The sequence below is a fragment of the Pantoea sp. EKM101V genome (genome assembly GCF_011800325.1).
GTDB classification, from domain to species: Bacteria; Pseudomonadota; Gammaproteobacteria; order Enterobacterales; family Enterobacteriaceae; genus Pantoea; species Pantoea anthophila.
Map to the genome: position 1 here is coordinate 1 of NZ_JAALFP010000018.1, position 57,671 is coordinate 57,671.

Below are 57,671 nucleotides of genomic sequence, written 5' to 3' on the forward strand. Positions count from 1 at the left end.
CCGGAGCCCGGGGTCAAGGGGGCGCGGCGACTGGCGCCCCCTTGTCGGTCGCCTGCAGAGGCGAAGCTGAAACTGCCGGACTCAACCGGCGAACGAAATCTGCTCAGACTCAACCCGCGCAGCGAACCCCATTAGTCCCAGCTACCCGGCGAACAAAACCTGCTCATAGCACGTTCGCGCAGCGAACAATCCCAGCGCCCCCACCACGCAACGAACCCCCTTAAAGCCCGGCCTGCCAGGCCAATCTTCTCACCGCATTCACGCACCGAACAACCCCACCCCTTTATTCCCTAAAGTCATAAAGCCAAATTTTTTAGTATTTCCCGTTATCAATAATAGTTCTTACCATCACAGAATCAGATTATGTAAAGGGAGGTAAATACCGTGAATTTCCAGCAGCTTAAAATTATCCGCGAGGCGGCCCGCTGTGAATTTAATTTAACGGAAGTCGCTAACACGCTTTTTACCTCCCAGTCGGGTGTGAGTCGGCATATCCGGGATCTGGAAGATGAACTTGGCGTGGAGATCTTTATCCGCCGCGGTAAACGTCTGCTGGGGATGACCGAGCCGGGTAAGGCGCTGCTGACCATTGCCGAACGCATCCTGGATGAAGCGGGCAAAGTCCGCCGCCTGGCCGATGTGTTTACCAATGAAACCAGCGGTATCCTCACGATCGCCACCACCCATACTCAGGCGCGCTACAGCCTGCCGAAGATCATCAAAGCGTTTCGCCAGCTCTATCCGAATGTCCGGCTGGAACTCAATCAGGGCTCCCCGCAGGAGATTGTATCGATGCTGCTGGCGGGGGAGGCAGATGTCGGCATCGCCAGTGAGATGCTGGTCAACAACAGCAGCCTGGCGGCCTTTCCCTGGTTCAGCTGGCACCACGCCTTACTGGTGCCGAAAGGGCATGAACTGGTACAGAACCAGCCCGTTTCGCTGAGCACCCTCAGCCGCCATCCCCTTATTACCTACCGGCAGGGCATTACCGGCCGTTCCCGGGTGGATCGCGCCTTCCAGAGCGCCGGTCTGAAACCGGACATCGTACTCAGCGCTCAGGACTCCGACGTGGTGAAAACCTACGTTAAGCTCGGATTAGGCGTCGGGATTCTGGCCGACCAGGCGTGTGAAACCGAAGAGAGTGAAGAGCTGGTGCGCATTGATGCCACCCATCTGTTCGATGCCAGTACCGTCTGGCTCGGCCTGAAGCGCGGTCAGCTGCAACGCAACTATGTCTGGCAGTTCCTGGAACTCTGCAACGCCAACCTGTCACTGGAGGAGATCAAGCGTCAGGCGCTCTCGTACAGCAGCGACGACGAGCCGGTTATCGACTTCCAGATTTAATCACTCCGCGCATCCGGCAGGATGCGCCGGGTTTCCCCCACGGCATAAAATTTCGAAAGCCTGCTTAAAACCTCTTCGCCAGCCTCTCTCTCACCCTGAAACAACATCCTGCACTCACCGGGCGCGATAAAGTGGAAGCAGCTCACTACAGGGGGATGTTATGTCGCAACTTCAACTCAACGACAGCGATCTGCTGCGCCAGCAGGCGCTGTTTGCCGGATGCTGGCAGGATGCGCAGCAGTGGGCCACGCTGCCGGTTACCAATCCCGCCACGGGTGAAACGCTGGCGACGATCCCGGCGCTGGGATACGCCGAAACGGAGCAGGCCATTGCTTATGCGGAAACGGTACGCATCAGCTGGGGCAGGACACCCAATGCCAGCCGTGCCGCGCTGCTGGAGAAGTGGCATCAGCTGATTATTGAGAATGCCGATGACCTGGCAATCATCATGACCGCCGAACAGGGTAAACCGCTGGCAGAAGCCAGAGGTGAAGTGCTGTACGGGGCCAGCTTTGTGAAATGGTTCGCCGAAGAGGCGCGCCGCATCTATGGCGATACCATTCCCGCGCCCAGCGATGACCGCCGCATTCTGGTGCTGAAACAGCCGGTCGGGGTGGCCGCCGCGATTACGCCGTGGAATTTCCCGATTGCGATGATCACCCGCAAGGTAGCGCCTGCGCTGGCGGCTGGCTGTCCGATCATCGTTAAACCTTCAGAACTGACGCCGCTCTCCGCGCTGGCGCTGGCCGTGCTGGCAGAGCGCGCCGGTTTCCCGTCCGGGGTATTGCAGGTAGTAACCGGCCTGCCCACGGAGATTGGCGCGGCCCTGACCGGGAGCCGCACGGTGCGCAAAATCTCCTTTACCGGCTCTACCCGGATCGGGCAGTTACTGATGCAGCAGAGCGCCGACAGCATCAAACGCCTGAGTCTGGAGCTGGGCGGAAACGCACCGCTGATTGTCTTTGAGGATGCCGATATCGAGGTTGCGGTGGCCGGGGTCATGCTCAGCAAATTTCGCAACGCCGGACAGACCTGCGTCTGCGCCAACCGCATTCTGGTGCAGCGCAGCATCTATGCGCGCTTTACCGCACGACTGCTGGAGGCGGTCGCCACGCTGAAAGTGGGCGATGGTTTTGCGCCTGACAGCACCATCGGGCCGCTCATCAATGACCGCGCGGTGGAAAAAGTGAATGGTCACATTGATGATGCGCTGAGCCAGGGCGCAACCCTGCTGACCGGCGGCATCAGCCAGGGCAACGGTACCTTTGTACAGCCTACGGTTCTGGGGGAGGTGACCGCCTCGATGCGCATCGCACATGAGGAGACCTTTGGCCCGGTCGCACCGCTGTTTATTTTTGACAGTGAAGAGGAGGCGATCGCCATGGCGAATAACACGCCCTATGGTCTGGGTGCCTACTTCTTTACCGAGAACATCCGGCGGGCGTGGCGGGTCGCGGAAGCGCTGGAGTTCGGGATGGTCGGCTTCAATACCGGTGCGATCTCCCTGGAAGTGGCTCCCTTTGGCGGGGTGAAACTCTCCGGCATTGGCCGGGAAGGATCACGTTACGGCATTGACGAATATCTGGAACAAAAAACGTTTCATATCGGCAGTCTGTGAATAAAGAGTAATTAAACGCCAGCCGGGTCATCCGGCTGGCGTTTTTTTTGGCGGCTATTCCGGATAATTTTTTTCGGCGTCAACGTATCGGGTTTAAAACATAAGAAATGATCCGGGATGTGAAGCGCGTCAGTAAACCGGCGGCGCAGGCTTCAGTTAATCACCCGCCTTGCCCGGAATATCCGCTTTGGTGCAATTTTCGTGCAGGCTGCACCAGCAGAGCGCAGGATTTTTGTGAAGTAAATCATCTGTTTAATTGTTCGGCAATTCCGCAAAAAATCATCCGGCAATACGGCAGAAAATTTTTTTGCGCTGTTTTAAACGCATTTTTATTTTTTGCCCGGCTGGCATACTTTCTGCATTAGCTTATTACCCGCGCAGAAATCGGCGGCTGAAAAAACGAATTAACCAGCAACTGATGGGTGTAACAAATAAGGAATTATTCCATGTTAAGTTTCGACCCTGAAAACGTTTCTCTTCCGGCTGGCCATTATATTGGCGGCCAGCACGTGCAAGGCCAGGGTGCCCTGTCTGAGGTTAAACGCCCCTCAGACGGCCGGGTCTATGCGCAGCTACGGGACGCCACGCCAGAAGATGTCGATCACGCCGTGACCGTGGCGCATCAGGCGCTGAAAACCAGCGGCTGGTCAGGCTGCGCGCCACGGGAACGTGGCCGGGTTCTGCGCCGCTGGGCAGATCTGATTGAGCAGGATCCCCTGCTGGCCAAGCTGGAAGCGCTGGGGTCGACCCGACCCATCAGCGACGTGGTGCAGCATGAAATCCCTTTCACGGCCGAAGCGATTCGCTTCTATGCCGAATGCGCCGACAAATACAGCGGCGATCTCTTTCCCACCCGCGACAGCAGCCTCGGCATGCTGATCGCTGAACCCTATGGCGTGATCGGCGCGATTACCCCGTGGAATTTCCCGTTGTCGATGGCGTCGTGGAAATGCGGTCCGGCGCTGGCGGCGGGCAATGCGGTGGTGCTCAAGCCGTCTGAACTGACGCCGTTCTCCACCGTGCGCATGGCCGAACTGGCGATTCAGGCGGGCTTACCGGCCGGGGTGCTGAACATCGTGCAGGGCAGTGGGGCGGTCACCGGCAGTGCGCTGGTGAAACACCCGCTGGTGCGCAAGGTCTCGTTTACCGGCTCGACGCAGACCGGTGCACGCATCATGAGCGACGCGGCACAGTTCGGCATGAAACCGGTCACGCTGGAGCTGGGAGGCAAAAGTCCGCAGCTGGTCTTTGATGATGCAGGCGACACTGAGGTGCTGGCCCAGCGCATTCTGCGCGGCTTCACCGCTAACGGCGGTCAGGCCTGTGTGGCAGGCACCCGCCTGATTGTGCAGCGCAACATCGCCGATCCGCTGGTTGAGCGGCTGGCGCAGCTCTGCCGGGAAGTGAAACCGGGCGTCACCTGGCAGGAGAGCAGCCGCTACGCACCGCTGATTGATGCGCGCCAGGGCAACAAAGTCAGCTCGGTCATTGAGGCGGCGAAAGCGCAGGGCGCCGAGGTGATTGTCGGCGGCGCGCGTTTTGCCGACACCGACGAGGGCTGGTTCTGGCAGCCTACGCTGCTCAGCCACGTCACCCAGGATAACCCGGCGGTGCAGCAGGAGATCTTTGGCCCGGTGCTGACGGTGCAGACCTTTGATGATGAAGAGCAGGGACTGGCGATGGCGGCACATGCGATCTACGGCCTCTGTGCCGGGGTGCACACGCTGAGCCTGCCGCGTGCGCTGCGCGCCATGCGCGCCATTGACGCCGGCACCGTCTGGATCAACCGCTATGGCCGCTCCGGCGACTTCATCATCCCCACCGGCGGCTTTCTCGGCTCCGGCATTGGTAAAGATTTAGGGCGTCAGGCGTTTCAGGCCTGCCAGCGCCAGAAGAGCGTTCTTATCGATTTCTAAGCACAACTGACGACTATGAGGGTGTGACATGGCTCTGTTTAAACCGAAATTTATCACGTTCGACTGTTACGGCACGCTGATTCGCTTCGATATGGCCGGCGCCGCGCAGCGCTGTTTCAGCGACCGCGTCGACCCGGCCGACATGGACGCCTTTACCCGGGACTTTTCAGCCTACCGGCTGGATGAAGTGCTGGGCGCATGGAAACCCTACTACGACGTGGTCAGCAATGCGATTCAGCGCACCTGTAAAAAATGGGGTGTTCGCTGGGAGAAAGCCGACAGCGACTTTATCTACACCGACTGCGCGAGCTGGGGCCCGCATCCCGACGTGCCGGCCGGTCTGGCGAAAGTCGCCGAAGCGTTTCCGCTGGTGCTGCTTACCAACTCAATGAAAGATCTGATCCCGCATCATATTCCGCGTCTGGGCGCGCCCATTCACATGACCATTACGGCGGAAGAGGCGGGTGCCTACAAACCGCAGATGAAGGGCTTCGAGTACATGCTGGATAAGCTCGGCTGCGGCCCGGAGGAGATCCTGCACGTCTCCTCCAGTTTCCGCTATGACCTGATGACCGCACACGATCTCGGCATCAAAAACAAAGTCTGGGTTAATCGCGGCCATGAGCCGGCAAATCCCTACTACGGGTACACCGAAATCAACGACATCGGCGGCCTGCCTGGCGTCGTCGGACTCTGAGGAACCCCCATGAAACTGGAATCGTTCTGGCAGGCCACGGCTCCCGCCTTTACCGGCGCCGCCCGCGAACCGCTGCCAGCCCACGCTGACGTGGTGGTGATCGGCGGCGGCTTCACCGGCGTCTCGGCGGCGCTCAGCCTGGCGCGCAGCGGGATCAGCGTTGTGCTGCTGGAGAGTGGCGAGGTCATGAGCCAGGCGTCGGCGCGCAACGGTGGCCACTGCAACACCGGTGTGGCGCAGAACTTCGCCGCGCTGGTGGCCAGTCAGGGCCTGGAGCAGGCCAGCCGCTTCTACCGGGCGTTTGACGATGCCGTGAGCTATGTCCGGCAACTGATCCAGGACGAAGCGATCGACTGCGACTTCCGGCTGTGCGGCAAGCTCAAGCTCGCCAGCAAAGCGTCACACATGGCCGGATTGCGGGAGGCTTATGAACTGATGCGCCGCACCGTTGACCCGGAGATCGCCCTGCTCGACAAAACGGCGGTGCGTGACGAGATCGCCAGCGATGACTTTCACGGTGGCCTGCTGCAGCAGCGTGGCGGTCAGATGCACATGGGCAAGTTTGGAGTTGGTCTGGCCGAAGCGGCCGCCCGCAGCGGCGCAAAAATTTTCCCCCATCACGCCGTGACGAAATTAGAGCGGCTCAAGGGGTATCAGCACCGGGTCCACACCGCGCAGGGCACGCTGCTGGCGGATAAGGTGCTGATGGCGACCGGCTGCTCCAACGTCGGTCCCTTTCCCTGGTTTCAGCGCCGCATCGTGCCGGTCGGCAGCTTTATTGTGGTGACGGAAGCGCTGGATCCGGCGCTGCTGCAACAGGTGCTGCCGCAGGACCGCACCTACGTGACCTCCCTGAATATCGGCAACTACTTCCGCACCACCGCCGATCGCCGGCTGGTGTTTGGCGGGCGCGCCCGGTTTGCGGTCAGCAATCCCACCTCGGACTCCCGCAGTGGCGAGATCCTGCGCCGGGCGATGACGCAGATGCTGCCCCAGCTCGGCCAGGCGCAGGTGGACTACTGCTGGGGCGGCATGGTCGATATGACGGCCGACCGTCTGCCTCACGCCGGTGAACAGGATGGCGTTTTCTACTCGCTGGGCTACAGCGGTCACGGCACCCAGATGTCGGTCTGGATGGGGCGGGTCATGGCCGACCTGCTGGCTGAAAAAGCGACGGACAATCCCTGGCAGCGTGAGACATGGCCCGCGCTGCCCGGTTATCACGGTAAGCCATGGTTTTTACCGCTCGCAGGACTCTATTACAAAGCAAAGGATCGCCTTTCATAACCCCCGTCGGAGGCTGGCTGCCAGGTTGCCAGCACCGTCAGAAAATGATCCCCGGTTCGCCTGACTATTGAGGGTACAGAGATGAGTAAATTTGATAATAACGACGCTGATGCGGTAAATCCGGCACTGACGCGCATGATCACTGAAGGCACACTGTCACGCCGCAGCCTGATGAAAATCCTCTCCGCGGGTGCGGTGATGAGCAGCGGCCTGATCGGTTTTTCCGGGGCAGCACAGGCGGATGATAAGCCCGTGAAGGGCGGTAAACTGCGCGCGGCGATGTCGAATGCGTCGGCCACCGACACACTCGACCCGGCCAAAAGTAACAACAGCGCCGACTATACCCGCCAGTTTATGTTTTACAGCGGCCTGACCGAGCTGGATAAAAATCTGATGGTGCAACCGGCCCTGGCGGAATCGGTGGAGTCGGGCGATGGCGTCACCTGGCATATTAAGCTGCGCAAGGGCGTGACCTTCCATGACGGCAAACCGCTGACCGCCAAAGATGTCATCTACTCACTCAGCCGCCACAAAGATCCGGCTATCGCCTCCATCGCTTTCAAGCTGGCCGACCAGTTCAAAACCTTCACCGCGGTCAATGACAATGAGGTGCTGCTGGAGCTGAACAGCGCCAACTTCGATGTCCCTTACATGCTGGCCACGCCGCCGTTTTTAATCGTGCAGGATGGCACCAAAGATTTCAGCAAAGGGATCGGCACCGGGCCGTTCATCTGCAAAGCCTTTATGCCCGGCGTGCGCGCCATCGGCACGAAAAATCCCAACTATTACAAGCCGGGCCTGCCGCACCTGGATGAGGTGGAGCTGATAGGCGTCACCGACGGTGCCGCGCGCGTCAATGCGCTGATGTCGGGCGATCTGCAGATCGTCGCGGCCATGACCGCCGCCGACTGCAAGCGCATTAAAGCCAGCAGCGACTTCGGCGTGCTGGAGAGCAAATCGGGGATGTACACCAACCTGATTATCCGCACCGACGTGAAGCCGGGAAGCAACGAAGATTTTGTGCTGGCGATGAAATATCTGCAGCCGCGCGAAATGCTGGTGAAAACGGTCCTGCAGGGCTACGGCGACGTCAGTAACGACACCCCGGTGCCACCTTGGCATCCGCTCTACAACGCCGACCTGAAACCGCGCCCGCTGGATGTGGAAAAGGCGAAATTCCACATCAAAAAAGCCGGGATGGCCGGGTCAACGGTGGAGATCGTAACCACGCCCAACATTGAAGGGGCAACCGAAGGCGGTCAGATGATCCAGCAGATTGCGCGCGGGGCCGGGCTTAACATCAAAGTGCGACGTGTGCCGTATGACGGCTACTGGTCGTCGCACTGGACTAAAGATCCCGTGGGATATGGCTCGATAAACCCGCGTCCGACGCTCGACATGCTCTTCTCACAGTTTTATCTCTCTACCGCGCCGAGCAACGAATCGGGCTGGAAAAATCCGCAGTTTGACCAGCTGGTCGTGGCGGCACGGGGGGAACGCGATCAGGCGAAGCGCAAGCAGATGTATGGCGACATGCAGACGCTGATCTATGACCACTGCGGCACCCTCATCCCGACCTTTATCAGCTCCACCGATGGCTACAGCAAAAAGGTCAAAGGGGTGGAAGCCTGGCCGTCGGGCATGATGATGGGGTATCGCTTCCATGAGTTTGCCTGGCTGACCGCCTGATCCGGAACCTGAGTAAGGAGAACGCCGATGAACCGATATATGCTGTTCCTGATTGCCCGGCGAACCGGTGCCGGCATCCTGACGTTGCTTATCGTCTCGGCGGTGGTGTTTTTCATCACCAGCCTGCTGCCGGGTGACGCGGCGCAGATGATCCTCGGGCAGAACGCCACGCCGGAAACGGTGGCGGCGTTACGGCAGCAGCTGGGGCTGGATCAGCCTTTGCTGATGCGTTACGTCCACTGGCTGACAGGCATGGTGCAGGGCGATTTCGGCACCTCGTTTGCCAGCCATCTGCCGGTCGCACAGCTGGTGGCCCAGCGCATTCCGGCGACGTTTGAACTGGCGGGTATTACCACGCTGATCTGCGTGCCGCTGGCGCTGCTCATCGGCATCATCGCGGCGATGAATCGCGGGTCACGGCTTGATCGGGCGCTGGTTATCGGCACTATGGCGACGGTCGCCGTCCCGGAGTTTCTGGTGGCGACGGTCGCGGTGCTGATTTTTGCCGTCAGGCTGCACTGGGTGTCGGCGATGTCGTTCGGCAGCCCGGACAGCGACCTGCTGAGTTACCTCAAAGCCTATGCGCTGCCGGTGCTGACGCTCTGCTGTGTACTGGTGGCGCAGATGGCCCGGATGACGCGGGCGGCGATCATCAATCAGCTCGACAGCCCCTATCTGGAGATGGCGCGGCTGAAAGGGGTGTCACCGCTCAGAGCCGTGCTGCGTCACGCCCTGCCTAACGCGGTTGGCCCGATTGCCAACGCGATTTCACTCAGCCTCTCCTATCTGTTTGGCGGGGTGATCATCATCGAAACCATCTTCAGCTATCCCGGTCTGGCCAGTCAGCTGGTGGATGCCGTCAGCAACCGCGATCTGCCGGTGGTGCAGCTCTGCGTCATGCTGTTCGCCGCCTGCTATCTGGTGCTGCTGCTGCTGGCCGACATCCTGACTATCGCCTTTAACCCGAAATGGAGAAGCGCATGAATACTCTTCTGCTGCCCTGGCGTTTCTTACAGTCACTCTCCTGGTCTGGCCGGATGGGACTGCTGATCTCCCTGTTCTGGCTGCTGATGGCGCTGTTCGGCACCGCGCTGGCCCCGCACAGCATCGATGATATCGGCGGCGGGCCGCTGATGGGCGGTCTGACGGCGGACAACCTGCTGGGCACCGACTATCTCGGCCGCGACATGCTGAGCCGCATTCTCTATGGCGCGAAGTTCTCAATCGGCCTGGCGCTGAGCGCGGCGCTGCTGGCCAGCCTGGTCGGCACGCTGCTGGCGCTGCTCGCGGCGGTCACGGGACGCTGGCTGGAGGAGTTACTGGGCCGCGTCAACGATGCGCTGCTGGTGCTGCCGGGAAAAGTGCTGTCGCTGATGATCGTCGCCGTCTTTGGCTCGTCGCTGCCGATGCTGATCCTGACGGCGGTCTTTACCTACTGGCCGGGCGCATTCCGTATCGCCTTTGCCATGGCCAGCTCGCTGCGCAGCATGGACTACGTCCGCGCCTCACGGCTGCGGGGCGAAAGCCGCTGGCATATCGCCATTCACGACATATTGCCTAACATGGTGCACCCGATGCTGACCGACTTTGGCCTGCGCTTTGTTTACATCGTGCTGCTGCTCAGCGGCCTGAGCTTTCTCGGCCTGGGCGTGCAGCCACCCTATGCCGACTGGGGCACGCTGGTGCGTGAAAACATGCAGGGGCTGTTTGACGGCTCACCGGCGGTGCTGATGCCCGCGCTGGCCATTGCCAGCCTGACCATTGGCGCGAACCTGTTTATCGACAGCCTGCAGGCGATGCGTCCGCTGACGTTGGCGAAGGAGGGAGCATGAACGTGACACCCCATACGGCCATGCCGGTGATTTCGGTCGATAAACTGCGCGTCACCGCGCAGACCGATCGCGGCGAAGAGATCGACCTGGTTTCCGACATTCACTTTACCGTGCAGAAGGGCGAGGTGCTGGCGCTGATTGGCGAGTCCGGCTCGGGTAAAACCACCATCGCGATGGCCCTGATGGGCTACGCCCGCAACGGCTGCCGGATTGCCGGGGGCAATATTCACGTCGCCGGCACCGACGTCAGCAGCCTGACGCCAGGCCAGCTGCGCGCCTTTCGCGGTAATAAAGTGGCTTATATCGCTCAGAGCGCCGCCGCGTCGTTTAATCCGGGCATGAAAATCCTCGATCAGGTGATTGAGCCGGTGGTCATTCACGGCACCCTGACCCGCAAAGCGGCGCGGGAAAAAGCGATTGGTCTGTTCCGTGAGCTGGCGCTGCCCAATCCGGAGAGCATCGGTGACCGCTATCCGCATCAGGTGTCAGGCGGTCAGCTGCAGCGTCTGATGACGGCGATGGCGCTGATTGGCGACCCGGACGTGGTGATTCTGGATGAACCCACCACCGCACTGGATGTGACTACCCAGGTCGAGGTGCTGAAAGCCTTTCGCCGGGTAGTGGTGCAGCGCGGCGTCACCGCCATTTACGTCAGTCACGATCTGGCCGTCGTGGCGCAGATGGCCGATCGGATTCTGGTGCTGCTGCGCGGCAAAATGGCGGAATATGGCACGACCGCACACCTGATTGGCGCGCCACAGGCGGAGTATACCCGCCTGCTGATGAATGCGGCGCGCCAGAAAGAGCGGCCCAGCAGCTGGTGTCCCGCGGCGGCCGATATTCAGCCGCTGCTGGAAGTGCGCGATCTCTGCGCCGGTTATGGCCCGCGCGACAGGGAGGGCCACCCGAAGGTGCGCATCCTGGAGGATGTCAACCTCAGGCTATGGAAAGGGCAGGCGATTGGCATTATCGGGGAGTCCGGCTCGGGCAAAACCACGCTGGCGCACGCCATCGCCGGGCTCAATGCCCCGAGTCACGGCCACATCCTGTTTAACGGTCACTATATCGCGGGCGATATGCAGAAACGCCCTGACAACGAGCTGCGACGCATTCAGTATGTGTTCCAGATGGCGGATACCGCCCTGAATCCGGCTCACAGCGTTGAGCGCATTCTGTCGCGTCCGCTGACGCTGTTTCATGGTCTGAGCGGTGCGGCCCGTCAGCAGCGGCTCAATCAGCTGCTGGATCTGGTGCAGCTGCCGCGCAGCGTGCTGGGACGGCGTCCCTGGGCGCTGTCGGGCGGCCAGAAACAGCGCGTTAATCTGGCGCGCGCGCTGGCGGCTGAGCCCGATCTGATTCTGTGTGATGAGGTTACCTCGGCGCTGGACACCGTGGTGGCGGCCGCCGTGCTCGACCTGATCAGTGAACTGCGCCGGGAGCTGGGCCTCTCCGTGATCTTCATCAGCCACGACATGCATGCGGTGCGCGCCGTGTGCGACGAGATTGTGGTGATGAAAAGCGGGCGCATCGTGACCCAGCTGGCCCGCAGCGACTACGACAAGCCCACCAGCGAGCTCTACTTTGAGCGGCTGAAACGCGCTGTGCCGGAGCTGCGTCAGGGCTGGCTGGACGAGCATGAAGAGATTTTAAAAGCAGAGTAGGTGGCCGCTGGCGTCATGGCGTGCTCCTTTTCATTTACAACAGAGGTCGTTTTGTTATGCCTGCACCGATTCGTTATGTACAGGACAGTACGGACTTTCCCGACGCCGCCGATGTGGTGGTGATTGGCGCCGGTATTGCCGGGGCCGCCGCCACCTGGGAACTGGCGAAGCAGGGCGTTAAGGTTGTGCTGATCGAAAAAGGCCTGGTGGGGGCCGAGCAGTCGAGCCGCAACTGGGGCTGGTGTCGTCAGCAGAACCGCGATGAGCGGGAGCTGCCGCTGATCATCTATGCCCTGCAACGCTGGGGGGAGCTGAACGCGGAAACCGGCGAAGAGCTGGGATTCCGTCGCAGCGGGCTGGTTTACGCCACGCGGGAAGAGTCAGACATCGCCGCCTGGGATGCGTGGATCCAGATGGCTAAGGGGTATGGCGTCAATAGCTCGATTCTTACCGCTGAGCAGGCAAAAGCGATGACGCCCGGCAGTACCACCGCCTGGCGGGGCGGCCTCTCTGCGCCGACGGATGGCCATGCGGAACCCCGCCTGGCGGCGCCGGGCCTGGTGGCGGGCGCGATGAAAAAAGGTGCGCTGCTGTTTCAGCAGTGTGCGGTGCGCGGGCTGGATATCGCCGCGGGTCAGGTCAGCGGCGTCTGGACCGAACGCGGGCTGATCAAAACCAGCCGGGTGATCTGTGCTGCCGGGGCCTGGACATCCATGTTCTGCCGTCGTCACGGCATCGATCTGCCGCTGGGCAATGTCATCGGCACGGCCTTCCGCACGCAGCCGATAGAGCAGGCGATTGCGATGCCGCTCTATACGCCGGGCTTCGCCTGCCGCCCGCAGATGGACGGCAGCTATACCGTCTCGGTATCGGGGCGCGGACGGCTGGAGCCGGGTGCGCAGGGGCTGCGTTATGCGCGCCAGTTCTATCCGACATTTAAAAGCCGCCGCAAAAATCTCACCCTCAACCTTGGCCTGTCACCCTTTTTCAAAGGCCCCGAAGCAATGGGGCGCTGGGCCTTTGATCGCCCGTCGCCGTTTGAGCGGGTGCGCATTCTCGATCCGGCGGCAGACAGCCGAATCGTGGAAGAGGGGCTGGCCGCGATGCGCCGCGAATATCCGGCGCTGGCGAATCTCAGGCTGGCCCAGGCGTGGGGCGGCATGATCGACAGCACGCCGGACGCCATTCCGGTGATCTCCACCGTGGCGAAACTGCCGGGGCTGGTGCTCTCAGCGGGCTACAGCGCGCACGGTTTTGGCATCGGGCCGGGTGCCGGACGCCTGGCGGCCGATCTGGCAACCGGGGCCACCCCGATTGTCGACCCTGCCCCTTATCGCTACAGCCGTCTGGTTGACGGCAGCGGATTAGACACCCCAGGCATGATGTAAGGAGAACGTAATGAGCCTGACACTACGCGCAATGACGCCAGATGATATCGAACAGTGCTACCGCATGACGCAGGCGCTGAAGTGGCCCCACCGACGCGAAGACTGGCAGCTGGCGCTGCAGCTGGGCGAAGGCACGGTGATTGAAGAGCAGGGCAAAGTGATTGGCAGCGCCGTGCTCTGGCGCTGGGGCGAACACGCCGCCACGCTGGGACTGGTGATTGTGGATAATCAGCAGCAGGGGCGGGGCCTCGGCAAACAGCTGATGCTGGCGCAGCTGGAAAAAGTCCCCGACGGCAACGTGCGGCTGCACGCCACCGAAATGGGCAAAGGGCTGTATGAAAAGCTCGGCTTTGTCAGCTGCGGCGAGATCCGCCAGCACCAGACCCGCGCACTGGCGTCACTGCCCGACGTGGTGATCCCGGCCGGGCTGCATCTGCGACCGGCGACCCCGGCGGATCACGCCGCGCTGGTGAAGCTGGATCAGCAGGCGCACGGCATGCATCGTCCGGCGCTGTTCGACCATCTGCTGGGCGACTGTGAGACCCTGCTGTTACAGGACGATCAGCAGCAGATTCAGGGGTTTGCCAGCCTGCGCCGCTTTGGGCACGGCTGGGCGATTGGGCCGGTGATCGCCGCGGAGCTGCCGGTGGCACAGGCGCTGGTGGCAACCCTGATGCAGCCACTGCAGGGCCAGTTTCTGCGCATTGATACCGACGCCAGCCTGCCGCTGGCCAGCTGGCTCAACACCCTCGGGCTGGATCAGGTGGATGCGCCGACTACGATGGTGCGGGGCACCCCCTGGACGCCGCAGGGGATGCAGGCCTTTGGCTTAATGACCCAGGCGATGGCCTGATGCATATCGTCTATAAATCGGAACCGGAACGGGGACGGATCTGGCAGCGCTGGCTGGCGGAGCATGCCCCCGACATTCAGCTGCATATCTGGCCGGAGACCGGCGATCCGGCAGAGGTTGAGGCGCTGGTAGCCTGGCAGCCCCCCGCCGATATTCCGGCGCTGTTTCCCCGGCTGAAACTGCTGTTTTCTGTTGGCGCCGGAGCCGATCAGTTTGACTTCAGCGCGCTGCCGCCCAATCTGCCGGTCATACGAATGATTGAGCCGGGCCTGACGCAGGGCATGGTGGAATATGTCACCTTCGCGGTGCTCGGGCTGCATCGTGACATGCCACGCTATCTTCATCAGCAACGCCAGCAGCAGTGGCAGCCGCATCAGGTGAAGCCTGCGGCTCAGCGGCGGGTGGGCGTGATGGGGCTGGGCGAACTCGGTCAGGCTGCGCTGCAGCAGCTGGTCGCACTGGGGTTTAACTGCGCTGGCTGGAGCCGCACACCGCGCCACGTGCCTGGCGTGCGCTGCTGGCACGGTGCCGGAGAGCTGGCGGACTTTCTGGCACACAGCGAGATTCTGGTCTGTCTGCTGCCGCTGACCGACACCACCCAGGGTCTGCTTAATCGCACCCTGTTTACGCAGATGCCGCAGGGTGCGGCACTGGTGCAGGCCGGGCGCGGTCAGCAGCTTAATCATGACGATCTGCTGCAGGCGCTGGCGAGCGGCCAGCTCCGCGCCGCCGTGATTGATGTCACCGACCCGGAGCCGTTACCGCCGGGCCACCCCTTCTGGCACCATCCCGCCGTGTGGCTGACGCCGCACATTGCCAGTCAGACACAGAATGAGAGCGCCATTGCGGCGCTGCTGGAGAACCTGCGCCGTTATCAGCGTGGTGAGCCGCTGCACGGTGTGGTCGACCGCTCACGAGGATATTGAGATGGAACATTTAGTGGCACTGCGCCGCGAACTGCATGCGCACCCGGAACTCGGTTTTCAGGAACACCGCACCAGCGACAGGGTGGCGAACTTTCTGCAACAGCTGGGAATTGAGGTGCATCGTGGTATCGGTCAGACCGGCGTGGTCGGCATCCTGAAAAAGGGCAACAGCGAGCGGATGATTGGCCTGCGCGCCGATATGGATGCCCTGCCGATGCAGGATCAGAGCGGCACCGCCTGGCAGAGCAGCGTGACACAGGTCAGTCACGCCTGCGGCCACGACGGTCACACCGTGATGCTGCTGGGTGCGGCAGAAAAACTGGCGCGCGACGTCAGTTTTGACGGCACCGTCTGCTTCATTTTCCAGCCCGCCGAAGAGGGGCTGGCGGGCGCGAAGGCGATGATCGACGACGGGCTGTTCAGCCGCTTTCCCTGTGAGGCGGTCTACGCCATTCACAACTGGCCGGAACTGCCGCTGGGTCAGGTGCAGACCCGGCCCGGCCCGATCATGGCGGCGGCAGACCGCTTCGATATCCGGGTGCTTGGCGGGGGAGGCCATGCCGCTCAGCCCCACCTGACCCGCGATACCCTGCTGGCGACCAGCGAGCTGGTGGTTCAGCTGAATACCCTGGTCTCACGCGCGCTCGACCCCTGTGAAACGGCGCTGCTCACTGTGACCCGGATGGAGGGTGGCTTTTCCCACAACATGATCCCGGCGGAGGCGAACATCACCGGTACGGTGCGCACCTTCAGCCCGACGGCACAGGCGACGATTGAAGCGCGGCTGCGTCAGATGGCGGAACATGTCACCGCCGCGCACGGCCTGCATGCCGAGGTGCGCTATCTGCGCTACTACCCGGCGACCCTGAACAGCCCGGATGAGGCACAGTTCTGCCTGCAGGCGCTGAAACAGGCGGGCATCGCCGCTGAGATCGCGCCGCAGCCCGCGCTCACCTCCGAAGATTTCGCCTTTATGCTGCAGGCGCGGCCCGGTGCCTATCTCTGGCTGGGGTCTGCGCCCTGCAGGCCGTTACATCACGCCGCCTACGACTTTAACGATGCGCTGATCCCGCATGGCGTTAACGTGTTTGTCACCCTGATTCGTCAGGCGCTGGCAGAGAAATTTCCCTGCTGAAAGCAGCGGGATTTTGACAGGAAATGCCGCTGCCTGCGGAATTACGGCAGCGTCGGAAACCAACAGGTTGCGATACTTGAGCCAACCGAACGTTACGTGGATGAGGGTTTAAAATGCAGAATGTCATGGCAGAGCAGCAAGCATACTCCGATAACAACCTGTTACTGGATGCACGTGAGCAGAACGTGCCGCGTGGCGTCGTCACCGCGCATCCGCTGGTGATCGAGCGCGCCAGAGGCAGTGAAGTATGGGACGTGGAGGGCAATCGCTATCTCGACTTTGTCGGCGGCATCGGCGTGCTCAATGTCGGGCACAATCACCCGGCGGTGGTCAACGCCGTGACCCGCCAGCTCGGTCTGGTCTCGCACGCCTGTTTTCAGGTGGTGGCTTATCCGGGCTACATCGCGTTAGCGGAGCGGCTGAACCGGCTGGTAGGCGGAGACGAAGCCTACAAGAGCGTCTTTTTCACCAGCGGCGCCGAAGCGGTAGAAAACGCGGTGAAGATTGCCCGCGCCCACACGCAGCGCCCCGGCATCATCGCCTTTGACGGTGCATTTCATGGCCGCACCCTGCTGGGTGTCACCCTGACCGGCATGTCTGCCCCTTATAAACAGAACTTTGGCCCGTTCCCTGGCGAGATTTACCGGCTGCCTTTCCCCAATCCGCTGCACGGCATTACGGAGGCGGATTGCCTCAAGGCGCTGGAGCAGCTCTTCGCGGTACAGATCCTGCCTGAGCGGGTGGCGGCGATCATTATCGAGCCGGTACAGGGCGACGGGGGCTTCCTGCCTGCAGGCCCGGCCTTTATGCAGGCGCTGCGCCGCATTACCAGCCAGCACGGCATTCTGCTGATTTGTGATGAAGTGCAGTCCGGCTTCGGGCGAACCGGCACCATGTTCGCGTTCCAGCAGCTGGGCATTAAACCGGATTTGATCACGCTGGCGAAAAGCCTGGGTGGCGGCCTGCCGATTTCCGGTGTGGTGGGACGGGCGGAGATCATGGACGCGCCAGCGCCGGGCGGACTGGGCGGCACCTACGGCGGCAATGCGCTGGGGTGTGCGGCGGCGCTGGCGGTGCTGGATCTGTTTGAGCAGGAGAACCTGCTACAGCGTTCCTGCCAGCTCGGTGAACAGCTCAATGCCCGGCTGCGGCAGCTGGCGGATAAATATGCCTGCATCGGTGATGTGCGCGGCGTGGGCTTTATGCAGGCGGTGGAAATCCTCGATTTCGAAACCGGTCGCCCGGATGCGGCCCTGACGCAGAAGATCCTCGACAGCGCCTGTCAGGAAGGACTGCTGCTGATCAAGTGTGGTCTGCACCGTAATACGATCCGTTTCCTGGCCCCGCTGGTGACGACCGACTCCCAGCTGGAAGAGGCGCTGCATATCTTCGATATTGCGCTGGCGCGTGCCACAGGCCGTCTGGGTTAAACTGCGATTCCTCATTGATTTTATTGAAGTAATTTAAAAACCTCCTGCTGGTATAACCACTGCGAAGCGCTGGCGCATTTACCGTAAAGCGTGATATATCTTCCGGAGGTTCTGAACATTTGCTTAAGCGCCTGGCCCGTCAGGCCAGGTTATTGCCAGCCTGCAATAATGACGCCTGATGGGCCAGGCTCTGACAATGAGGGGTGCTATGAACGGCTTAATGAAACTCGACCGCATCGACATCAACATTCTGGTGCAACTCCAGAAAGATGGCCGTATCAGCAACGTTAACCTCGCCGACGCAGTAGGCCTTTCCCCCAGCCCCTGTCTGCAACGGGTCAAACGTCTGGAACAGGCTGGTTTTATTACCGGTTATGAAGCCCACATCAATCTCACCCGCATTACCGATTCTGTGACGGTCTTTACCGAAGTCACGCTGTCGGGCCATCGCCGCGAAGATTTTATGAAGTTTGAAACAGCGATGCGCAGTGTCGATGAGCTGATGGAGTGCCATCTGATCACCGGCGGCTACGACTATCTGCTGCGCTTTATTACCCGCAGCATTGAACATTACCAGGAAGTGATTGAGAAGATGCTGGATGCGCAGATCGGCATCGACAAATATTTTAGTTATATCGTGATCAAATCGCCCATCATGAAAAGCAGCGTGCCGTTGCGTTCACTTATCGACAAGCAGAATTCTGTCGAACTCGGGGCGTAGTGACCAGAGCCGGGGGCCGATCCTCTGCGCTTTTTACGGCAGAGGGTCACTACCGGCATGCACCGCACCCGGCGCAGACCGCGCTCCGGGGGCTGTGCAGACCTGCACGCTTTACCCGGATTTTTCCCTTACCCGCCCGTTCACTCTGCATCATGCATCGGCCTGACTCCCCTCAGCATAAAATTTCTTCCCGGCGCAAAATTCAGTCGCTGCATCCGGTTTCAGGGCGCGCTTCAGCCTCAGCCGATCAGCGAACCCCCTTAGACTGTTTTTAACCGTTATCAGGAGTTGTTATGAGCTCATTACTGATTGCTGACCAGCAGTGGCAGCGCGATGCGTTCACCGTCTCCACCGACCGTCAGCAGCTCGACCTGGCGTGGATACACCACCAGCTGGCGGAGAAGTCCTACTGGGCACAGGGCCAGCCGCGCGAGAAAACCCTGCGGGCGATCGCCGGTTCGCTGCCCTTTGGCCTCTATCACCAGCAGGCGCAGATTGGCTTCGCCCGTCTTATCACCGATTACACCCGCTTTGGCTGGCTGTGTGACGTCATCATTGACGAAAACTGGCGTGGACACGGACTGGGCAGCTGGCTGGCGACCTGCGCCCGTGATCATCCGGAGCTGCAAACGGTGCATCGCTGGATGCTGTCGACCCAGGATGCGCATCAGGTCTACCAGCGTCTCGGCTGGCGTGTGGTGCAACACCCCGGGACGCTGATGGAATTTCCCCCTCCCTGACTCAGGAGTTAACCCGAGATGCGATACCGCGTTGGCGTGGATATTGGCGGATCCTTTACCGATTTTGCCGTGCTCGATCAGCAAACGAACCAGATTCATACCCTGAAAGTCCTGTCGCGCCCGGATCAGCCCGGCAGTGAAATCACCACCGGGCTGGCGCAGTTTCAGCAGCGTCAGGGGATCGACCCCGCGGAGATTGGCTACTTTACCCACGGCACCACGGTCGGCATCAACGCGGTGATCCAGCGGCGTGGCGTGCGGCTGGCGCTGTTCGCCACCGAGGGCTTCTGTGATGTGCTGGAGCTGGCCCGGCTGAAAATTCCCCATATTCATGACCTCTTTTCGCGGCGTCCTGCACCGCTGATCTCGCGCGACCGGGTTTTTGCCATCCGTGAACGCATGGACGCGCAGGGCAGGGTACTCCAGCCGGTGGACCGCCAGAGCGTACTCGACGCTATCGCGCAGGCGCGCGCTGCGGGCTGCCAGGGCATCGTGGTCTCCCTGCTGCACAGCTATCGCAACCGGCACAATGAAGCAGCCGTGAAAGCGATTATCAATGAGGAGGCACCCGAGCTGCTGACCTCCTGTTCTGCCGACATCTGGCCCATTATCCGCGAATATGAACGCACCATTACCGCGACCATCAACGCCTACGTGCAGCCGATGGTGATCCACTACCTTGAATCCTTTGAGCAGGCGCTACAGCGGCTCGGCGTGCAGCCGCCGCCGCGCATCACCAAATCGAACGGTGGCGTCATGGGCGTCGACCAGGCGAAACGTGAATGTGTGCAGATGGTTCTCTCCGGCACCGCATCCGGGGTCATCGGGGCCAGCTATCTCGCCAGCGCCTGTGGGTTCGGCAACATTCTCAGCCTCGATATCGGCGGCACCAGTGCAGACGTGGCGGTGATCATCGACGGCAACGTGGCGCAGGGCAACGGTGAAATCATCGGGGATTTCCCGATCTACATTCCCTCCGTGGCCGTTACCTCGGTGGGTCAGGGCGGCGGCTCGCTGGCGTGGATTGACGGGCAGGGCGTGCTGCAGATGGGCCCGGACAGTGCCGGATCGCTGCCGGGCCCGGTCTGCTTCGGGCGCGGCGGCACGCAGCCGACCGCCACCGACGCCTTTGCCGCCTGCGGCATGATGGGGCACGGCGCGCTGGGCTACAACGCTGTCGCCGTCGATGTCGCGGCTGCCTGTACCGCCTGGCAGCCGCTGGCCGATGCCCTCGGTCTGACGGTTCAGGAGACCGCGCAAAACGCCATTGAGCTGGCCATCTCCGGTATGTACAGCGACACCAGCGGCCTGCTGTCACGGTTCGGCCTCGATCCGCGGGAATTCTGGTTCCTCGCCTTTGGCGGTGCCGGGCCGATGATGGGCTGTTTCCTGGCCCGTGAACTCAACCTGAAAGGGGTGATTGTGCCGCCGACGCCCGGGGTGCTGTCGGCGCTGGGCGGGTTGGTGGCTGACATCCGTAATGACTTTATCCGCACCCTCTACAGCGATCTGACTCCCGCCCTTGCCGACACCCTGGCCACGGAAGCGCAGGCATTGCAGCAGCGCGCCTGCGACTGGCTGGCTGAGGAGCACGGCAGCGCGATGCCTTACAGCCTGCAGTTCAGCGCCGATATGCGCTATCAGGGGCAGTCGTTTGAGATCGACGTGCCGCTGGAGCCAGGCTGGCTGACGCAGGCCGATTTTACGGCGCTGCATGACGCTTTCGATCGCCAGCATCAGCAGCTGTTTGGTCACTGTGATCCGCAGGCCCCGGTGCAGCTGATTAACCTGCGGCTGGTGATCACCTCACCGACGCAGAAACCGGTTATTGCCCCGCTGGCCACGGCGACGGAACCGGTGCCGGTGCTGAAGCAGACGGAAGCGTGGATTGACGGGGCCTGGCATCAGGTTGATCTGGTGCTGCGGTCCGGGCTGCGCGCCGGCCATCAGCTCAGCGGCCCGGCCATCATTGCTCAGGATGACTGCACCACCTGTGTGCCGCCCGGCATGGGCGTCACGGTCGACACTTTTGGCAACCTGCTGATTACGGCGAACGAGGCATAACATGGCGATTGACGGACGTAACTTACAGATCCTGGCGAACTACTGCGCTGCCGCCGCCGATGCGATGGCCTTTACGCTGATGCGCACTGCGCACTCCACCTTCGTTAAGGAGACGGAAGATTTCTCCTGCCAGATTGTCAGCCGCAGCGGGCTGGCGTTTGCCTCACCCCGCAGTTTTGGTGCGCCCTGGTACAGCGGCATCGACTATGCGCCGGTGCTGGCGCTGATAGAGGAGTATGCCGAGGGGGACATCTGCATCACCAACGACGCCTACGCCGGAAACGTCGCGACCCACTCCCCCGACATCCACATCTGGAAACCGGTGTTCCACCAGGGCGAGATTGTCTGTTTCGTGGTGGGACATATTCACAACACCGATGTCGGCGGGGCCGTGCCCGCCTCGCTGTCGCGTTCGCTGATCGACATTGTGCAGGAGGGGATTCGCATCCCGCCGCTGAAGATCATGCGACAGGGTCAGCTCAACGAAGAGGTCGCCAGCATCATGCGGCTCAACGTGCGGGTGCCGGACCAGAACTGGGGTGACTTCAAGGCACAGCTGGCCTCGGTCAACGTGGGCGAGCGGAAAATTCACGACATTATTGCCCGCTTTGGCATCGACGATTTCCTGCAGGGCATTGAAGGCATTCTGGATTACGCCGAGGCGCAGGCGCGCACGATCATCGCGACCATTCCCGACGGTGAATACTTTTATGCCGACTACGCCGATGAGGATGGCGAGGGTGGCTATCCCTGCCGCATCGCCGTCACGCTGCGGGTGCAGGGCGATCGGCTGGAGCTGGATTACACCGGCAGCGACCCGCAGCTGGCCTCGTCGCTGAACATGCCCACGGGCGGACGGGAGCGACATCCGCTGGCGCTGGTCGGCGTCACCTATGTGCTCTCCACGCTGGATCGCTCCCTGTTGCTTAACGCGGGCACGCTGCGGCCCACCCGCGCCATTCTGCCGCCAGGCACGGTCATGAACTGCGAGGCGCCCGCTGCGGTAGGCATGCGCTCGCTGACCTGTGCGCTGTCGCAGATTGCCACCGTCGGCGTCTTCTCACTGGCGATGCCCGACCGTCTGCCCGCCAACTCGCCCGGCGGCAACTCGATCATGAATATCCGCACCCAGACGCACAATCGCAGCGTGGTGGCCTCGCTGGGCCCGGTGGGCGGCGGTGCAGGCGGCACCCCGCGTCACGATGGCCCTGACGGCTCCGGCGGTCTTTCCGCCTTCCTGAAAAACACCCCGATTGAGATTAACGAGGCAGAAGTGCCGATCCGTTTTCACCGCTACGGCCTGGCGCAGGACAGTGCCGGGGCGGGTCACTATCGCGGCGGCCTGGCGACAGAGATGGCGTTCGAGATCTTCTCGCCCAACACCACGATTACCGCGCGCAACCGCAACCGCTCGGTCTTCGCCTCGGCGGGGGTGGTGGGCGGACAGAGCGGGGCGCTCTCCCACTTCCAGACCCGGCGCAACGGCGAGGTCATCCGGCACGGCAACACCGATGTGATCCACTGCCAGCCGGGGGACGTGGTCGAAGTCCGCGGGCCGGGTGCCGGGGGCTACGGGCTGCCGTCACAGCGCGATGCGGAGGCGGTCCTGCAGGATGTGCGCTGCGGTTACCTCAGCCTCGACGCCGCCAGGGCGCAGTATGGCGTGGTGGTGGTGAATAACCGCGTGGATCGGGTCGCGACTGAGCAACTGCGTGCTGCCATGCCGCAGCGGGTCACGCACCATTTTGAGCATGGCGAGGCGCGTCAGCGCTTTGAAAAACTCTGGACACCGCAGCGCTATCAGTCACTGACCACCTTTCTTGCCGCCGCGCCGGTCAGCTGGCGTCACTTCCTGAAAACCCAGGTTTTCCGGGCGGTCGCAGAGGCAGGCGAAACGGCGGACATGGCGCAGATATTCAGTGATTTGCGTCAGCGCTACCCGGCTATGGCGAACAATTAACGGCGATGGCGCATCGTCGACTACGCTTTAAGTCTGCATGGACTACAAGGGGAACCGCGACGATGAGCATGAAAACCAGTGATTTTTTTGTCCAGCGCCTGAAAGAGTGGGGTGTGAGCCGCATTTACGGCTATCCGGGGGACGGGATTAATGGCGTGCTGGGGGCCATTCAGCGCGCGAACGCCAAAGGGGACGGCATCGAATTTATTCAGGTGCGGCACGAAGAGATGGCCGCCTTTATGGCGGCCGGTCACGCGAAATTCACCGGTGAGCTGGGTGTCTGCCTCTCAACCGGCGGGCCGGGTGCGACCCATCTGCTGACCGGGCTCTATGACGCAAAAATGGACCATGCGCCGGTGCTGGCGATTGCCGGACAGGCGGAAGCGACCGCGCGCGGGGCCAGTTATCAGCAGGAGATGAACCTGGACCGCATCTTCTCGGATGTGGCGAACTTCGTTCAGGAAGCCGCCACCCCGGCGCAGGTGCGTCACCTGCTTGATCGTGGCGTGCGGATTGCCAAAGCGCAGAATGGCGTGGCGGTGGTGATCCTGCCGAAAGACATTCAGGATGAAGCCTGGCAGCCGCCGCAGCACCTGCACGGCTTCACCCACTCCGGCAGTGGCTATCAGCGGCCGAAAGTGATCCCCTATGAGGAGGATCTGCAACGCGCCGCTGAGGTGCTCAACGCCGGTAAAAAAGTGGCGATTCTGATCGGGGCAGGCGCACGTAATGCCGCTGTCGAGGTGGTGCAGGTCGCCAATGTGCTGGGGGCCGGTGTGGCAAAAGCGCTGCTGGGCAAAGATGTGCTGCCGGACGATGCGCCCTTTGTGACCGGCTCGATTGGCCTGCTCGGCACCAAACCCTCATCCGATTTAATGCAGAACTGCGACACCCTGCTGATGATCGGCAGCGGCTTCCCCTGGACCGAATTTCTGCCGGAAGAGGGCAAGGCGCGAGCGGTGCAGATCGATATCGATCCCGCCATGCTCGGCCTGCGCTATCCCAGCGAAGTGAATCTGCACGGCGATGCGGCAGAAACCCTGCGCGCGCTGCTGCCGCTGCTGGAGCACAAAGAGGATCGCAGCTGGCAGGAAGGGATTGCGGTTCAGGTGCGTGACTGGTGGACGCTGATGGAGGAGCGCGCGATGGCACCGGCGAACCCGGTCAATCCGCAGCGGGTGGTGTGGGAGATGTCCCCGCAGCTGCCGGACAACGCCATTGTCACCTCTGACTCCGGTTCCTGTGCCAACTGGTTTGCCCGCGACTATCGCGTCAAACAGGGGCAGCGGGCCTCGCTCTCCGGCGGGCTGGCCTGCATGGGCGCAGCGGTGCCTTACGCCATTGCAGCGAAATTTGCGCACCCGGATAAACCGGTAGTGGCGCTGGTGGGTGACGGCGCCATGCAGATGAACAACATGGCTGAACTGATCACCATCCAGAAATACTGGCAACAGTGGGCCGATCCGCGCCTGATCGTCTGCGTGTTTAACAACGAAGATCTCAATCAGGTGACCTGGGAGCAGCGGGTGATGGAGGGCAACCCCCGCTTTGACGCCTCGCAGCAGGTGCCGGACGTGAAGTACGCGGAATTTGCCCGCTCGCTGGGCATGGTCGGGATTTTCGTGGATAACCCTGACGACCTCGCGGGGGCCTGGCAGCAGGCGCTCAGCGCCGATCGCCCGGTGCTGCTGGAGGTGAAAACCGATCCGGAAGTGGCGCCGCTACCGCCGCATATCACCTTTAAACAGGCAAAAGCCTTTATGGCCTCCATGGCGAAGGGGGATCGCGGCGCAGCGCAGATCATCAGCGACACCGCCAGCCAGCTGTTCCATAAAAGCACGAAGGGCTAAGCCAGGCGATGCCGCCTCGCTAGCCTTACCTCTCTCTCCCCGGATACGTTCGTATCCGGGTCTTATCGCTTCATCAAACGCAACAGGAGTCCTACTATGGCGGCTCAATCAGGCCCAGTCTGGTTTATATCAGGATGTTCGACCGGTTTTGGTCGGGAACTGGCGCAGCAGACTATCGCGCGAGGTTTTAACGTGGTGGTGACGGCCCGGAACCTGTCGGCCGTGGCCGACCTGGTGGAAGGTCATGATAATGCGCTGGCGGTCGCGCTGGATGTCACGCAGCAGGCGAGTATCGATCAGGCGGTGCAGGCGGCCATCGGTGCGTTCGGAACGATTGACGTGCTGGTGAACAACGCCGGTTACGGCTATCAGAGTTCGATTGAAGAGGGGGTGGAGAGCGAAATCCGCGCCCAGTTTGACGCTAACGTTTTCGGTCTGTTTGCCCTGACGCGCGCCGTGCTGCCCGCGATGCGCCAGGCGCGCAGGGGGCACGTTATCAACATTACCTCGGTGGCCGGATTGATCGGCTTTGCCAGCTCAGGCTATTACGCCGCCAGCAAACATGCGGTGGAGGGCTGGTCCGATGCGCTGGCCCAGGAGGCCGGGCCGCTGGGCATTCATGTCACCTGCGTCGAGCCAGGCCCGTTCCGCACAGACTGGGCCGGACGCTCGCTGCATCAGACGCCAAGCACGCTGCCGGACTATGCAGAGACCGCCGCCGCGCGAATGAAAGCCACCGCCGACTACAGCGGCACGCAGAAGGGCGATCCGGCGCGCGCCGCCGCAGCGATGATCGCAATTACTGAACATGATCATCCGCCCCGGCATCTGGTGATGGGAGCCTGGGGCCATGACGCCGTGACCAGCAAACTCAAAGAGCGGCTGGCGGAGATTGAGGCGTGGAAACAGACATCGGTGGAGACCGATTTTCCGGAATCGCGGTGAGTTGCAGGTGGCATGAAGCCGCTGCGGTTAAACCAGAAGCGATTTAAAAACAGGAAAGGCCCGTATATGGGCCTTTAAGCGCTAATCGGGGATGTTAGCTTCCTGCCTTTCGCGTGCGTTCAGTTCTTCTAGCTTACCAGGCACGCCAGACCCTCAAACACCTCTCTGCCAGACCATTCACCAGTCACGCCCCCTTATCGCGCAGACCTGCGCCATCATCGTGCTGAAAAAATAAACAGGCAAGCCCGTCCGCCACCATAAGAATTCGATCTTGTATCCCAGGCCGTATTCCATCTGGCATCCCTGCTTCAGAGCGCCCGGCCTGGTGTCAGCTGGCACGGTTCATGCACTACCTGACGGGTACAATTCTGGCGAGGTAATCCATGTTTGACTCCTTATTAGACGAAGATGCCACCACGATGGCCGCACTTATCCGCAGCGGGGAGGTGTCAGCCTGCGAGCTGACCGGGGCTGCACTGGAGCGAATGGCGGAACGGGAACCGGCAATACAGGCCTTCTGTACCCCTACGCCCGAACTGGCGATGGCGCAGGCCAGGGCGCTGGATGCCCGCCGCGCTCGCGGAGAGACGCTGGGCGCGCTGGCGGGGGTGCCGCTGGCGGTGAAGGATTTGATCTGCACGGCCAGTGTCAGAACCACCTCCGGTTCGGCGGCTTACCGGGATTTCGTGCCGGAAGAGGATGACATCACGGTGGAACGCCTGCTGGCCGCCGATGCCATTCTGCTGGGTAAAACCACCGCACCGGAGTTTGGCTACAGCGCGGTCGGGCACAATCCGCTGTTTCCGTCGCCGCGTAATCCCTGGGATCCTGAGATGACGCCCGGCGGCTCCAGTGCCGGGTCCGGTGCGGCCGTTGCGGCGCGGCTCTGTCCGATTGCGCTGGGCAGTGATGGGGGCGGATCGGTTCGCATTCCGGCGGCGCACTGCGGCATCTTTGGTTTCAAGGCGTCGATGGGGCGGGTACCGCTCTGGCCCGGCTGCCGCGATGAACGCTATCCCGGCGTGTCGAGCTGGGAGTCGCTGGAGCATATCGGCCCGATGACGCGCAGCGTGCGCGATGCCGCCCTGATGATGTCACTGATGGCGGGCCCGGATATGCGGGATCGTTACTCCATCCCCTGCAGCGACGTTGACTGGCTGGGCGCGCTCCGGCAGCCAGCCAGCAAACTGCGCATCGCGTTCAGCGCAGACCTGGGTTATGTCGCGGTGGACCCGGAAGTGCGGGCGGTGGTCAGTGCGGCCGTGCAGCGCTTTGCCGCTGAAACCGGCGCGGAACTGGAGCTGGCCGATCCGGGCTTCAGCGATCCGGCCGCCGCTTTCGGTGCGCTGGTGGCGATGGAGAGCGATCTTACCGGCATGCGTCAGATGATGGCGGAGCAGGGCAGCGCCATGTCACCCCATCTGATCGCCATGCTGCAGCGCGAGTGGCGGGCGGAAAACTTCACTGATGCTATCGCGGTCCGCAAAGCGGTCAGCAACAGCCTGTGGCGCTTTATGCAGCATTACGACCTGCTGATCACTCCGACGCTGGCAGTGCCGCCGTTTCCGCTGGGAAGCCAGGGGCCGGAAATCATTGCGGGGCGGATGGTCCGCAGCGATCACTGGCTCTCATTCTGCTACCCGTTCAACTTCACCGGTCAGCCCGCGGCGTCGGTGCCCGCCGGTTTTACCGCCCGCGGCCTGCCCGTGGGTCTCCAGATTGTCGGACGGCATCTTGATGATGCCTTAGTGCTGGCTGCCAGTGCCGCTTTCGAGCGCATTCAGCCGTGGAATCACCTTCAACCGGGAATCACACAATGAAAACATCGTCTTCACCTGCGCTGGAGCAGGAGTTTGAACACCAGCCGGTGCCAGTGTCGCATCGTCACTCCACCCGCTCGGTCTCGGCAGTCTGGTTCGGTTTTCCGATGATCCTCACCAATGCCTTATTTGGCGGCATCATCACCTGGCATCTGGGCTTCTGGCCTGCACTGATCGCCATTCTGCTGGGGAATCTGGTGCTGTTTGCCTATGTCGGCGCGCTGAGCTGGTTCGCCGGCAACAGCGGCATGAATTTCGCCCTGCAGGCCCGGCGCACCTTTGGCAGCAAAGGCTATATCCTGGTCTCCGGTTTTCTCTCGACGGTGGTGATCGGCTGGTATGCCTTTCAGACCGGCCTCACCGGCACGGTGATTAATCAGACCTTTGGCTGGAACGCGCTGGCGGTGACGGCCTTTGCCATGCTGCTCTACACCGGCATTACCTTTCTGGGCGTGCGGGCGCTGTCGGTGCTGGGGATGATCGCCGCGCCGCTGTTTGTGGTGCTCGGCATCGTGGCGCTGTGGCTGATAGGGCGGGATCATGATTTCGCCGTCGTCACGCAGTGGCAGGGCAGCGCCAGCGCGGCGGGTGCCATGAGTATGGGCACCGCGGTCACGATGGTGGTCGCCGGTTTCGCCGACTCCGGCACCATGACCGCGGACTTTACCCGCTGGTCGAAGAATGGCCGCTCGGCGGTGATCGCGGCTTTTTCCGCTTTCCCGGTTGCCAATGTGATCTCCTACCTCTTCGGCGTGGTGATTGTGGCGGTGGGCGCGGCGGTTGACCCGCTGACCAACGGCGGAAACTTCCTGCCGATGCTGATGGGCCACAGCGCATTTCTCTCGGTGGTCGCCTGTCTGTTTGTCTTTATTAACCTCGGATCGGTCTGCACACACTGTCTTTACAACGGCGCGGTGGGATTCAGTCATCTCTTCAGCAGCAAAATGCGGCTCTGGACGCTGATTCTGGGGGGCATCGGCGGCGTGCTGGCACTGGCGGGGGTCTGGTCCTACTTCCTGGAGTGGCTCAGCCTGCTGGGCATCGTGGTGCCGCCGTTTGGCGCAGTGATGATCGTGGATTTGATTTTTATGGCGCGCATCAGCGAACAGCGTCCGGCAGAGCGTTTCCGCGGTACCGCGTTCGCCGCCTGGGCGATTGGCAGCCTCTGTGCGGTGATCGCTCATGTGGCCTTTCCGCAGTTCGGTGAAGCCGTCATTGGCCTGGTCACGGCCGCCCTCAGTTACAGCCTGATTAGCAAACTGCGCATGCCGCGCCCGGAAATGGAGAACAGTCATGCCCGACTACAGCGTTAATTCCACCCCCTACGCCTGGCCGTTCGATGGCCGTTTTACCCCGGCTGACACTGCCCTGATCGTCATTGATATGCAGACCGACTTCTGCGGCGTGGGTGGCTATGTCGATAGCATGGGCTATGACGTCAGCCTGACCCGTGCGCCCATCGCCCCGCTGCAGCAGGTGCTCGCCGCGATGCGTGCACGGCAGTTTCCGGTTATTCATACCCGCGAAGGGCACCGGCCCGATCTCAGTGACCTGCCAGCCAATAAGCGCTGGCGGTCGCGGCGGATGAATGCCGGGATTGGCGATGTGGGGCCGTGTGGCCGCATTCTGGTGCGGGGTGAACCGGGCTGGGAGATTATCCCGGAGCTGGCGCCGCTGCCGGACGAAGTGGTGGTGGATAAGCCGGGCAAAGGCTCGTTTTACGCCACCGATCTGGAGCTGATTCTGCGCAGTCGCGGCATCCGCAATCTGATCCTGACCGGCATCACGACGGATGTCTGCGTTCACACCACGCTGCGCGAAGCCAACGACCGCGGCTTTGAGTGTCTGGTGCTCTCCGACTGCTGCGCGGCAACCGAACGGCGTCACCACGAGGCGGCGCTGAGCATGATCCATATGCAGGGCGGCATTTTCGGCGCGGTCGCCTCGTCTGCGGCGCTGCTGGACAGCCTGGGCGCATAGCGGTCTGCTGCTGATACGGATAGCCCGGGCGCACCGATGCGTTCAGGCTATCCTCCCGGCCGTTACGCCTGCGGCGTCGTCTCTGGCGCGGCGGAGGTCATCAGCGCCGCAAGCTGATCGGCGGGCACCGCCTGACTGAAGAGATAACCCTGCAACTGATTACAGCCTGCATCCGCCAGCGCCGACATCTGTCCCGGCGTCTCGACACCCTCCGCCGTCACCATCAGGCCCATGGCATGCCCCAGTTTCACCACCGACTCCACAATCGCCACGGAATTTTCTGCCACGCCCAGCGACTGGGTGAAAGAGCGATCGATTTTGATTTTATCGACCGGGAAGGTACTCAGATAGTTGAGGCTGGAGTAGCCGGTGCCGAAATCATCCAGCGCAATGCGGAAACCCGCTTCACGCAGCGCCACGATAATCGCGCGCGCCTCCCGTTCATCCTCAATCAGCACGCCTTCGGTGATCTCCAGCTCCAGGCGCTTCGGGTCGCCGCCGTGCTGGCTGACAATCGCCATAATCCGCTCGACAAAGCCCGCCGATCGGAACTGCACGGGCGAGACGTTGACCGCCACCAGCAGCGTCGGGAAACGCTGCTGCGTGGCACAGGCTTCAGCGAGCACCCACTCACCCAATGGCATAATCAGGCCGGTCTCTTCGGCAATCGCAATAAACTCACCGGGTGCGATCAGGCCGCGTGTCGGGTGGTGCCAGCGCAGCAGCGCCTCAATCCCGACCATCTGCTGACCGCCGATATCCATCAGCGGCTGATACCACACCTCCAGCCCCTGACGGCTCTGCAGCGCCGAGCGCAGATCCGCTGCAATCGCCTGGCGGGTGCGCACCGACTCATCCATCGCCCGTTCAAACTGCCGATATTTGCCACGCCCGCCGCTTTTGGCTTCATACAGCGCGATATCCGCTTTGCGCATCAGCTCCAGCCGATCGATACCGTCTCTGGGCGCGAGGGAGAGCCCGATACTGGCACCGCTCCATACTTCGCTGCCAAACAGCGTCACAGGCAGGGCCAGCTCGTCGACGATGCGCTGGGCCAGACTCTGCGCCTGGCCCAGGTTTTCGACATCCGGCATCACCACAATAAATTCATCGCCCCCGATGCGTCCCACGGTGTCGCTGGCGCGCACGATCCGGCTCAGGCGCTGCGCCACGGCGATGATCAGCTCATCGCCGGCGTGATGACCATAGGTGTCGTTAATGGTTTTGAAGCGGTCGAGGTCGATCAGCAGCAGGGCCACCCGCTGATCGTGGCGCGTCGCCAGCGCCAGTGCCTGCGTCATGCGCTCTTCAACCAGCGCGCGATTGGGCAGACCGGTCAGCACATCATGAAACGCCAGATGCTGTGCCTGCGCCTCTGAGGCGCCGAGCCGCAGCATCGACTGCGACAGGCTGACCAGCGAATGCCAGAGTCGCCACACCATATAGAGACACAGCAGGGAGATCGCCAGCACCGCCAGCCCGGTTGAAGGGCCGATGGTCCGCAGCATCTGCGCACCGGGACGGGAGGGAACCCACTCCAGATACCCCACCGGATCGCCCGCCTGCGCCACCAGCAGATAGCGCGCTGCGCTACCTGGCTGCGCCGTGCCGTCCGTGAAGTGCAGATCCTGAAGCTGATTGCGTTCCGCCAGGCTCGCCAGATAGCCATCATCCAGAAATTTCAGGCTCACCAGCCGGAAACGGGGCAGGGTGCGGTTCTCCTGCTGAATATTGCCGACGGCCAGGGCGGCGGCACGGTTCGTGACCCGTGCATAGTCGGCCCTGTCCGGGCGCGCCGGATCGGTAACCAGCGTACTCTGCAACACCTCACCCGCCAGCAGATCGCTATCCGGCGCAGCGACCGGCTGGCCCTCGCGCCAGACTCTGACGATCTGGTTCTGCTGATCCAGCACCATAATCAGCTGATGTCCGAACATTTCGTAGAGCCATTCACCGATGTTCTCATCCAGCCAGCGGTCGCTGTTGCTCGCTGAGAGGTGCTGCTCAAGCGGCGCCCAGCGCGACAGGCTGTGCAGCTGGCGCAGATGTTCATTCAGGCTCTGCGAAAACGAGGCTTCAATCATCCGCTGCTGTTGCTGCCGGGCTTCGGCGTTAGTGAGCGAGGTGCCGATAAACAGCGCCGTGCCGGCACCCGCAAAGGTGAGCAGCAGGATGGCGACCAGCGGTACCAGCACTTCACACAGAAAACTGCGGCGGAAATCAGCAGAAAGTTTAATGCTATTAATCATATTGTTGTTTTTCTCAGCGACGGCGGGGCACAGTTTAAAATTAGCAGACAAGACTCTGTCGTCTACATTTAGCGGGGGTTATAGTGAGTACGGCAGCAATTTTTGTTGTCCCAAAGGAACGAAAAGGGTCAGAAAAGCGAAACGGTTATATCAGGCGGGTTAATGATATCGGCCAGGGCCGCAGGCAACTTCTGTCACTGTCCGCCCTGGCTGAAAAGCAAAAGAGGCGCATCAGGGGCGCGGGCTGCCGAGGCTTTTCCTGTCAACTTTGCAGGTATGGTTCATACTTGAACCCATTGATTGTATTACAGACGGATGACCGTGAAGACAACGGTTACTGCATGTGTCACTTATCTGACAACCCGGTGTTGTCAGCTTACTAAAAGGGAAAATAATGCCATTGTTATTCGGTGAGTTATCTGGTTTCCCGTCGTGGGTACCTGTTGTATTACTCGTCTCGCTTTCATTTGTACTGGGTTTCCTGGGCCGTCTTATCCTGCTCGCGTTTATCCGCTACTGGCAGAGTCGCGACAGGAAGCTGTTCAAATCGCTGGAGAAGCACCTCAGTGGGTCGATGTTCTTTTTCATCCCGTTATTAATGATCAATGTGGGTCTTAATTACATTAACTTCCATCCTGACTCGCTGGATTTAATTACCAATATCATCAATGTCTTTATTATTATGTCGTTTTGCTCGGTATTAATACGACTGACCAATGTGGCGCAGGATATGCTTTATATCCGCTACGACATCAATATCTCTAATAATCTGCGCGCGCGTAAAATCCGCACACAGATTATCTACGTCAAAAAAGTGGTTATTGTCATTCTGGTGTTATTCTGCCTGTCGCTGATTCTGCTGAGTTTCCCGAGCGTGCGTAAATTTGGCACCACCATCCTGGCAGGGGCCGGTGTGGCGGGGATTATCATAGGTTTTGCGCTACAGAAGTCGCTGGTCAATCTGTTCGCCGGTATCCAGATCGCCTTTACCCAGCCGATTAAAATTGATGATGCGGTGGTGGTAGAGAAAGAGTGGGGCTGGATTGAGGAGATTAACCTGACCTATGTGGTCGTGCGGATCTGGGATCTGCGCCGCCTGGTGCTGCCTATCACCTACTTTACCGAGAACCCGTTCCAGAACTGGACGCGCAATAACGCTCAGATTCTCGGTTCAGTCTTTCTCTATGTGGACTACTCAATGCCGCTTGAGCCTCTGCGGACGCACTTTGAAAAGGTGCTGAGCGAAACCCGACTCTGGGATGGGGAAACTCAGGTGCTTCAGGTGACCGATACCACCGAGAAAACCATGACCATCAGGATGCTGATGACCGCGCAGAACTCACCAATCGCCTTTGATTTACGCTGCTACGTGCGGGAAAAGATGATCGAGTTTATTCAGCAGAACTACCCGGAAAGCCTGCCGCAGGTAAGGGCATCGCTGACGGATAGTGGGCGTGAGAAGGGAGAGAGAGGAGTGGCTGAGCAGGTTTCAGGCATGGCGGACTGAGTGTTTTGAGCGCTCCAGGGTGACCGTCCCCCCTGAATGATACAAATGAGCCCTGACAGGCTCATTTGTGCTTCTGGGTGCTTCGGGTGCCGATACCTGAGTGGCGGTGCAGAAAATTCACACCAGGCGGATGCACATCCCGTGGATACCGGACGTTTGTAAGGGTGTTAAAAAGCGTAGCCACAGACCAGGTGCTGTAGGCAGGGTAGTGTCTGCTATGAGCGAGGAGCAGATTCTGGCAGTGTTTCCTGAGCCTTTCGAACGAAGTCAGTCATATACATTTTATTAATTTGCCAGAAACCACCCAGAGTAAACGCCTGCTTACATCTAGATATTTAAATACACATCTTAGTTACATTTTAAAGCATTTTTCATTATTCAGAGGTTGGGTTACTGTAAAAAAACAAATCTCCAAAATTTTATCCTGCCTTCACGGCAGATACCTTTGCATTTGTTTTTGACAAGAATGCAACAAATTTAATCTAAAGATAACAATAAAGTAATTTGGTTGTTTTATCAGCATTTTCTCAAATTAATAGCGCATTCATATCATCAGAAAAAGCTAATGTTACCGGTAACTCTGCCGATAGAAATTTTATCTTTTAGAGGGAGATTAAAATGTCGGCCATCAGAAAATTTAAACTTTCAAGAGTACTTATCACCAGTGGCATATTCATCATCGTTATTCAGCTTTGCGTAGGATTAGTATTTCTCAACTATTTAAAGTCTGACAGAGATAATTTCAGAAACGCTGACGTTGTGAGTAAAAAAGTACGGCTTTTGAGCGACATCTGGACACAGTTAAACGAGGTGAGAGCAGACACTAACCGGATTGCTCTGTGGTTGATCAAAGATGGTCCGGGCAGTGAAAAAGTAAATTATTTTATTGCCCATGGAGAAAAGATCCTTAGTCAGGCAAGAAAAGATTTTTCCAGCTATCAGCAACTGGCTGATATCAGGGGAGTACCAGAAGATATACAAAAATCTCTCCAGAAAAGCTTTCAGGCATATTCGGCCATTTTGCAGCAGTCGTTAAGTAATGGCTATAAGAAGGATGCAAATCTTATGTTCTCGATTAATGCCGGCCCCTATAAGGATAAAATGCAAAGCGATTATGATGCATGGCGAAGCAGGGTGGCAGATATCAGCGTCCATATTTCCGAAAAAAGCAGCGAGACTTACTCTAAGGTGACTGTGTTTTTCTATGGAATGATAATTTTCAATCTCATATTTATGTTCGGACTTATCAGGGTGTTTAAAAACGTGCTTATCCAACCCCTGTCACAGGTTTATGCGCAACTGGAACGTATTCAGTCAGGCGACCTTACCAGTGAGGTTAAAACAGAATTCCCTCGCAAAACTGAAATAGGGGGATTATTCTTTAAACTCAGTGAGATGCAGTCAGGCCTTATCAGGGTAATTACCGAGATAAAAGAGGGGTCACTGAATATTGTCAAGGGTATCAGTGAGGTGAGTTCCGGCAACAATGAACTTTCAGCCCGCACGGAACAGCAGGCAGCGTCTATTGTTCAGACAGCATCCAGTATGGAGGAAATGACTGTGGCGGTTAAAAATAACGCGCAAAACTCTGCTGATGTATCTGAACTGATTAACGACACCAGAACAAAGTCTGAACAGGGTAAATCCGTAGTCCTGTCACTGTCAGACAGGTTGAAAACCATGCAGGAAAAATCGTCAAAAATTAACGATATTACCGGCATTATTGAAAGCATCGCTTTTCAGACCAATATCCTGGCACTGAATGCGGCCGTTGAGGCAGCCAGGGCGGGCGAGCACGGAAAAGGATTCGCTGTCGTAGCCGGAGAGGTCAGGAATCTTGCGCAAAAAAGCTCATCGTCAGCGAAGGAAATCAGCGATCTTATTAGTGATTCAGTAATGGAAATTGAAGAAGGTGCAAAGCTATCTGATGTCGCTCAGGATTCAATTTCAGGCGTTTATGATGCGATACTGGAGATACATGATGTAATGCATAACATCAGAACCGCTACGGATGAACAAAGCAAGGGGCTTGAGCAAATCAACATTGCTATTTCTGAACTTGACACTGTTACCCAAAAAAACTCTGCACTGGCTGAAGAGACCTCATCAGCAGTAATGCTTGTTGAGAGTGAAACCGTGAATCTGAATCGCGTGGTTGATTCATTTAAAACCGGCTAATTCGATATGTCGCTTAACGAATAAATCAGATGGCGGGATATTCAAATGCTGAAAACAAGTTTTGAATATCCTTCCTTTACGTCAATAGTGACATTTACATTAAGACTGCTCAGCGCCTGTTTGCTGCCTGACGGCCGTTTCCGGCATCTTTCTCTGTCCGTATCCTGAAAAGACGTCCCAGATGATCCCGGCATGTTTGCATTATTACGCGGTAAGATCTGTTCTACGCGGATTAGTAAATGCAATGTTGGAAACGTCCGCTTCTGTCGTGGACAGACCGTTGCGCCGCGACGGCCGCTATGAGTTACTTCCGGTCATCACGCTCGTCTTTTTTCCAGCTTTTACAGGGGTTACAACTTCAGTAAGTTTTTCGTCAGACCTGCCAGCTTTAAAGATTGCAACGGCCTGACGCAGAAGGACAGCTTGTTCCTCAAGGGAAGCCGCCGCGCTGGCCGAATGTTCAGCCAGCGGATTGATGGGATTTGAGGCTCCGGAACAAAGCCCATTTCCGTATTCCGGTCTCGGATACTCAGGCGTAAGGGCAGTTTGGAAACGCCATGGTGGTTCCGGTTTTTATTGCTGTGGAGCAGCTACTTTTTCCGCTCATCGAACAACATCTTAGCCAAAAAACTTAGCGCCACAGGGCCATAATTTTTTTTAAGGCCGCGCATTATGCTGTTTTGCGCTGAATTGCGTCCGCTGTCACCAAATTGTCATGCCCACTCCCAATACTCTTTTTTATTTTTTTGGAATCATTAGATGTCACTCCTTTCTGTAATCTCGTTACCGCGACGTTTACGCACGCGTCTTACCTGGCGTATGCCGCTTTGGCTCACCAGCCTTCGCAGCCAGTTTTTGCTGTTTATCGTGCTGTTTTGTTTACTGCAGTTCGCGGGCGTACTGCTGCTCAGTAATCACGTTAATCAGACGCAAATTTCACTTGAGCAAGGCAATCAACTGCGGGAAAGGTTGGCCCTGCTGGATAAAGCACGTATCGAGTTGCTCACCGCCAGTGATAACAGCCACCGCGCCGGTATCTATTTAATGCAGGATCAGCAAAGCGGCTCGGTCGATAGCTGGAAAAGTCTGGCGGCCGCCTCCAGGGATTCGTTAACAAAAGCCCAATCGCTGTTCACCGCCTACCATGCTAAAGCGGACAGCCCCCTGGCTCAGGACTTCGCGATGTTAGCGGAAGGTTTGCAAGAGCAGTTGAAAGAGTTAGCGGCCAATGACATTAATGCCTTTTTCATTGTGCCGATGCAGGCATTCCAGCAGCAGTTTAACGATGCCTGGTTCAGCGAGCTTGAACAGGCCAACCATCAGTTGAGCAGCGTGAATCAACTTACCCTCAGTACACTGAAGCAGAGCCGCAATATGTCGCTGTTCGTCAGTGCCATTTTGATGGCGCTACTGGTGCTGGCCTCCAGCCTGCTGATGCGCGGCGTGCTATTGCCGCTTCGACGAGCCAACCGACAGCTGGAACAGATTGCAACAGGCGACCTGGTACCGAACCATGAGACGCCGGGTCGCCAGTGTTTAGAGACGCGCCAGCTGTTTCAGTCGATCGAATCGATGCGCTTCGGTCTGCAGCAGATTGTCAGTGACATTAATAATGTTGCAGTCAGCGTGGCGGCCGGTGCAGAAGATATGCAGCAGCATAACGAACAGTTCATGCAGCAACATCAGGCGCAGAATGCCAGCTTTCACTATCTATCACAGCGTTTATACCGCGTGTCTGAAGAAGTCGAAATTGGTGCACAGCTCTCGCAGCAGGCCACACAGGAGGCGCAGTCAGCTGATGCTCTGATGCGCAATTGCGTCACGGAAGTCGACAATATGGAACTTAAAATGCAACAGATCGTTGCTGCCTCGGGCGACATCGCCGGGATTGTCGCCATGCTGGATAGTCTGTCAATGCAAACCCGATTACTGTCGTTAAATGCCGCCATTGAATCCGCTCACGCCGGAACGTACGGCCGCAGTTTCTCCGTTGTCGCCAAAGAGATGGGACTGCTGTCGCAAAAGAGTGGTGAATCAACACGTCAGATTGATGGTTTAATTCAGCACACTCAGCAGCATGTGAATGATGGTTTTGACAAAGTTAAGGCGCTGGAAGTGCTGTTCACGCAAATCAGTGGCGCGGTTTCGGGTGTAGTAACACAGTTGGATGAGTTACAGCAAAATAGCATCGCGCAAAGTCATCGCGTCAGTAAAATTGCGCAAGAAGTGGTGGAGATGAGCAACCAGCTGCAGCAAAACGAAGCACTCAACGCCCATCAGGTCAATTCTGCTACGCAATTGCGTGAACTCTCTGGTCGCCTCGCGCAGCGGGCACAGCAATTCCGCGTCGATGCAGCTTAAGTGCAGAGATAATAAGCTCGTGAATGACGTGATACTTATCAGTTAAGATCTTAATGGGGGCCGCAACAGATAACGTTGCATTGTATCACTGCAGACCGGGTTCCAGCATTTACTCAGGGCAGTCGCATCACGCCTGACCAGTCAAAATGCTTTCGCTTCCACAGGCTATTTATTAGTAAGCGTCGCATATTGACCGTGTTGATACTCGTATGGAGGTGCATCAGCTCAGACTTTAGCTGACAGGTTTTGTTGATTTGGCACAATTAATCAGTGAGGGGCTGTTGTGAGCGCGAAGCAGACGTCAAAATGATAGCAGCAGGGACGTTCTGCCATAATAAATATAACAACCCGCTCGCGAACCCTTTTTGGCGTTGATTTTCAGACAGAAGTACAGGGCAGTATAAAACCTCCGTTTTTTACTGAAACCAGCCTACCCACGTTTTACTTTTTTAATTGCCATTTTTACTAACCAATATATGGCTAAAGCGTAAAACGCGATAACGGTCACAAGGGAAAAGAACGTAACCGGATCCGTACCGGCTTCGTATACGTCATCCTGATAACTGCTGAAAATTTGGTGAGAATGCTCAACGAGCCACGCCGTCAGCGGATAGAGTGGCATCCCGTAACGCGAAACCATAAAGGCCACAATAAAGCAGACGAAAAAAACCGCTGCTTTTCTAGCGAATTTTGCAGTTTGCAAAGTTACTTTCTCCCTGAACGTCAACATAGCCGTATGCCATCAGGCTGTTTCGCGAACCCGGCACGTGAATTTTTTTTCTCCGGAGCAGCGCCTGTCTTACCGTATAGAAATCAGTACGCCGTACGAAGGTGATACACCCTTCACTTTCTCCGGAGCCGTCTGGACGAAGAGGATGCAGGCGGAAACCGCCGCGGGCAACGCCATTGATGAAGATGGAATCACTCATCGTTTCCGAATTAAACAGCGCAAACCATTCTGAATGATTTGAGCTGTTCCAGGTGTCGACGGCCCATCCTCTGATCTGGTTAGCGATACTGCCTTCAGGACGCGGAACAATCCAGTAGCGCCCGACCGGAATGGCACTTTTAGGCCTGTAGGTACAATTTGGATCATTGGTATAGGGCTTTTGGCCGGAAAAGACCGGAAAGGTACCTATGCCGTAAACGTGCAGCTTTGCCTCGCCACCGCCCTTAGTCAGATCGTCGTAGCTCATTCTCATTAACTGCATTAAACGCTCCCTGTAGGTTATAAGGCAAGCCAGTGAACCGGGCAATGTCATCACTCCACCCTGGAGAAGTTAACGGGCAGGCTGGCGCTTGACAGCCAGAGCTCTTTTGCAAGCCAGACAGCGTTATTTATCATAAGACTGCTTGCCGCGCTCCGTCAGGGCGCCTCGACGCAATCCTGAACACAAATACTCACGTCCACTTCTGGCACAACGCGGAATTCGGCAGGCTAGTGTCCGTTATGAGCGAGAAGCGGACGTTAGCCGTAACTCTTACAACTGATGTTGAATGACTAGATTCTTAATGACTAAATCAAAGCGGGGAAGGTCACTGTCGCTCTGTCCGAGTAATCTTTTTTGACTACAAGTATATCTGAACATTAAAGTTGGCTGACCTCGTATTGTTTGGTGCATACTCACAACATAAATCTTAGGCTTTAGCTTAAACATTTCTAATAACGGTAATATTCATAAAAAATGGAGGTGTTCATGGGCTGGGAACTTCATATCGTAAGAACAGAAAATTGGTTTGATAGTGCAAATGAGCCAATTAAGAGTGAAGAATGGCTTCAACTTGTTGATAGTGATGAAGAATTATCAATAGATAAAAAGAATGGTGATTTCTTTGCTACATGGAATGTACATCAGCCACATGATCAACCCTGGCTTGAATAGTGTGATGGGCGGATTTACACTAAGCAGCCCTGTGAGGCCCTGTATTGTAAAATGTTGCAGATAGCGAGCAAGCTCGATGCTTTCGTTGTCGATGATGACGATCGCAAATATTTATTACCGAGTGATTTGAGAAATCCATCCTGGGCTAGTTTATAGGCTGACACTGTAAAGAAAAGCTCTTTATGGCGTAAGTTAATTTCAAAGTTATTTCCATAATAATTAAAGCTTAGTGGCATTAATAAATGCGTAAAGGTTCGATTACTTACTCAGTTTTTTCTATTAATATTTTATGCTGTTTGTAGATGTACAAGTTGTATCTTTCAGTTGACCTGCGAATCATAATTAGCATATCTCAATGTCCGCTTTTGGCACAAAGCGGACATTGTGCAGGCCAATGTCCTCTATGGGCAAAAAGCGGACATTATTCGGTTGATTTCAACTAATTTCCTGAAACCCGCTAACAATCAGTAATGAATCAGCCCGCCATCTACAGAATACTGGCCGCCAGTAACGTAGGATGCGTCATCGGATAGCAGAAAAAGCGCAACTGCAGCGGCCTCTTCTGCTGTTCCTGCGCGGCCCAAAGGAACCTGGCTTAACACAAACTCTTCGAACTGCTGACGCGACGTCTCTGGCATAAAATGCCTGAAGTTAGTTTCAATCGGACCCGGCACCAACGTGTTGGCGCGAATACCGCGTTCAGCCAGCGCAGATGCCCAACTTTTGACCATGGCAATAACGGCACCTTTCGTCGCTGCATACAGGCTCGTCATTGCCGCACCTTCATATGCCGATGAGGATGACGTTACCAGAACGGATGCGCCAGAATTAAGCGATTTGGAAAGCGCGGCCAGCTGTAGCATCGGACCGCGCACATTAGCATTCATCATATGATTGAAAGAGTCTGCAGTGACAGATTCCGGAGAGCCTACCTCTGCAAAGCCAGCATTAAGCCATAATCCATCAAGTGAACCCCAGCCTCTGATAGCTTCCCCCAGTCCGTTTATGTCAGCTTCGCTTGCAGCATCACTTTTCAGAATAAGCGATGTCGCAGGAAGTAAGCCGCGTGCACGTTCAAGCCTTTCTTCATTAAGCCCTGTAATGGCTACGTGGCCACCTTCAGTAACAATACGCTGAGCGCCTGCCAGCCCGATGCCACTGGTGCCGCCCGTGATCAGTATACGTTTACCCTGAAATCTACCCATGCTTACTTCCTTTATTTAGCTGCGGAATCAGCATTTACCTTACGTAATAAAAACACTATCAGTCATCTGTTTCATTACGTAACCATGGGAATGACAGGATTGCTGCGTGGACGCCCGCTTCTGGCACGAAGGGACTTATGAACAAGCCAGTGTCCGTTATAAGCGAAAAGAGCACATCTGTGGCTGTTATTACACTTAGATAATTTGCTTGCATAGGCTTGTATTCATTTACAGGGAGCATGTCACTGCGGCGAGCGAGAAGCACAGTCCTCATTCAAAAATATTTCTAATGTTTTCGTTTTCGCTGTCGATAACCTGATGGCTGGCTGAGTGATGATTTCACTCAGCATTTATTTGTACATTTCAAACGATAAGGATATTTATGAACAAGCTTTGTGTTGCGGCGCTGTTGGCTCTGAGTTTAACCGGCTGTGCGCAGCAGACTTTCGTAATGAAACAGAATCAGGTTGGCGCGGCGACGAAAACCACCAGCCAGCCGTTCTTTGTTTCAGGTATCGGTCAGCGTAAGAGCATTGATGCGGCGCAGGTGTGCGGCGGCCAGGAAAAAGTCAGTCGGGTTGAAGTGCAGCAGACGTTTGTTAATGGCTTACTGAGCGTGGTGACGTTTGGTATCTACACGCCACGTGAAGCGCGCGTTTATTGCGCCATCTGATCATGCCTGAGGCCGGTTCGCCGGCCTCATTCTGCGCCCGTCATTAAACGATCAAGCTGCTGATAGCTGTCGCCATGTTCGCCCCATCAGACAGCCTCTGTCCCGGTAATGACACGCACGCAGGGATTAATTCACCGGGTCAGGTAGGTTGTCGCCGATCTGCGCATGGTGCGCAAGTTCATACTCGATGAACGCCTCAATCATGCTCCTGTACACCTTCGCAATAATGACCTCAGGAAGCCCTTTCTCCGCCGCGAGTCGGCAGACTTTATCAATGACCTGCTGCACCCGGTCTGGCGCGCGCACTGCGGCGTGATCGACTTTGAACGTTGCCGCAGCTTTCACACATTCAGCACGCTGAGCAATCATGCTCACCAGCTGAACATCGATCCGATCAATCTCTTTTCTGACCTCTTCAAGTGTGGCGAACATTATTTCTGCACCTGTGAACTAGTACGATAGTTCGAAAAGATACAGCATGTGTTGGCTGAAAACCAGCGGCAACGGGAAAAGGTAAGCCCGTCAGGCTTACCCCTCGTTACCCGGCTCAGGCCACGTTATTGCGTCAGCGAGAAGCCCGCGTCAAAATGGTTTGCCTTGTTATTGAACTGCTCGATCCGGGTTGCCAGCTGTGAAATATGGTCATAGCTGATGCGTTTGAAAAAATCATTATCACCGCTGTTGTGCACCAGCTGCGTGAAGGCGGATAACCAGCCGGCGCTGCTCGCTGTGGTGTCAGTGATGCTGAGCATGGCATCCCGTTCTTTCTGCGTGGCATGCTCACCGTGACTGATGCTATCCAGCTGTTGCTCAAACTGCGTGACGCCTGCCGTGTCGCCGTACTGGCGGGCGATATCCAGTGAGCGCTGGGTCAGATCCTGCAGGACAGCATCCTGTGCAGAGGCCTTATCTGACACAAATTTTTCCACTTCGCGGTAACTCTCAGCCTGCTGATCCGCAGGAACAAATCGCTCAACCAGTTTATTTAACATGCCCTGGGTGACGGCCAGATCCATTGAAAGCGTTGTGGAGTTACCGGAGCCGGTATAGGAGTGCAGGGCATCGGAAATCAGTCCGGACATATCGGTTTCAGAAAGAGAGGAGTGGGACTGTAAAGCGGAAAACCAGGTGTCGATATCGTTGGTAATGCCGTTCGTCGTGCTGCTGTTTTTTTCGATAGTGCTGTTGCGTATCTGAATCACTTCTTTCAGGTTTTTATCTATTGCCTCCTTGCTGAGCTGTGTGGTCGAAGAAGGGGCATCTGCAATCAGCCTGTTTACCGTCTCCCGGGCAAGCGGAATAGTTTTAGGCATACTCTCCTGCTTGCTGAAAACGTCACTCTCTTTAAACCCGTTATCGATTGAGCTAATCATTACTCTCTCCATGTTGTGTGAAAGAAGCCTGATAATAATATCGGGTGTTCATAAGAAAACTTGACGCTTAACGGACAGAAGAGGGAAGCAGATTTCATCTGTTCAGTCAGTGATTATCGGTGATCAACGGATAATCAGAAGGTTAACGCGTTTAAATGGCGATGTGCGGTTCAGGGACATTCGCCGAGATGATCCAGGCACCATTCCCACACCGCCTGCGCAGCCCTGCCAGGCAGATCCGTGCGTTTGCGCACCAGATAATAGTCACCTGCGCTATCGCCCGCGTCAGCCACCACAACCAGCCGACCCGCTTTGATATCGGCATGCACAAAAGCCCGGCTCGTCAGCGCCACGCCCTGTCCGGCCATCGCGGCATCCAGTGCAAGGGTGGTCTGGTTAAAGCGGGCGCCGGGCAGCTTTCCCTCCTGCTGCAGGAAGCGTGGCCAGCCGTCATGCGCGTCATGCAATAGCGGAAGCGACGCGATCTGACGGGCTGTCAGCGGCAGGCAGAGCCCCTCCAGAAGATGTGGGCTGGCAACGGCGATCAGATGCTGACGAAACAGCAGCGCGCTCTCCAGAGTCGCGGGCAGGGCGGTTCGAGACAGCCGCACCGCGATATCTACCTGATCACGGGAAAAATCGGACAGGGCCTCGGTGGCGACGGTGCGCAACTCAATGTCAGGAAGGTCTGCCTGAAGCTGGCCCAGCCGGGGGATCAGCAGTCTGGCGGCGACGGTCGGCGTCACGCTGATCGTCACCACATCCGGGCGCGCCAGCAATCGGTCCGTTGATTCGACCAGCATATCAAACGCGCGCGTCACGTCAGCAAGCCAGGCTGCCCCCTGCGGCGTCAGCGCAAGCCCGCGCGCAAGCCGGTTGAACAGGCGGATGCCCAGATGATCTTCCAGTGCGCGAATCTGCTGCGCAACCGCCCCCTGCGTGACGCCCAGCTCCGCCGCCGCCGCCCGGAAACTCAGCTTCCGGCCAGCGGCTTCAAACGCCCGCAGGGCATTCAGTGAGGGCAGACCGCGACGTGAGAGTGGCATAGTTATCCTGTAGTTTTTCTACATGCTCGGAGGTTTATTTATCGCGCGATAATACACCGCTTTCCTGCGAAGATGCGTTTTTCACAGCAAAAGGAGCAAAAGATGACCGCAGAAAAAGTCGCCATCATTACGGCTGGTGGATCGGGCATGGGCGCAGCCGCCGCGTGCAGGCTGGCGGATGAGGGATACCGCGTCGCAATCTTATCCTCTTCCGGTAAGGGCGAGGCGCTGGCGCGGCAGCTGGGGGGGATCGGTGTGACGGGTTCCAATCAGTCACAGGCGGATGTGCAGCAGCTGGTAGAGCAGGTCATGCAGCGCTGGGGACGGATTGACGGCCTGGTCAACTCGGCGGGTCATGGCCCACGAGCCGACATTCCCGATCTGACGGATGACGCGTGGCAGACAGGCATGGAGGTCTATTTCCTCAGCGCTGTGCGCATGGCGCGTCTGGTGGCGCCAATCATGGCAGCCCAGGGCGGCGGGGCCATCGTCAATATCTCTTCGGCGTGGACCTTTGAGCCGACAGAGATGTTCCCGACCTCCGCCGTGTTTCGCGCCGGTCTCGCCAGCTTCACCAGACTCTTTGCCGACCGCTATGCCGCGGACAACGTCCGGATGAACAACGTGCTGCCCGGCTGGATTGACTCGCTGCCCGCCACCGACGAACGCCGCCAGAGCGTGCCGATGAAACGCTACGGCAAGGCTGAAGAGGTGGCCGCCACGATCGCCTTTCTGCTGTCCGAAGGTGCCGCCTACATCACCGGCCAGAATATCCGGATTGATGGGGGACTGACCCGCAGCGTCTGACACGCCATTCCCACGTTCACCGCACCTTCACCCCGCCGTCACGCTGCTGTCATCTGAAGCCGTCAAGGTAACGCCATCCCGCAGTGATTTTTCACTGCGTTCCCACTCCGTAACCCGTGAGGATTTCATCGTGATGGAGTTATCCAGACATCCGACCACTGTCTACCAGGCGGTTGCCGCGCAGCTGGAGCAGGCGCTGAAAGAGCGTTACCGCTGCGGCGACTATCTGCCTTCCGAACAACAGCTGGCCGACCACTACGAAGTGAATCGCCACACGCTGCGCCGGGCCGTCGATGAGCTGGTGCAGAAAGGGCTGCTGCAACGCCGTCACGGCGTGGGCATCCTGGTGCTGATGCGCCCGTATGACTATCCGCTGCATGCCCAGGCGCGCTTCAGTCAGAACCTGCTGGAGCAGGGGAGTCACCCGACCAGCGAACGGCTGCTGGCGGTGCTGCGTCCGGCCAGCAGTGACGTGGCCAGTGCGCTGGGCGTGAAAGAGGGCGACAACGTCATTCATCTGCGCACCCTGCGCCGCGCCAACGGCGTGCCGCTCTGCCTGATTAACCACTTCCTCGCCGACCTCAGCTGGTGGCCGCAGCTTCAGCGCTTTAACAGCGGCTCGCTGCACGACTTTCTGGTGGAGCACACCGGCAAGCAGCTGGTGCGCACCCAGACCCGCATCAGCACCCGCCGGGCGCAGGCGAAGGAGTGCCGTCAGCTGGATATCGCACTCCATGCGCCGCTGCTCTGCGTGCGGACCCTGAACAAAACCGCAGATGGTGCGCTGGCAGAATACTCCGTCAGCCTGACCCGCGGTGACATGATCGAACTGACTCTGGAGCACTGATGGAACAGCAAACGGATCGCCAGCGCTGGCTGTCGGTGCTGGCACACAGCAACGCCGCGCGGCTTGAAGCGCACTGGCAGGCGCTGAATCTTCACCCCGAGTTTACCCTGATCCGCCCGGCCGAAATCGGCATGACGCGGCTGCAGGCGCGAATGGGGGCCACCGGGAAACGCTTTGTGATGGGTGATGCCACGGTGACCCGCGCCGTGGTGCAGCTGAGCGACGGCACCCTGGGATACAGCTACCTGTTAGGACGCGACAAAGCGCACGCCGAGCGCTGCGCCCTGCTGGATGCACTGTTGCAGCAGCCGGAAACCCGGCCGCTGCTGGAAGAGAAGATTATTACCCCGCTGGCGGCGTGGCGTGAAGAGCAGCGACAGCTGCGCGCGCACGAAATCGCCAGCAGCAAAGTGGATTTCTTTACGCTGGTTCGCGGAGATAACTGATGACTTTACTGGCAAGTTTTAACCACCCTGTTGCGGACGCACAGCGCGCCTTTCGCCGCATCCTGAAGGCGATGAGTGAACCGGGCGTGATGGTTTCGCTGCCGCTGCAGCAGGGCTGGGGTGCGCTCTCTCCGGCGGCCACGGCGCTGCTGCTGACGCTGGTCGATCAGGAGAGTCCGGTCTGGCTGGATGCGAAAATCGACAACGAACAGCTGCGCAACAATCTGCGCTTCCATACCGGCGCGCCGATCACCACCCGTCAGGATGCGCCTTTTGCCCTGAGCCATGCGGCGGCGCAGCCGGACCCGACGGCGTTTGCGGCGGGAGATAACCTGTCACCGGAAAAAAGCACCACGCTGATTATCGAAGTGCCCTCGCTGAATGGCGGTCTGACGCTGCGACTCTCCGGCCCCGGTCTGCGCGAAACCCGCGCCATTGCGCCGCAGCTGCCGGAGAGCGTGCTGGACTATCTGCGCACCCGGCCGCATCCGTTTCCGCAGGGGGTGGATCTCATCTTCACCTGCGGCGAAGCGATCATGGCCGTGCCGCGTACCACCGTTGTGGAGGTGTGCTGATGTATGTCGCGGTAAAAGGGGGCGAAAAAGCGATTACGCATGCCCACCAGCTGCAGGCCGATCTGCGCCGTGGCGATCGGGCCGTGGCTGAACTCGGCTGCGATCAGGTGGCGCAGCAGCTGGGTCTGGCGGTGGATCGGGTGATGACCGAAGGGGGGATGTACGATCCGGAACTGGCGGCGCTGGCGATTAAGCAGGCCAGCGGCGATCTGGTCGAGGCAATTTTTCTGCTGCGCGCCTATCGCACCACGCTGCCACGGCTGGCGGAGAGTCGCCCGCTGGCGACCGGGACAATGCGTATCGAACGCCGCATTTCGGCGGTCTATAAAGATCTGCCGGGCGGCCAGGTGCTCGGCCCGACCTCTGACTACAGCCACCGTCTGCTCGACTTCACGCTGCTGGCCAATGGCGAAACGCCTGCCGCGCCGCGGGATGATCGGCCGGTCGCGGAAAGCTGCCCGCACATGTTCAGCATGATGAGCCGCGAAGGGCTGGCGGCCGCGGAGGAGGATGACGGCAGTGAGCCGACCGATATCACCCGCGAACCGATGGCGTTTCCCGCCTCGCGCGCGGCACGGCTGCAACAGCTGGTGCGCGGCGACGAAGGCTTTCTGCTGGCGCTCGGCTACTCGACGCAGCGGGGCTATGGGCGCACCCATCCGTTCGCCGGGGAGATCCGCACCGGCTATGTCAGCGTCAGCATCTGTCCCGAAGAGCTGGGCTTTGAACTGGAGATTGGGGAAGTGCTGCTGACCGAGTGTGAGATGGTCAACGGCGTGGCCCACCGCGAAGATACCGCGCCGCACTTTACCCGGGGTTACGGGCTGGTGTTTGGCCGGGCGGAACGCAAGGCGATGGCGATGGCGCTGGTGGACCGGGCGCTGCAAAGCCGCGAACAGCAGGAGCGCATCACCAGCCCGGCGCAGGATGAGGAGTTTGTGCTGTCGCACGCCGACAACGTGGAAGCGGCAGGCTTCGTCTCCCATCTCAAGCTGCCGCACTACGTCGATTTTCAGGCGGAGCTGGCGCTGCTCAAACAGCTGCAGGATGACTATCAGGAGCGCAACCATGGCTGAACTCACGGGTTACAACAACGGTTATCTCGATGAGCAGACCAAACGCACTATTCGTCGCGCCATCCTGAAAGCGGTGGCGATCCCCGGCTATCAGGTGCCGTTTGCCGGGCGCGAGATGCCGATGCCTTACGGCTGGGGCACCGGCGGCATCCAGATCACCGCCAGTGTGATTGGCGATCAGGATGTGCTTAAGGTGATCGACCAGGGGGCTGATGACACCACCAATGCGGTGTCGATCCGCCACTTCTTTCAGCGGGTCAGCGGTGCGGCCACCACCGAACGCACCAGCGATGCCACGCTGATCCAGACGCGTCACCGCATCCCGGAAACGCCGCTGGAGGAGGATCAGATCCTGATTTTCCAGGTGCCGATCCCGGAGCCGCTGCGTTTTATCGAACCGCGTGAAACCGAAACCCGCCTCCTGCATGCGCTGGAGGAGTACGGCATCATGCAGGTGAAACTCTATGAAGATATCGCCCGCTATGGCCATATCGCCACGACTTATGCGTACCCGGTCAGGGTCAATGGCCGCTACGTGATGGACCCGTCACCCATCCCCAAATTCGACAACCCGAAAATGGACATGATGCCCGCGCTGCAGCTGTTTGGTGCCGGGCGTGAAAAGCGCATCTACGCGCTGCCGCCTTATACACGCGTCGAGAGCCTCGACTTCGACGATCACCCGTTTACCGTGCAGCAGTGGGATGAACCCTGCGCGCTGTGCGGCTCGCGCCACAGCTATCTCGATGAGGTGGTGATGGACGATCAGGGCACGCGGATGTTTGTCTGCTCCGACACCGACTTTTGCCACCAGCAGCAGGAACAGCAACATGCACAGTGAACAGCCGCTGCTTGCGGTCAGCCAGCTCACCCATCTTTATGCGCCGGGCAAAGGGTTTGAGCAGGTCAGCTTTGATCTCTATCCCGGCGAGGTGCTGGGCATCGTCGGCGAGTCCGGCTCAGGTAAAACCACGCTCCTGCAAAGCCTCTCGGCACGCCTCGCACCGCAGCAGGGCACGCTTCTCTATCAGGGGCGCAGCCTCTGGCAGATGAGTGAAAGCGAGCGCCGTCACCTGCTGCGCACCGAGTGGGGCGTGGTGCATCAGCATCCGATGGACGGCCTGCGTCCGCAGGTCAGCGCGGGCGGCAACATTGGCGAACGGCTGATGGCGACCGGCGCGCGGCACTATGGCGACATCCGCGCAACGGCGAGCCGCTGGCTGCAGGCGGTGGAGATTGACCCCGGCCGCATCGACGATCTGCCCACCACCTTTTCCGGCGGCATGCAGCAGCGTCTGCAGATCGCCCGCAACCTGGTGACGCAGCCACAGCTGCTGTTTATGGATGAGCCGACCGGCGGGCTGGATGTCTCGGTGCAGGCACGCCTGCTGGATCTGCTGCGTACCCTGGTGCGGGAGCTGAACCTGGCGGTGGTGATCGTCACCCACGATCTCGGCGTGGCGCGCCTGCTGGCACATCGTCTGCTGGTGATGAAACAGGGGCGGGTGGTGGAGAGCGGTCTGACCGACCGGGTGCTTGACGATCCTCATCATCCTTACACACAACTGCTGGTCTCTTCGGTGCTCAATTAAATGACGACTATCAATCCGCGTCTGCAGGTCGGAAACCTGTGTAAAACCTTTGTGCTGCACAACCAGAACGGCGCGGCGCTGCCGGTGCTGCACAACGCCAGCCTGACGGTGGGCGAGGGCGAATGCGTGGTACTGCACGGTCACTCGGGCAGCGGCAAATCGACCCTGTTGCGCACGCTTTACGGTAACTATCAGCCCGACAGCGGCTATATCCGGGTCGCACATCAGGGGGAATGGGTCGATATGGCGCAGGCCCCGGCGCGGCAGATTATCGCGCTGCGCCGCGACACGCTGGGCTGGGTGAGTCAGTTTCTGCGGGTTATCCCGCGCGTGCCGACGCTGGAGATTGTGATGCAGCCACTGCTGGAGCGCGGCGTCGACCGCCGGTTCTGCGAAGCGCGCGCCGCCGACCTGCTGAGCCGGCTCAACGTGCCGCAGCGCCTCTGGTCGCTGGCACCGTCCACCTTCTCCGGCGGAGAGCAGCAGCGGGTGAACATTGCGCGCGGTTTTATCGCTGACTATCCGGTGCTGCTGCTGGATGAACCCACCGCCTCCCTCGACAGCGTCAACAGCGCGGCGGTGGTGAGTCTGATTGAAGAGGCGCGCGCCCGGGGTGCCGCCATCGTTGGCATTTTTCACGATCGGGCGGTGCGCGAGCAGGTGGCCGATCGGCTGCATCTGATGCACCCCATTGAGACAGGAGCGCAGGCATGATCATCAACAATGTCAGACTGGTGCTGGAAAATGAGGTCATCAGCGGGTCGCTGGAGTTCCGCGATGAGCGTATCAGCAGCTTCAGCGAAACCCGCAGCCAGCAGCCGGGCGCGCTGGACGGCGAGGGGGCCTGGCTGCTGCCGGGGCTGGTGGAGCTGCACACCGACAACCTCGACAAGTTTTTCACCCCGCGACCCAAAGTGGACTGGCCTGCGCATTCGGCGATGAGCAGCCACGATGCGCTGATGGTCTCCAGCGGCATTACCACGGTGCTGGACGCCATTGGCGTCGGCGATGTGCGCGACGGTGGTCACCGGCTGGAAAATCTCAGCAGGATGATCGACGCCATCCGCGACAGCAACCGCAAAGGGCTGAACCGCGCCGAGCATCTGCTGCATCTGCGCTGTGAACTGCCGCACCCGACCACCGCGCCGCTGTTTGAGGCGCTGATGGGCACGCCGGAACTGGCGCTGGTCTCGCTGATGGATCATTCGCCGGGGCAGCGGCAGTATGCGTCGCTGACAAAATATCGCGAATATTACCAGGGCAAATACCAGCTGAATGACGCGGAGATGGATCAGTTTGAGCACGAGCAGCTCACGCTGGCGGCGGCCTGGTCGCAGCCCAATCGTCAGGCGATCGCCGGACTCTGCCGGGAACATGGCATCGCCATTGCCAGCCACGATGATGCCACCGCCGCGCATGTGGAGGAGTCCCATGCGGCGGGCAGCCGCATCGCCGAATTTCCCACCACCCTGGAGGCGGCACGCGCCTCGCGCTATCGCAACATGCAGGTGCTGATGGGGGCGCCCAACATCGTGCGCGGCGGCTCGCACTCCGGCAACGTCGCCGCCTGGGAGCTGGCGTCTCACGGCCTGCTGAACATTCTCTCCTCCGATTACTACCCGGCCAGCCTGCTGGATGCGGCGTTCCGGCTGGCTGAGGATGAGCGCAACACGCTCGGCACGGTGCAGGCGATTGCGCTGGTCACCTGCAATCCGGCCCGCGCGCTGGGGCTTGAGGATCGCGGGGTGATCGCCGAAGGGTGTCGCGCCGATCTGGTGCTGGCGCACACCGCACATGGCTACCCGCATGTGCGCCACGTCTGGAGCAAAGGCCGGCAGGTCTACTGATGGCGCGGCTGATCTGGCTCACCGGTCCCTCCGGCTCAGGCAAGGATAGCCTGCTGGATGCGCTGCGGGCGGCACCGCCGCCGCGCCTGCTGATCGCCCATCGCTATATTACCCGCGCAGCGGATGCGGGCGGTGAAAACCACGTGGCGCTGACCGAGGCGGAGTTCGCCCGCCGCGCGGCGCTGGGGCTGTTCGCAGTGAGCTGGCAGGCGCACGGTTTCAGCTATGGCATTGGCTGTGAGACAGAGCAGTGGCTGCTGCGCGGACAGAACGTGGTGGTCAACGGGTCGCGGCTGCATCTGGCGCAGGCGCAGGCCCGCTTCGGTCCGCAGCTGCTGCCGGTCTGCCTGCAGGTCACGCCAGCGGTGCTGGCGGCGCGCCTGCGCCTGCGCGGACGGGAAGATGAGGCGGCAATCGCCCGGCGACTGGCGCGTGCCGCCCAGCCGCAGCCCGATGGCTGCCTGATCCTTAACAACGATGGCGCGCTGGCAGAGACCGTCCGGCAGCTGCGTCAGATAGTGGAGACGGCGCAATGAAACTCACTTTTCTCGGCACCGGTGGGGTGACCGCCGCGCCGCTGCCGGGCTGCGACTGCCGTGCCTGCCAGCGGGCGCAGCGCCATAGCGATTACGCCCGTGCGCCCTGCAGTGCGCTGATTGAGACCGGGCGCGAGCGCATCCTGCTGGATGCCGGCCTGCCACTGCTGGCGTCGCGCTTTCCGCCCGGATCGCTGACGCGTATTCTGCTCACCCACTACCACATGGACCATGTGCAGGGACTGTTTGCGCTGCGCTGGGGGCGGGGGGCACCGATTCCGGTCTGGGGACCGCCCGACCCGCGCGGCTGTGACGATCTCTATAAACATCCCGGCCTGCTCGACTTTCGTCCCGCCTTAACCCCGTTTGTGGCACACGCCTTTGGCGAGTTACAGGTGACGCCGCTGCCGCTTCAGCACTCAAAGCTGACGCACGGCTATCTGTTCGACTGGCACGGTCACCGGCTCGCCTGGCTGTGTGACACCTGCGGGCTGCCCCCCGACACCGCCGACTTTCTGCGCGGTCAGCCGCTGGATCAGCTGGTGATCGACTGCAACGACCCGCCGTCTGCCAGACCGCGCAACCACAACGATGTCACCCAGGCCCTGGCCATTGTGGCGCTGCTGCGGCCGCGCCAGAGCTGGCTGACCCATCTCAGTCATGAGATGGATAACTGGCTGGCGGAAAATCCGCTGCCGGAGGGGGTGCAGGCTGCGCGTGACGGCCAGACGTTGCTGTGTGGCGCGCCCTGGCCTGTCACAGTTTGATCATCTGACTGTCATCCCGCTTTCATCGTGCCACGCCTTAATAACCGGCAGAACGCAATCAGAGATGACGGAGAACAGCATGGCACAGGCATTTCTGAAAACGGTGGTCGACCACGATCGGCCCCCGGTCAGTTTCAGCGGACAAAAAGTGTTGTCGGTGCAGGGATTGAGCAAAACCTACGGTGACACGCCGGTGCTGGATCGGGTCAGTTTCGATCTCCATGCCGGTGAGCTGGTGGCGGTGATCGGCCGCTCCGGCGCCGGGAAATCGACGCTGCTGCATATGCTTAACGGCACCATCAGCGCGACGGCGGGGGCGATTATCAGCCTGCATAAAGGGGAAGCCGAGCGTAACGTGGTCACCCTCAACAGCCGCCAGATGCGGGAATGGCGCAGCCAGTGCGGCATGATCTTTCAGGATTTCTGCCTGGTGCCGCGCCTCGACGTGCTGACCAATGTGCTGCTGGGCCGCCTGAGCCAGACCAGCACGCTGAAATCCTTTTTTAAAATCTTCTCCGACCACGACCGGGCGCACGCTATCGAACTGCTGCAGTGGATGAACATGCTGCCGCAGGCGCTGCAGCGGGCAGAGAATCTCTCCGGCGGACAGATGCAGCGGGTGGCGATCTGCCGGGCGCTGATGCAGAACCCCAGAATCCTGCTGGCCGATGAGCCGGTGGCGTCACTCGATCCGAAAAACACGACGCGCATCATGGATGTGCTGCGGCAGGTCAGCGAGCAGGGCATCAGCGTGATGGTCAACCTGCACTCCATTGAGCTGGTGAAACGCTACTGCACCCGGGTGATTGGCATCCAGCGCGGCGTGGTGCTGTTTGACGGCCATCCTTCCCGACTGACTGACAGCCTGCTGCAACAGCTGTACGGCGATGAACTTAACCAGATCCATTAACTTCCACAGCAAGAGAACAACTCCGAATGAAACTGACTTCTTTAGCACTACTGATCGGCGTTATGGCGTCGGGTGTCAGCGCAGCGGATGCGCCAAAACAGCTGAATCTGGGGATTCTGGGCGGTCAGAACGCCACCCAGCAGATTGGTGATAATCAGTGCGTGAAGACCTTCTTTGATAAAGAGCTGGGTGTGGATACTCAGATGCGCAACGCCTCTGACTATTCGGGCGTGATTCAGGGACTGCTGGGCGGCAAAATCGATATGGTGCTGAGCATGTCACCCGCCTCTTTCGCCTCGGTCTACCTGCAGGACCCGAAAGCGGTGGAGGTGGTCGGCATCGTGGTGGATGACAAAGACAACTCACGCGGCTACCACTCAGTGGTGATCGTCAAAGCGGACAGCCCCTACAGAAAGCTGGAAGACCTGAAGGGGAAATCGTTCGGCATGGCCGATCCGGACTCGACCTCCGGCTTCCTGATGCCGAATCAGGCGTTCAAGAAGATGTTCGGCGGCTCGGTGGATGACAAATATAACAACACCTTCTCCAGCGTCACCTTCTCCGGCGGCCATGAGCAGGACATTCTGGGCGTGCTGAACAACCAGTTTGACGGCGCGGTCACCTGGACCTCGCTGGTGGGGGACTATAACAGCGGCTACACCTCGGGCGCGTTTGGCCGCCTGATCCGCATGGATCACCCCGACCTGATGAAGCAGATCCGCATCATCTGGCAGTCGCCGCTGATCCCCAACGGTCCGGTGCTGGTCAGCAACAAACTGCCTGCCGACTTTAAAGCGAAAGTGGTGGCGGCGATTAAAAAGCTGGATAAAGACGATCACGACTGCTTCGTGAAAGCGGTGGGCGGTAAGCAGCATATCGGCCCGGCCACCGTTGCCGACTATCAGAGCATTATCGATATGAAGCGCGACCTGATGAAAGGCAGCCGCGGCTGACGAACCTTCCTGACTTCCCCGCCTCGCGGGGAGAGCGGGACGCGGCCAGCGTCCCGCTGCTTTCACGCCGGAGATCCCCCTTGACCGACTTCGAACACTATTACCAGCGCATCCGCCGTCAGCAAAAACGTGACACGCTTATCTGGTCACTGCTGCTGGTCACGCTCTATCTGGCGGCGGGCAGGGTGGCAGAATTTAATCTGCTCACCGTCTGGCAGTCGCTGCCGCACTTCTTTGACTACCTGCATGAGATCCTGCCGGTGCTGCATCTGCCGCTGCTGTTTGCCGACGGCAAAACAGAAGGCTCGCTGGCCTACTGGGGCTACCGTCTGCCGATCCAGCTGCCGCTGATCTGGGAAACCCTGCAGCTGGCACTGGCGGCGACGCTGCTGGCGGTGGGGCTGGCGGCAGTGCTCGCCTTTTTCGCCGCCGACAATACGCAGACGCCGGTCAGCGTGCGGATGGCGATTCGCGCCTTTGTCGCCTTTCTGCGCACCATGCCGGAACTGGCGTGGGCGGTGATGTTTGTCATGGCGTTTGGCATCGGGGCGATACCCGGCTTCCTGGCGCTGGCGCTGCACACGGTGGGCAGCCTGACCAAGCTCTTTTATGAGGCGATTGAGTCCGCGTCAGATAAGCCGGTGCGCGGCCTGGCCGCCTGCGGAGCCAGTAAACTGCAGCGGATGCGCTTTGCCTTCTGGCCGCAGGTGAAACCCGCCTTTCTCTCCTACAGCTTTATGCGGCTGGAGATTAACTTCCGATCCTCCACCATCCTCGGGCTGGTGGGGGCGGGCGGCATCGGCCAGGAGCTGATGACCAACATCAAACTCGACCGCTACGACCAGGTCAGCATCACCCTGCTACTGATTCTGATTGTGGTGTCGCTGCTGGATACGCTGTCCGGTCAGCTGCGTCGTCGTGTCACAGGAGAGCGCGCATGATCCGTTCCGTTCCCGCCATCGCGCAGCTGAAGCAGCAGCATCGCGAGCTGTTTGCCGCGCAGCCGCGCTATCTGCGTCGTCTGGCACTGATGGCGCTGGCACTCCTGCTCTACTACCTCTATTTCTTTTCGGTGTTCGGGCTGGCGGGATCGCGCCTGCTGGCGGGCTGCCAGCAGCTGGGACGCTACTTTCTGCGGATGTTTGTCTGGCATGACTTCATGAACTGGCCCTTCAGCTACTATCTGTCGCAGGTCGGGATCACCCTGGGGATCGTGTTTGCCGGTACGCTGACCGCCTCGCTGATTGCGCTGCCGCTGTCGTTCCTGGCGGCGCGCAACGTGATGCACGATCGCGCCGCGAAGCCGCTGGCGTTTCTGATGCGGCGACTGTTCGACCTGCTGCGGGGCATTGACATGGCGATCTGGGGGCTGATTTTCGTTCGTGCGGTGGGCATGGGGCCGCTGGCCGGGGTGCTGGCGATTATCCTGCAGGATGTCGGTCTGCTCGGCAAACTCTACGCCGAAGGGCATGAGGCGGTTGAACGTTCACCGGGCCGCGGGCTGGGGGCGGTGGGCGCTAACAGCCTGCAGAAACACCGTTTCGGCATTTTCACTCAGTCCTTTCCGCAGTTTCTGGCGCTGAGCCTCTATCAGATCGAGTCCAACACCCGCTCTGCGGCGGTGCTCGGCTTTGTCGGCGCGGGCGGGGTAGGCCTGGTCTACGCCGAGAATATGCGGCTCTGGAACTGGGATGTGGTGATGTTCCTGACGCTGATACTGGTCGGGGTGGTGATGGTCATGGATATCATCTCCAGTCGCCTGCGCAAACGCTATATCACCGGGAAGCCGGTGCCGCTGTGGCAGCCTGCTGCGCGCGATTAAGCCGTTCGCTGCGCTGCCAGGCGCGCTGTAACGCCTGCACCAGCTGCGCCTGCTGCCAGGGTTTGCCCAGCCGCTCACACAGCGGCAGCGTGACCGGCTGGTGGCGCAGATCCTGACCGCTGATTAACAGCGTGGCGAGATGCGGCCAGTTCTGCTGTGCCTGACGCACCACCTCCGCGCCGTTGATCTCGCCGGGCAGCATCAGGTCGCTGATCAGCAGGTCGATATCGGGTGTCTGGCGCAGCAGCGCCAGCGCCGCTTCACCGTCGCCACACTCCAGCGTCAGATAGCCCAGCTGGTGCAGATGTTCGCACAGGGTCTGCCGCACCGCCGGTTCATCATCCAGCACCAGCACCAGCCGGTTGCTGGCCACCGCCGGCAGGGCTGGCGGGGGAGGCGGCGCGACCGCTGCGGCGACCGCCTCCTGCGCGCGCGGCAGCAGAAGGCGCACCGTGGTGCCCTGGCCCGGCGCGGTTTCCAGCTCGATCTGACCGCCCGACTGCCGGACAAAACCGTAGACCATTGACAGGCCCAGCCCGCTGCCGCTGCCGGTGGCCTTAGTGGTAAAAAAGGGCTCGAAAACCTGTTCACGCACCTCCGCCGACATGCCGCAGCCCGTGTCAGTCACCTCAATTGTGACCCGGTCACGTTTTTCACTCCCCTCGATCCGCCGCTGATTCCAGATGCGCAGCCGGATTTCGCCGCTTTGCTGCTGCATCGCATCACGGGCGTTGACCACCAGGTTCATCAGCGCATTCTCCAGCTGACCGGCATCGATCCATGCGGGCCAGCCGGGACGCTGCGCATCGATAATCAGCTGCTGTCCGGGCAGCAGCGAGTGCTGTAATAATCCCTGCAGGTTGTCCACCAGCGTGACCACCGACACCGCGCGCGGAAACAGCGCCTGCTTACGTGAAAAGGCCAGCAGCCGCTGGGTCAGCTGGGCGGCGCGGTCGGCAGCCTGGCGCGCCCGCTCAATCCGGCTGGCGAGCGGGCCGGGCATCAGCTGCCCTTCGGTCAGCGCCAGGCTGCCGATAATCACCGCCAGCAGATTGTTGAAGTCGTGCGCCAGGCCGCCGGTCAGCTGGCCCACCGCCTTCATCTTCTGGCTGTGCTGCAGGGCCTCTTCCAGCGTTTTGCGTGAGGTGCGATCAAGGACGGT

General features: G+C 59.5%; 51 protein-coding genes and 1 pseudogene (1 of these 52 running past the window's edge). 44 read left to right on the forward strand and 8 right to left on the reverse strand.

Annotated features, from left to right (window positions below; all coding sequences use genetic code 11):
* Positions 1-384: 384 nt before the first annotated feature.
* The 23 genes from cbl to HFD92_RS20485 all read left to right on the forward strand — a co-directional run bounded on the left by cbl (position 385) and on the right by HFD92_RS20485 (position 29,856).
* On the forward strand, positions 385-1,344 hold the full coding sequence (cbl, locus tag HFD92_RS20375; RefSeq protein ID WP_009089396.1) for an HTH-type transcriptional regulator Cbl: 960 nt from the start codon (positions 385-387) through the stop codon (positions 1,342-1,344).
* Positions 1,345-1,504: 160 nt separating this feature from the next.
* Positions 1,505-2,962 (forward strand): NAD-dependent succinate-semialdehyde dehydrogenase, encoded by a 1,458-nt coding sequence (locus tag HFD92_RS20380; protein WP_167429603.1) that lies wholly within the window; start codon positions 1,505-1,507, stop codon positions 2,960-2,962.
* A 446-nt stretch (positions 2,963-3,408) separates the two neighbouring features.
* Positions 3,409-4,878 carry an aldehyde dehydrogenase gene (locus HFD92_RS20385; RefSeq protein WP_167429604.1) on the forward strand — a complete coding sequence of 490 codons (1,470 nt, stop codon included), beginning with the start codon at positions 3,409-3,411 and terminating at the stop codon, positions 4,876-4,878.
* Between the two features lie 28 nt (positions 4,879-4,906).
* Positions 4,907-5,575, forward strand: a complete 669-nt coding sequence (locus tag HFD92_RS20390) for a haloacid dehalogenase type II (RefSeq protein WP_046102145.1) — start codon at positions 4,907-4,909, stop codon at positions 5,573-5,575.
* A 9-nt stretch (positions 5,576-5,584) separates the two neighbouring features.
* Positions 5,585-6,862 (forward strand): FAD-binding oxidoreductase, encoded by a 1,278-nt coding sequence (locus tag HFD92_RS20395; protein ID WP_009089405.1) that lies wholly within the window; start codon positions 5,585-5,587, stop codon positions 6,860-6,862.
* Between the two features lie 81 nt (positions 6,863-6,943).
* Positions 6,944-8,551 (forward strand): ABC transporter substrate-binding protein, encoded by a 1,608-nt coding sequence (locus HFD92_RS20400; RefSeq protein ID WP_046102144.1) that lies wholly within the window; start codon positions 6,944-6,946, stop codon positions 8,549-8,551.
* Positions 8,552-8,578: 27 nt separating this feature from the next.
* On the forward strand, positions 8,579-9,535 hold the full coding sequence (locus HFD92_RS20405; RefSeq protein ID WP_167429605.1) for an ABC transporter permease: 957 nt from the start codon (positions 8,579-8,581) through the stop codon (positions 9,533-9,535).
* A complete protein-coding gene (locus tag HFD92_RS20410; RefSeq protein ID WP_009089410.1) occupies positions 9,532-10,383 on the forward strand; it encodes an ABC transporter permease in 852 nt (283 codons plus the stop codon). Before HFD92_RS20405 ends, HFD92_RS20410 begins: the two co-directional genes overlap by 4 nt.
* The gene (locus tag HFD92_RS20415) at positions 10,380-12,044 is read left to right on the forward strand and encodes an ABC transporter ATP-binding protein (RefSeq protein ID WP_167429606.1); all 1,665 of its coding nucleotides are present in this window, start codon (positions 10,380-10,382) and stop codon (positions 12,042-12,044) included. The genes HFD92_RS20410 and HFD92_RS20415 overlap by 4 nt, the downstream gene beginning before the upstream one ends.
* Before the next feature lie 56 nt (positions 12,045-12,100).
* Positions 12,101-13,432 carry an FAD-binding oxidoreductase gene (locus HFD92_RS20420; protein ID WP_046102142.1) on the forward strand — a complete coding sequence of 444 codons (1,332 nt, stop codon included), beginning with the start codon at positions 12,101-12,103 and terminating at the stop codon, positions 13,430-13,432.
* A gap of 10 nt (positions 13,433-13,442) precedes the next feature.
* The gene (locus HFD92_RS20425) at positions 13,443-14,285 is read left to right on the forward strand and encodes a GNAT family N-acetyltransferase (protein WP_167429607.1); all 843 of its coding nucleotides are present in this window, start codon (positions 13,443-13,445) and stop codon (positions 14,283-14,285) included.
* Entirely contained in the window at positions 14,285-15,211 is a 927-nt protein-coding gene (locus HFD92_RS20430) for a glyoxylate/hydroxypyruvate reductase A (protein WP_167429608.1), read from the forward strand. The genes HFD92_RS20425 and HFD92_RS20430 overlap by 1 nt, the downstream gene beginning before the upstream one ends.
* Position 15,212: 1 nt before the next feature.
* Complete coding sequence (locus HFD92_RS20435; RefSeq protein ID WP_167429609.1) at positions 15,213-16,346, forward strand: M20 aminoacylase family protein; 1,134 nt, start codon at positions 15,213-15,215, stop codon at positions 16,344-16,346.
* 113 nt (positions 16,347-16,459) lie between these two features.
* A complete protein-coding gene (gabT, locus tag HFD92_RS20440; protein ID WP_009089421.1) occupies positions 16,460-17,776 on the forward strand; it encodes a 4-aminobutyrate--2-oxoglutarate transaminase in 1,317 nt (438 codons plus the stop codon).
* A gap of 208 nt (positions 17,777-17,984) precedes the next feature.
* The gene (locus tag HFD92_RS20445) at positions 17,985-18,497 is read left to right on the forward strand and encodes an Lrp/AsnC family transcriptional regulator (RefSeq protein WP_009089422.1); all 513 of its coding nucleotides are present in this window, start codon (positions 17,985-17,987) and stop codon (positions 18,495-18,497) included.
* A 293-nt stretch (positions 18,498-18,790) separates the two neighbouring features.
* Positions 18,791-19,237: a GNAT family N-acetyltransferase gene (locus tag HFD92_RS20450; protein WP_167429610.1), complete on the forward strand. Its 447-nt coding sequence runs from the start codon at positions 18,791-18,793 to the stop codon at positions 19,235-19,237.
* 18 nt (positions 19,238-19,255) lie between these two features.
* Positions 19,256-21,301 carry a hydantoinase/oxoprolinase family protein gene (locus HFD92_RS20455; RefSeq protein ID WP_111208176.1) on the forward strand — a complete coding sequence of 682 codons (2,046 nt, stop codon included), beginning with the start codon at positions 19,256-19,258 and terminating at the stop codon, positions 21,299-21,301.
* Position 21,302: 1 nt separating this feature from the next.
* The gene (locus HFD92_RS20460; RefSeq protein ID WP_111208177.1) at positions 21,303-23,261 is read left to right on the forward strand and encodes a hydantoinase B/oxoprolinase family protein; all 1,959 of its coding nucleotides are present in this window, start codon (positions 21,303-21,305) and stop codon (positions 23,259-23,261) included.
* Between the two features lie 62 nt (positions 23,262-23,323).
* Positions 23,324-25,111, forward strand: coding sequence for a thiamine pyrophosphate-requiring protein (locus HFD92_RS20465; protein WP_140028934.1), 1,788 nt, complete (start codon positions 23,324-23,326; stop codon positions 25,109-25,111).
* A gap of 96 nt (positions 25,112-25,207) precedes the next feature.
* The gene (locus tag HFD92_RS20470) at positions 25,208-26,056 is read left to right on the forward strand and encodes an oxidoreductase (protein ID WP_140028933.1); all 849 of its coding nucleotides are present in this window, start codon (positions 25,208-25,210) and stop codon (positions 26,054-26,056) included.
* Positions 26,057-26,439: 383 nt separating this feature from the next.
* Positions 26,440-27,876 carry an amidase gene (locus HFD92_RS20475; protein WP_167429611.1) on the forward strand — a complete coding sequence of 479 codons (1,437 nt, stop codon included), beginning with the start codon at positions 26,440-26,442 and terminating at the stop codon, positions 27,874-27,876.
* The gene (locus HFD92_RS20480) at positions 27,873-29,189 is read left to right on the forward strand and encodes a cytosine permease (RefSeq protein ID WP_154927697.1); all 1,317 of its coding nucleotides are present in this window, start codon (positions 27,873-27,875) and stop codon (positions 29,187-29,189) included. Before HFD92_RS20475 ends, HFD92_RS20480 begins: the two co-directional genes overlap by 4 nt.
* A complete protein-coding gene (locus tag HFD92_RS20485; protein WP_058957636.1) occupies positions 29,170-29,856 on the forward strand; it encodes a cysteine hydrolase family protein in 687 nt (228 codons plus the stop codon). The genes HFD92_RS20480 and HFD92_RS20485 overlap by 20 nt, the downstream gene beginning before the upstream one ends.
* Before the next feature lie 62 nt (positions 29,857-29,918).
* On the opposite strand, the gene HFD92_RS20490 is transcribed toward HFD92_RS20485, so the two are convergent.
* Positions 29,919-32,105 carry a bifunctional diguanylate cyclase/phosphodiesterase gene (locus HFD92_RS20490; protein ID WP_167429612.1) on the reverse strand — a complete coding sequence of 729 codons (2,187 nt, stop codon included), beginning with the start codon at positions 32,103-32,105 and terminating at the stop codon, positions 29,919-29,921.
* 394 nt (positions 32,106-32,499) lie between these two features.
* Between HFD92_RS20490 and HFD92_RS20495 the strand changes: the two genes are divergently transcribed.
* The 4 genes and pseudogenes from HFD92_RS20495 to HFD92_RS20505 all read left to right on the forward strand — a co-directional run bounded on the left by HFD92_RS20495 (position 32,500) and on the right by HFD92_RS20505 (position 38,151).
* Positions 32,500-33,612, forward strand: a complete 1,113-nt coding sequence (locus tag HFD92_RS20495; protein ID WP_058957638.1) for a mechanosensitive ion channel family protein — start codon at positions 32,500-32,502, stop codon at positions 33,610-33,612.
* A 618-nt stretch (positions 33,613-34,230) separates the two neighbouring features.
* Positions 34,231-35,790: a methyl-accepting chemotaxis protein gene (locus HFD92_RS20500; RefSeq protein ID WP_167429613.1), complete on the forward strand. Its 1,560-nt coding sequence runs from the start codon at positions 34,231-34,233 to the stop codon at positions 35,788-35,790.
* A 469-nt stretch (positions 35,791-36,259) separates the two neighbouring features.
* A pseudogene (locus HFD92_RS21840) lies at positions 36,260-36,425 on the forward strand (DNA (cytosine-5-)-methyltransferase); the annotation flags it as partial.
* Between the two features lie 124 nt (positions 36,426-36,549).
* Positions 36,550-38,151 carry a methyl-accepting chemotaxis protein gene (locus tag HFD92_RS20505; RefSeq protein WP_167429614.1) on the forward strand — a complete coding sequence of 534 codons (1,602 nt, stop codon included), beginning with the start codon at positions 36,550-36,552 and terminating at the stop codon, positions 38,149-38,151.
* A 430-nt stretch (positions 38,152-38,581) separates the two neighbouring features.
* Here the strand turns inward: HFD92_RS20505 and HFD92_RS20510 are convergent, their stop codons facing one another.
* Entirely contained in the window at positions 38,582-38,854 is a 273-nt protein-coding gene (locus tag HFD92_RS20510) for a hypothetical protein (protein WP_058957642.1), read from the reverse strand.
* A complete protein-coding gene (locus tag HFD92_RS20515) occupies positions 38,832-39,362 on the reverse strand; it encodes a DUF2778 domain-containing protein (protein ID WP_167429615.1) in 531 nt (176 codons plus the stop codon). Before HFD92_RS20515 ends, HFD92_RS20510 begins: the two co-directional genes overlap by 23 nt.
* Positions 39,363-39,848: 486 nt before the next feature.
* Here HFD92_RS20515 and HFD92_RS21935 point away from each other — a divergent pair, with 486 nt between their 5' ends.
* On the forward strand, positions 39,849-40,034 hold the full coding sequence (locus HFD92_RS21935) for a hypothetical protein (RefSeq protein WP_370525244.1): 186 nt from the start codon (positions 39,849-39,851) through the stop codon (positions 40,032-40,034).
* A 464-nt stretch (positions 40,035-40,498) separates the two neighbouring features.
* On the opposite strand, the gene HFD92_RS20525 is transcribed toward HFD92_RS21935, so the two are convergent.
* Entirely contained in the window at positions 40,499-41,239 is a 741-nt protein-coding gene (locus HFD92_RS20525) for an SDR family oxidoreductase (protein WP_058957644.1), read from the reverse strand.
* 382 nt (positions 41,240-41,621) lie between these two features.
* Between HFD92_RS20525 and HFD92_RS20530 the strand changes: the two genes are divergently transcribed.
* Positions 41,622-41,912 (forward strand): Bor family protein, encoded by a 291-nt coding sequence (locus HFD92_RS20530; protein ID WP_009089453.1) that lies wholly within the window; start codon positions 41,622-41,624, stop codon positions 41,910-41,912.
* A 126-nt stretch (positions 41,913-42,038) separates the two neighbouring features.
* On the opposite strand, the gene HFD92_RS20535 is transcribed toward HFD92_RS20530, so the two are convergent.
* The 3 genes from HFD92_RS20535 to HFD92_RS20545 form a co-directional block, all read right to left on the reverse strand.
* Positions 42,039-42,347, reverse strand: a complete 309-nt coding sequence (locus tag HFD92_RS20535; protein ID WP_167429626.1) for a chorismate mutase — start codon at positions 42,345-42,347, stop codon at positions 42,039-42,041.
* Between the two features lie 122 nt (positions 42,348-42,469).
* Complete coding sequence (locus HFD92_RS20540; protein WP_009089456.1) at positions 42,470-43,285, reverse strand: hypothetical protein; 816 nt, start codon at positions 43,283-43,285, stop codon at positions 42,470-42,472.
* A gap of 170 nt (positions 43,286-43,455) precedes the next feature.
* The gene (locus HFD92_RS20545; RefSeq protein WP_167429616.1) at positions 43,456-44,331 is read right to left on the reverse strand and encodes a LysR substrate-binding domain-containing protein; all 876 of its coding nucleotides are present in this window, start codon (positions 44,329-44,331) and stop codon (positions 43,456-43,458) included.
* A gap of 102 nt (positions 44,332-44,433) precedes the next feature.
* On the opposite strand from HFD92_RS20545, the gene HFD92_RS20550 reads away from it, so the two are divergent.
* From HFD92_RS20550 to phnE (HFD92_RS20620), 15 genes are all read left to right on the forward strand, one after another.
* Positions 44,434-45,138: an SDR family oxidoreductase gene (locus HFD92_RS20550; RefSeq protein WP_046102127.1), complete on the forward strand. Its 705-nt coding sequence runs from the start codon at positions 44,434-44,436 to the stop codon at positions 45,136-45,138.
* A gap of 133 nt (positions 45,139-45,271) precedes the next feature.
* Positions 45,272-45,985: a phosphonate metabolism transcriptional regulator PhnF gene (gene phnF, locus HFD92_RS20555; protein ID WP_009089462.1), complete on the forward strand. Its 714-nt coding sequence runs from the start codon at positions 45,272-45,274 to the stop codon at positions 45,983-45,985.
* On the forward strand, positions 45,985-46,431 hold the full coding sequence (phnG, locus tag HFD92_RS20560) for a phosphonate C-P lyase system protein PhnG (protein WP_167429617.1): 447 nt from the start codon (positions 45,985-45,987) through the stop codon (positions 46,429-46,431). The genes phnF and phnG overlap by 1 nt, the downstream gene beginning before the upstream one ends.
* Complete coding sequence (phnH, locus tag HFD92_RS20565; RefSeq protein WP_009089466.1) at positions 46,431-47,006, forward strand: phosphonate C-P lyase system protein PhnH; 576 nt, start codon at positions 46,431-46,433, stop codon at positions 47,004-47,006. The genes phnG and phnH overlap by 1 nt, the downstream gene beginning before the upstream one ends.
* Complete coding sequence (locus tag HFD92_RS20570) at positions 47,006-48,082, forward strand: carbon-phosphorus lyase complex subunit PhnI (protein ID WP_167429618.1); 1,077 nt, start codon at positions 47,006-47,008, stop codon at positions 48,080-48,082. Before phnH ends, HFD92_RS20570 begins: the two co-directional genes overlap by 1 nt.
* Complete coding sequence (locus HFD92_RS20575) at positions 48,075-48,923, forward strand: alpha-D-ribose 1-methylphosphonate 5-phosphate C-P-lyase PhnJ (RefSeq protein WP_009089470.1); 849 nt, start codon at positions 48,075-48,077, stop codon at positions 48,921-48,923. The genes HFD92_RS20570 and HFD92_RS20575 overlap by 8 nt, the downstream gene beginning before the upstream one ends.
* Positions 48,913-49,674 (forward strand): phosphonate C-P lyase system protein PhnK, encoded by a 762-nt coding sequence (gene phnK / locus HFD92_RS20580; protein WP_167429619.1) that lies wholly within the window; start codon positions 48,913-48,915, stop codon positions 49,672-49,674. The genes HFD92_RS20575 and phnK overlap by 11 nt, the downstream gene beginning before the upstream one ends.
* Positions 49,675-50,388, forward strand: a complete 714-nt coding sequence (gene phnL, locus HFD92_RS20585; protein ID WP_111208191.1) for a phosphonate C-P lyase system protein PhnL — start codon at positions 49,675-49,677, stop codon at positions 50,386-50,388.
* On the forward strand, positions 50,385-51,521 hold the full coding sequence (gene phnM, locus HFD92_RS20590; protein ID WP_167429620.1) for an alpha-D-ribose 1-methylphosphonate 5-triphosphate diphosphatase: 1,137 nt from the start codon (positions 50,385-50,387) through the stop codon (positions 51,519-51,521). Before phnL ends, phnM begins: the two co-directional genes overlap by 4 nt.
* Entirely contained in the window at positions 51,521-52,057 is a 537-nt protein-coding gene (gene phnN / locus HFD92_RS20595; protein WP_150029786.1) for a ribose 1,5-bisphosphokinase, read from the forward strand. The genes phnM and phnN overlap by 1 nt, the downstream gene beginning before the upstream one ends.
* Complete coding sequence (phnP, locus tag HFD92_RS20600; RefSeq protein WP_046102121.1) at positions 52,054-52,824, forward strand: phosphonate metabolism protein PhnP; 771 nt, start codon at positions 52,054-52,056, stop codon at positions 52,822-52,824. Before phnN ends, phnP begins: the two co-directional genes overlap by 4 nt.
* A 79-nt stretch (positions 52,825-52,903) precedes the next feature.
* Positions 52,904-53,734, forward strand: coding sequence for a phosphonate ABC transporter ATP-binding protein (phnC, locus tag HFD92_RS20605; RefSeq protein WP_167429621.1), 831 nt, complete (start codon positions 52,904-52,906; stop codon positions 53,732-53,734).
* 26 nt (positions 53,735-53,760) lie between these two features.
* Positions 53,761-54,687, forward strand: coding sequence for a phosphonate ABC transporter substrate-binding protein (gene phnD / locus HFD92_RS20610; RefSeq protein WP_167429622.1), 927 nt, complete (start codon positions 53,761-53,763; stop codon positions 54,685-54,687).
* An 80-nt stretch (positions 54,688-54,767) separates the two neighbouring features.
* Positions 54,768-55,628 carry a phosphonate ABC transporter, permease protein PhnE gene (gene phnE / locus HFD92_RS20615; protein ID WP_046102120.1) on the forward strand — a complete coding sequence of 287 codons (861 nt, stop codon included), beginning with the start codon at positions 54,768-54,770 and terminating at the stop codon, positions 55,626-55,628.
* Positions 55,625-56,509 (forward strand): phosphonate ABC transporter, permease protein PhnE, encoded by an 885-nt coding sequence (phnE, locus tag HFD92_RS20620; RefSeq protein ID WP_167429623.1) that lies wholly within the window; start codon positions 55,625-55,627, stop codon positions 56,507-56,509. Before phnE (HFD92_RS20615) ends, phnE (HFD92_RS20620) begins: the two co-directional genes overlap by 4 nt.
* On the opposite strand, the gene HFD92_RS20625 is transcribed toward phnE (HFD92_RS20620), so the two are convergent.
* A protein-coding gene (locus HFD92_RS20625; RefSeq protein ID WP_167429624.1) for an ATP-binding protein crosses the window boundary here: on the reverse strand, positions 56,463-57,671 show its 3' portion. It continues 1,395 nt past the right edge of the window; only the last 1,209 of its 2,604 coding nucleotides appear in the window; the start codon falls outside the window, past its right edge — the gene reads right to left on this strand; it ends in the stop codon at positions 56,463-56,465. The genes phnE (HFD92_RS20620) and HFD92_RS20625 overlap by 47 nt on opposite strands.

Bases quoted from the DNA above. Each gene is read 5' to 3' on its own strand.
- phnL (WP_111208191.1), top strand. From the start codon at position 49,675: ATGACGACTATCAATCCGCGTCTGCAGGTCGGAAACCTGTGTAAAACC.
- phnD (WP_167429622.1), top strand. From the start codon at position 53,761: ATGAAACTGACTTCTTTAGCACTACTGATCGGCGTTATGGCGTCGGGT.
- HFD92_RS20575 (WP_009089470.1), top strand. From the start codon at position 48,075: ATGGCTGAACTCACGGGTTACAACAACGGTTATCTCGATGAGCAGACC.
- HFD92_RS20480 (WP_154927697.1), top strand. From the start codon at position 27,873: ATGAAAACATCGTCTTCACCTGCGCTGGAGCAGGAGTTTGAACACCAG.
- HFD92_RS20450 (WP_167429610.1), top strand. From the start codon at position 18,791: ATGAGCTCATTACTGATTGCTGACCAGCAGTGGCAGCGCGATGCGTTC.
- HFD92_RS20500 (WP_167429613.1), top strand. From the start codon at position 34,231: ATGTCGGCCATCAGAAAATTTAAACTTTCAAGAGTACTTATCACCAGT.
- HFD92_RS20405 (WP_167429605.1), top strand. From the start codon at position 8,579: ATGAACCGATATATGCTGTTCCTGATTGCCCGGCGAACCGGTGCCGGC.
- HFD92_RS21935 (WP_370525244.1), top strand. From the start codon at position 39,849: ATGGGCTGGGAACTTCATATCGTAAGAACAGAAAATTGGTTTGATAGT.
- phnN (WP_150029786.1), top strand. From the start codon at position 51,521: ATGGCGCGGCTGATCTGGCTCACCGGTCCCTCCGGCTCAGGCAAGGAT.
- HFD92_RS20475 (WP_167429611.1), top strand. From the start codon at position 26,440: ATGTTTGACTCCTTATTAGACGAAGATGCCACCACGATGGCCGCACTT.
- HFD92_RS20395 (WP_009089405.1), top strand. From the start codon at position 5,585: ATGAAACTGGAATCGTTCTGGCAGGCCACGGCTCCCGCCTTTACCGGC.
- HFD92_RS20415 (WP_167429606.1), top strand. From the start codon at position 10,380: ATGAACGTGACACCCCATACGGCCATGCCGGTGATTTCGGTCGATAAA.
- HFD92_RS20505 (WP_167429614.1), top strand. From the start codon at position 36,550: ATGTCACTCCTTTCTGTAATCTCGTTACCGCGACGTTTACGCACGCGT.
- HFD92_RS20385 (WP_167429604.1), top strand. From the start codon at position 3,409: ATGTTAAGTTTCGACCCTGAAAACGTTTCTCTTCCGGCTGGCCATTAT.
- HFD92_RS20540 (WP_009089456.1), bottom strand. From the start codon at position 43,285: ATGATTAGCTCAATCGATAACGGGTTTAAAGAGAGTGACGTTTTCAGC.
- HFD92_RS20490 (WP_167429612.1), bottom strand. From the start codon at position 32,105: ATGATTAATAGCATTAAACTTTCTGCTGATTTCCGCCGCAGTTTTCTG.
- HFD92_RS20495 (WP_058957638.1), top strand. From the start codon at position 32,500: ATGCCATTGTTATTCGGTGAGTTATCTGGTTTCCCGTCGTGGGTACCT.
- HFD92_RS20530 (WP_009089453.1), top strand. From the start codon at position 41,622: ATGAACAAGCTTTGTGTTGCGGCGCTGTTGGCTCTGAGTTTAACCGGC.
- phnF (WP_009089462.1), top strand. From the start codon at position 45,272: ATGGAGTTATCCAGACATCCGACCACTGTCTACCAGGCGGTTGCCGCG.
- HFD92_RS20425 (WP_167429607.1), top strand. From the start codon at position 13,443: ATGAGCCTGACACTACGCGCAATGACGCCAGATGATATCGAACAGTGC.
- phnC (WP_167429621.1), top strand. From the start codon at position 52,904: ATGGCACAGGCATTTCTGAAAACGGTGGTCGACCACGATCGGCCCCCG.
- HFD92_RS20390 (WP_046102145.1), top strand. From the start codon at position 4,907: ATGGCTCTGTTTAAACCGAAATTTATCACGTTCGACTGTTACGGCACG.
- HFD92_RS20455 (WP_111208176.1), top strand. From the start codon at position 19,256: ATGCGATACCGCGTTGGCGTGGATATTGGCGGATCCTTTACCGATTTT.
- gabT (WP_009089421.1), top strand. From the start codon at position 16,460: ATGCAGAATGTCATGGCAGAGCAGCAAGCATACTCCGATAACAACCTG.
- phnE (WP_167429623.1), top strand. From the start codon at position 55,625: ATGATCCGTTCCGTTCCCGCCATCGCGCAGCTGAAGCAGCAGCATCGC.
- HFD92_RS20410 (WP_009089410.1), top strand. From the start codon at position 9,532: ATGAATACTCTTCTGCTGCCCTGGCGTTTCTTACAGTCACTCTCCTGG.
- phnG (WP_167429617.1), top strand. From the start codon at position 45,985: ATGGAACAGCAAACGGATCGCCAGCGCTGGCTGTCGGTGCTGGCACAC.
- HFD92_RS20525 (WP_058957644.1), bottom strand. From the start codon at position 41,239: ATGGGTAGATTTCAGGGTAAACGTATACTGATCACGGGCGGCACCAGT.
- HFD92_RS20400 (WP_046102144.1), top strand. From the start codon at position 6,944: ATGAGTAAATTTGATAATAACGACGCTGATGCGGTAAATCCGGCACTG.
- HFD92_RS20460 (WP_111208177.1), top strand. From the start codon at position 21,303: ATGGCGATTGACGGACGTAACTTACAGATCCTGGCGAACTACTGCGCT.
- HFD92_RS20380 (WP_167429603.1), top strand. From the start codon at position 1,505: ATGTCGCAACTTCAACTCAACGACAGCGATCTGCTGCGCCAGCAGGCG.
- HFD92_RS20570 (WP_167429618.1), top strand. From the start codon at position 47,006: ATGTATGTCGCGGTAAAAGGGGGCGAAAAAGCGATTACGCATGCCCAC.
- HFD92_RS20465 (WP_140028934.1), top strand. From the start codon at position 23,324: ATGAGCATGAAAACCAGTGATTTTTTTGTCCAGCGCCTGAAAGAGTGG.
- HFD92_RS20435 (WP_167429609.1), top strand. From the start codon at position 15,213: ATGGAACATTTAGTGGCACTGCGCCGCGAACTGCATGCGCACCCGGAA.
- HFD92_RS20470 (WP_140028933.1), top strand. From the start codon at position 25,208: ATGGCGGCTCAATCAGGCCCAGTCTGGTTTATATCAGGATGTTCGACC.
- HFD92_RS20485 (WP_058957636.1), top strand. From the start codon at position 29,170: ATGCCCGACTACAGCGTTAATTCCACCCCCTACGCCTGGCCGTTCGAT.
- phnK (WP_167429619.1), top strand. From the start codon at position 48,913: ATGCACAGTGAACAGCCGCTGCTTGCGGTCAGCCAGCTCACCCATCTT.
- HFD92_RS20430 (WP_167429608.1), top strand. From the start codon at position 14,285: ATGCATATCGTCTATAAATCGGAACCGGAACGGGGACGGATCTGGCAG.
- HFD92_RS20445 (WP_009089422.1), top strand. From the start codon at position 17,985: ATGAACGGCTTAATGAAACTCGACCGCATCGACATCAACATTCTGGTG.
- HFD92_RS20515 (WP_167429615.1), bottom strand. From the start codon at position 39,362: ATGCAGTTAATGAGAATGAGCTACGACGATCTGACTAAGGGCGGTGGC.
- HFD92_RS20420 (WP_046102142.1), top strand. From the start codon at position 12,101: ATGCCTGCACCGATTCGTTATGTACAGGACAGTACGGACTTTCCCGAC.
- phnP (WP_046102121.1), top strand. From the start codon at position 52,054: ATGAAACTCACTTTTCTCGGCACCGGTGGGGTGACCGCCGCGCCGCTG.
- phnM (WP_167429620.1), top strand. From the start codon at position 50,385: ATGATCATCAACAATGTCAGACTGGTGCTGGAAAATGAGGTCATCAGC.
- HFD92_RS20545 (WP_167429616.1), bottom strand. From the start codon at position 44,331: ATGCCACTCTCACGTCGCGGTCTGCCCTCACTGAATGCCCTGCGGGCG.
- HFD92_RS20550 (WP_046102127.1), top strand. From the start codon at position 44,434: ATGACCGCAGAAAAAGTCGCCATCATTACGGCTGGTGGATCGGGCATG.
- phnH (WP_009089466.1), top strand. From the start codon at position 46,431: ATGACTTTACTGGCAAGTTTTAACCACCCTGTTGCGGACGCACAGCGC.